Genomic DNA, 55,173 nt, shown 5'->3' on the forward strand with positions numbered 1-55,173 from the left:
GTGCGCTGGTGGCATGCGGTGACGCTTGATACCAATCATCAACGAGGACAGAGAGGATGGTCATCACATCAGACAATGGTATACTGGACATCGACGGAACTCCTTCTGATGGTGGGTAAGCACTTCCGTCGTTTTTTGTCAAGGAATACGTTCGTGATAACTCACATCAGACGTACTTCATAATTTACTTTCCCGTGGCACAGCATTTGCTTTTATACAACAGCAGATGACAGAATCAATGTGAATAACAAACCTAGGAGGAAATACCATGGAATTCTCAGTGATTGGCTTATTGCTTATGTTGTTGATCGCCGCAGTGTGTGGGGCCGCAGGCCAAGCAATTGCAGGCTATAGCATGGGCGGTTTGTTGGCCTCAATCGGGGTTGGCTTTATCGGCGCATTATTAGGCACGTGGATCGCAGGCAACACCGGTTTGCCAGAACTGTTGACGATTGACATCGAAGGCAAGCCATTCCCAATTATCTGGTCGATTATTGGCGCAACCTTGTTTGCCTTGTTGATTTCGTTTGTGCGCGCACCACGTCGCCGTCGTCGCGTCTAAACATTGTAGTAGCCAACTAAAACAAACAGCAAGCGTTCTGTCGTCATACGACAGGGCGCTTTTTTGATTCAAAGCAGAATGAGCGTTTGATTAACTTCAGCTGTGCAGCTGCCAATAGTAGCCAAACCGTTTGCTTTATGTCATGCCAAAAGTTGTCAAAAGCAGATGAGACCGCTATACTGCCGTATACGATATTTGCTGTGGATGCCGCAAATATCAGCTTTTCGGCGGAGGTTCTGGATGGCTGGCCCGTTGGTTTTGCAAGTTGGTGATTGTACGGTTGCTTGTTCCTACGCTTTGCCTCATCAGCGCGGCGATGCTTTGCTTCAAAGCCGCTTGCGCAGTATCTTTGGCGATGAAACGCTGGTTTGCAACGAAGGCCTCGATGGCGAAGCAACTGAGGATTTTCTCAAACGCTATGATCGAACGATGGCTCGCTATCCCGAAATCGATTTGATTATCGTGCGCTATGGCGTAAACGATCGCAAGCGCTACGGCATTGGGCCATTCGAAGCCAAGTTAATCGAGCTTTGCGATTTATTCGAGCGTGATTATCCGCAAGCTAACATCATGTTGGAAACCGGAATTTACGTCGATTATCCTGCGCACTATGCGTTCGATCGCAACTCCAAGCTTGAGCCTGTGTATCGCATGATTAGCAAGCTAGCGCGTCAGCGTGGCTATATAGTCGTCGATATTTTCGAGCGCATGAAACGCGAAACCCAACAAGGCAATTGGGATCTGCGGGCGCGCGGCTTTGGCTCGGTCGATGAGGATTTTCCGGTGTTGGGGCCAGCGCTTGATCATATTCATGGCCATGATGTGCGTTGGTTTACCAATATCCACCCAAATATTCAAGGCATCCAAACGATTGTTGATGAAGAAATCTCCGTAATTACCCAAACCTGGCCAACTGGTTTGCGGGCAATAGCGTGAGGAGTATTATGCAGCAGGTACCTTCGGCGCATGTGCGTCATCCAATGTGGCCCATTTATCTTTGTGTTGCAGTAACTGCGCTTGGCATTGGGATTATCAATCCGTTGATTCCGCATTTGCTTGAAGATAATGGCGCTGATGAATTTATCGTGGGCTTGAGCACCAGTGTGATGTTTGCCAGCCTTGTGCTGACCGGCATGCCGATTGGCCGCACGATTGATAAATTTGGCATTCGGCTCTTTTTGATTGTGGGATTAATTTCCTACACCGTTGCCATGCTGGCAATGCCTTGGACGAGTAGCATTCCGCTGTTTTTTATGTGGCGGATCTTCGAAGGGATTGGCTGGTCGTGTGTTTGGACTGCCGCCGAAACCTATGTGAGCCGCGTCAGTTCGCCCGAACAGCGGGGCCATAATACAGCGGTTTACGGCATGTCGCTGGCCAGTGGTACAGCGGCAGGCCCAATTATTGGCACGGCAGTTTTGCAATTAACCGGCAGCCATATCATGCCATTTTTTGTGGCGGTTGGCGCGGCTATTTTGGCCACCGTCATTGTTGTGTTGGTTGTGCCTGAGCCGCATGTGGCCCATACTGAGCATGAAAGCGGCGGCGTGAGCTTCAAAATCACCAGACCGTTGATCTTGCCCTTGGCAATTGCCTTCCTGTATGGCTATGGCACGTTATCGCTGGTTTCGTTGCTGCCAACCCTCAACTATAGTAATTGGGAGCTTGGTACGCTGATTTCGGTGACCGTGATTGCCAATATTGTGGCCCAAGTGCCAATTGGCCGTATGCTCGATCGCTATGGCTATCGGCCTTTGCTGATCGGCTCGTTATCGTTGCTTTCTGGCGCGGCGCTCTTTGCTACCTTGCACCCACCATTTTTGCTAACCCTCTTTTTGGGCATGTTGCTCGGCGCGTTTGCTGGCACGCTCTACCCAATTGGGCTAGCAGTGTTGGCGGCGCGGGTTCCACCAGCCAAGTTGGGCGGTGCTAGCGGGATGTTTACCGTCTGCTATGGCCTTGGCAGTTTTGTGGGGCCAGCATTAACCGGTGGCGTAATGGCTTGGGTTGGCGATAAACATAGCGATCAAGCGTTGTTTGGCACGATTGGTTGTTTGGTATTGGCACTCTTGGTCTTGATTATGACCGGGATTGATCGAATCAACGTTAAAGAGGAACATCCGGTGAGCGTTGCTTCGACCGGCATCAAACCACCAATGTAAATCGATAGGTTCTATGACGAAAGGCTGGCACGTTGCCAGCCTTTTGTTTTGCCTAAAAACATTGGTTAAACAAAAAACTCAGCACTGCTGCTGAGTTTTGTTGGCTGGCGGACCAGGATTCGAACCTAGATAAACAGTGCCAAAAACTGTTGTCCTACCTTTAGACGATCCGCCATCACCGAGTTATCTTCAACGTTTCCGTCGACATTGATAGTATAGCATAGACTGTTCTTTTTTGCAAATCCGACAAAAGTCGTAACTTGTAAACCAGCTCAGCGGGGCAAAACTCCTGCCAAATTGCTCATTCGGCCATGCCAAAAAACGCCAATCTGTGTATCTAGTGATTGCTATTGGCGCTTCAATCGGGGGTGGCTATGCGACAGTATTTCTGGTTCTGGCTGCTGTTAGGGTGGCTCTGGCCGCTACCAACTCAAGCCCAAAGCAATCCAGCGCAGGTTGTGCTCAACGAATTCTTGGCGATTCCTAGCACTGGCAGCGAGTTTGTCGAGCTGTATAATCCAACGTCAACGGCAATTGATCTCAGCGGCTGGGCGATTGATGATATGGAAGGTGGTAGCAGCCCCAAAATTTTGCCCGCCCCAACCATTCTTGCGCCCAATGCTTGGTTAGTCGTGTCGCTGAGCAATATGTTGAATAATAGCGGCGATCAGGTGCGCTTGCTCAATCCTGCTGGCAACGTGATCGACCAATATAGCTATTCAAATGCCAGTCTTGGCCTTTCGTGGAGCCGCATGCCCGATGGCACTGGCGCTTGGCAAGCATCCACTCAGCCAACCCCGGGTGCGGCGAATGCCAGCCAAAGCCCAGCTACAGCAACCCCAACCACCAGTGTTGAGCCAACCAGCACAAATTTACCAACCAACACTGCCACCGCCATCCCAAGCATAACCAGCACTGCAACCCCAATTCCAACCTTGGTTGCCTCGCCAACGCCTGTGCCAAGCGCAACGCCGCTGCCAAACCCAGAATTAATTCGGCTCAACGAATTTATGGCTGTGCCGAGTGCTGGCAAAGAATGGGTCGAGTTGTATAACGCTGGCGAGCACACGGTCAATTTGCATGGTTGGCAACTTGACGATGCCGCCGATGGAGCTAGCCCAATCCTGCTTGAAGCAAGCATGTTGCCTGCGAGTTGGCTTGTGATTTCGATGACCAATACTTATAACAATAGCGGCGATGAGCTACGCTTATTTGATTCAGCTGGGCGCTTGATCGATACGTTTAGCTATAGCGCCACCAACAGCAACCGCACGTGGGCCAGAGTTCCTGATGGCAACGGCGCTTGGCTCGCTAATCGTGCTCCAAGCCTTGGTCAAAGCAATCCGCTTGATGTTCCAGTTGCGCCAATCCAGGCCCGCATTTTAATCAACGAAGTTATGAGCCAACCAATTAGCGGGACTGATTGGATCGAACTCTATAATCTTGGCCCTGATGCGCTTGATCTCAAGGGTTGGAAAATTGACGATCAGCTTGCTGCTGGCGGCGCGGCGCATACAATTCAAAATTCAACAATTATTAGCCCAAGTTCATGGCTGCTGATTCCAGTTGGTACATTGTTGAATGCTGAGCTTGATAGTGTGCATTTAATCACCGATCAAGGCGTGGTAACTGATACCTTCGATTACGCTAGCAGCATGCTCGAACGCACATGGAGCCGCATGCCTGACGGCGCAACAACTTGGCAAGCAGCTTCGCGAGCTAGCCCTGCCATGGCCAATCGCCAAAATTCTAGCCCTGAACCAAACCAATTGCTGATCAACGAAGTTTTGGCTTGGCCGACAACTGGCGAGGAATTTGTCGAATTGTATAACGCTGGAGATACAGCAATTGATTTAAGTGGTTGGTGGCTTGATGATCAAGCGAATGCTGGTGGCACAGCGCTGCGTATTCCCGACGATACGATTATCGCGCCACACAGTTGGTATAGCATCTCCAGTAGTGGTTTGCTGAATGATAACGGTGATGTTGTGCGCTTACTCGATTATCGTTTGCAAGAATATGCGGTCTGGAACTATAGCTCGGCCTTGCAGGGTTTATCTGCTGGGCGCTGGCCCGATGGTGGCCTGAATTGGTACAGCGGCATGCGCGCCAGCCCCAATAATCGCAATCATGCCCTCGCTGCAATTCCCTCAGGCGTAGTGATTAATGAAATTTCGCCGCTTGGCCAAGAATGGATCGAGCTGTATTCGACGAATGCTGATGTGATTGATTTAACTGGTTGGGGCATGAGCGATAGTTCTGGCACAACATTGAGGTTTCCTGCCAAAACTACCATTCAGCAAGGCCAATTTTTTACCATAACCTTGAGTAATTTGCTCAATGACAGCGGCGATAGCGTGCAACTGGCCATGGCTGATGGCCGCATCGTTGATCAATTAAGCTATACCAAGCCTTTGGCTCATACGACATGGAGCCGGATTCCTGACGCTGGCAGTTGGCAGAATAATGCGCCAGCTACGCCAAATCAACCCAATCGTGCACCGCAACCAACCGCCGTACCAGCTACCAAAACGCCAAAGCCAACAGCGACCAAGAAACCAACCGTAACCCCAAGAGCAACCGCCAAACCGAAAGCGTCCAAGCCTAAAGCCACTACTCAGCCAACGCTGGTAGCAAATGCCAAATATCCTCAGCTTCAGATTAACGAAGTTGTGCCTGCGCCCCGAGCGATCGATTGGAATGCTGATGGTGAAAGCAATAGCAACGACGAATGGATTGAACTGTACAATCCAAATAGCTATCAGGTCGATTTAACGGGCTGGCAATTGGATGATCAGGCTGATGCTGGCTCGCGGCCTTGGCGTTTGCCCGCTGGAATGAGCATTGCGGCCAATGGCTATCTGGTAATTTTTGCCAGCCAAAGCAAATTAAGCCTCACCAACTCTGGCGAAGAGCTACGCTTGCTCCAGCCCAATGCAGTGGTTGCCGATTTGGTTAGCTATGCCAAATTGGATTATGACCATAGTTGGGGCCGCCACCCAAGCAGCCAACAATGGCAAAGCTTTGCCCAACCAAGCCCCAAACAAGCCAATAATTCAGCCCAAACCGACTCGGTTGCTACGAAAATCAGTTTGCGCGCCGCCCACCAAGCAGCAATTGATAGTCGGGTGTTGGTTGAAGGCGTGGTTAGTGCTGAACTTAATTTGTTTCGCCAACGTGCTTTCTATGTGCAAGATTCAACGGCAGGCATCTTGGTTTTTATCAGCAACAATGTCGCTTTGCCAAGCCTAAAACAAGGCATGATTGTGCAAATTCAGGCAACAGTTGGCAGCTATCATCAAGAGCCACAGCTGATTGTGGCAGCGGCTAACGATCTCAAAATCATCAAACAACAAGCAGATTTAGTCATTCACAGCCCAAATACGCTTGATCAAGCCTCACTTGGCCAGTTGGTAAAACTGAAATTGCGCTTCAAGCAACGCAACGCCGATAGTTTCGTGGTCGAGTTCGGCTCGCAACAGGTGCAATTGCGTTTGGCGCAAGGCCAAACATTGCCCCAACTGCCAAGCACAACCCAATTAACCGCAACTGGCATCGTTAGCCGCTACGATGCGGTTTGGCGTTTGCAAGTGCGCACTGTGGCCGATTTGGGCTTGCCGCAACGCTTGCCCGCGACCAGCCAACCAAACTTGCCCAAGCTCTGGGCTTTGGTGCTTGGCTTAATTGGGCTTGGCTGGCTGGTTCGCGGCTATGGATTCACTGGCGGAATAATTCCCAGACAAGGTGTTTTAGTTCAGGCAAAATTAACGATTCTAAGGCCAAGCGCACCGCGCCCGACGAACCAGGCATACAAAAAACCAAGGTTCGGCCAGCGATTCCGGCGGTTGCGCGTGAAAGCATGGCTCCAGCGCCAATGTCGTTGTAGGAGAGCATGCGGAAAATCTCGCCAAAACCAGGTAATTTTTTATCCAGCAATGGCTCAATTGCCTCGATTGTGGCATCGCGGCGGGCAATGCCAGTGCCGCCATTGGTTAATACTGCGTCGCAATCGCTGCGGGCAATGCATTGCTGCACAAACTCAGCCACCTGATCCGGTTCGTCGGGAATAATGCGATATTCGACGATTTCAAAGCCTGCGGCGGTTAATAATTCTTGGGCAAGCGCTCCGCTCTTATCGGTTTCGATACTGCGTGTATCGCTAATCGTAATAATTGCACAACGGACTAGCGCTTGATGTTGCGCTGCTGCCTCGGCATGATCTTCGTAGCCCATATGACCTCCTTCACTAAATTGGGCATTCTGCCTATCGTAGCGCATTTGCTCAAAGCTGGCTATAGGGTGATAATCAAGCCAAGTATGTCCAAGGAGTCGTCATGGATCAGATAGGTCGTCGAACATTAACGAGTTTATCGGTGGGCTTGGTTGCAATTGTGATTTTGCTGGTCGCAATTGGCCAACAGCCTACTGCCAGCCAAGGTTCTAGCAACCCTAGCAATCAACAACAAGTCAGTGGCATTTTATTTTTGCGCAACCCTTCGCAGCAAGCAGAGTTATGGCGTTCTGATGCGAATGGTCAGGGCCAACAATTGCTTGTGCCGCAAATTAGCGATTACAGCCTGAGCCCCGATGGACGCAAAATTGCTTATGCAACCCAAGCCGAAGCCCAACCAAGCAGGATCGAGATTTTCGATCTGACCCAAAATCAGGTGATTACCAGCACTGGCGCTGCCGATTGGACTGGCTATACGCCGAATTGGTCGCCTGCTGATAACGCGATTGTCTATGAACGGCGCACGATTGGCACTGGTGGCGTTGGTTCGCCCAAACTTTGGCTGATGCAGCCCGATGGGACTCAAGTTAGTCCGGTTGTCAAAGGCGGCGATGTGGTTACCTTTGGCGCACATTGGTCGAACGCTGGCCAGATGTTGGGTTTTACCGATCCGTTGCGCAACGAATTGGTGTTGTTTGATTTTAGTGATGTGCTACGGCGGATTCCATTTAGCGGCGATTTCGATTGGTCGCCTGATGATCAGCGTTTGGTTATTAGTGTGCTGCGTGAAACCCAAGCTGGTTTTCGCAACGAGTTGGTGTTGTTTGATTTGGCGAGTGAGCAGCAAACGCCTTTGGCCAGCCAACCTGATACCGATGACTTTACGCCAAGTTGGTCGCCTGATGGTAAGCAAATCGCGTTTGTGCGGCGGACTCGTGAAGTACCACGCGGCGAGATTTGGGTGGTGAATGCTGATGGTAGCGATCCACGGGCTATAACCGCTGGTGGTGGCTACGATAATGTCGATCCTCAATGGACACCAGATAGCCAACAATTGCTTTGGACGCGCTTAACCATTGGTTCGGCCAATGTGCCTTCGGCCATTTGGACGGCTAATCTGGCCGATAATGCGGAGCCACGGGTGTTGATTGAAAATGCCACCCAAGCTCGTTGGATAGTTGAGTAAACAGATGCAAACAACAATTCATTTTCTCTCTGCCGACGGCAGCACCTTGTTGGAAGGCAAATGGTTGGCTCCAGCCCAACACCCTGAACGAGTTGCGGTGTTGGCGCATCACTTCCCGCCAATGTCGAATATGGATCAGCGGGCGATTTTTGCCACCTTCAAAGTGCTGCGCGACCGTGGTTGGGGCGTTTTGCGCTACAACTCGCGTGGCGTTGGCCAGAGTCAAGGCGAATTTAGCGGCGGCCAAGGCGAAGATCTCGATTTGCAAGCAGCCTTGGCCGAAGCGCGCCAACGCGCTCCCCAAGCCCAAATCTGCCTCATTGGCTGGTCGTTTGGTGCACAATTGGTGCTGCGGGTGATGGCCAATGATGCGGCGATTTGGGCAACCGTGGCAGTTACACCCAACCCAATTGGCTTACAGGAAAGTGCCCAAGGCCAGCATGGGCCGCTCTTGGCAATTGTGGCCGAGCGCGATCAATTTTTCGACTTGATTGAAACTCGCACAGCCTTTGAACAAGCCACTGAGCCAAAAACCTGGCATTTGCTCAAATGGGCTGACCATTATTATCTGACGCGTGAGGATGAAGTGGCACAATTGACGGTGGATTGGCTCGAACAGGCGGTTAAATAACAACAGGGAGCAATACCGCTCCCTGTGATTCATCAAACTTAGGCTAATTTGCGCCAGCGTTCAACATAGGGGCTACGCTCGATCCAGAGTGCGCCAGCCCAGACGATGCCGAGCAGAATTGCCGCAATCGGCATCGTCGTCGTATAGGGAATCTCTGGCATCAAGGTATAGCGATCGCTAATCCATGCGCCTGCATAGAAGGCAAATAAGGTTCCAAAGGCGGCAACAAAGGGATTAATCCGATAGGTAATGCCAATATCGATTGCCAAGGCCGTGCCAATAATAAATAATGGCACAAACGATGGTGGGAACTCAATGCCGCGCAAAATGTAGAACGACACCACCCGATACAGCAAATACGTACCGGCAACCAAGGTTGCTGTCCAGCGTCCGCGCATAATCAGGCGGGCGGCCAAGAGCACCAAAACTACCGACGTGATCAGCCACAGCGGGTAGAGCCACGTGGGCACTGGAATCGCAAAACGCTCTGGATTGGCTCCTGCTTCTAACATCAATTCGGCATCAGCGTAGGGCTTGCCAAGGCGCATGGCTTCGATTGCGGTTACACCATATTCTTGCTGACCCAAGGGGAACAAGAAATCTTCGAGCAAAAAGGCCCAAAAACCAAGCCCAAAGACCGTTTTGATGCGACTATCGGGGGTTAAAAGCAACCAACCACGCAACACACCCAAGAGCATCACCGCCGTGCCTAGGTACAGCAAGGCGTGGGTTGGGCTCCAACTGGTAATATCAAGCCCAAACAAACGGTGGTTGATCAAATCTAAGGGAATTGCAATTAGGAAGATCGAAATCCCCGCCTGCATGAGCCGCAAGGTTAGCCGATCGACTCCATAGCCTGTCCAGGTATGGAACATGACAAGTAACACGACGATGACCGTGCCAACCGTATTAATCATATGCGGTGGCGCTAAATCGTCGCGCAAAAATCGGAAGTGCCAAGCCACATCCCAGCCCGAACCCATCAATTTGAGCACAAATGCAAACAACCAAATACCGTAGATGGTGTGCAGCGCCCGCGTATTTGTCGGGCGTAGTGGTTGCCCTGGTGAACTGTACGTTTGCCAAAGCGGCATCACATAGCGGTCAAGATACTGGCGCATACGTGCAACCCTTTCTGAATTAAAACGTGTTGAAGTTCTCTCTGATCGACGTTTACCACGGTGGGGTTGTTGCAGTTTCAACAACCTAACTTTCGATGCTGATTGGAATTAAACGTTGATTGGCACATTCTATGGATGCCATCAATCCTTGTCAATCCCTTGCAACGCAAGGTGTCATGAATTGCGTTCATAATCGTTGCTTTAGTTTCATGGCACGCCATCTGCAATATTGCTAGCTAGAAATCCTAGTTTGAAGGAGCATGCGTACAATGGATAAACGCTTAAAAACCCCAACTGATTTAGATTCTAAAGCAACTGGCCCAGTAATTGAAGCACTCAATCGCAGTTTGGCCAATTCGTTTGCTTTATACATGAAATACAAAAATTTTCACTGGCATTTGACTGGTCGCCATTTTCGCGATTTACATTTGATGTTCGATGAGCATGCCAACCAGATTTTTGCCACGACCGATATTTTGGCCGAACGCGCTCGCCGCATTGGTGGCACGTCGCTGCGCTCAATTGGCCATATCAGCGAGCTGCAAACGATCGACGATAATAATGCTGAGTTTGTTGAGCCAGCCAATATGCTGACCGAGCTGGTGAGCGATAATCAAACTTTGGTTAAAAACTTGCGCAAAGCCCACGATGTTGCCGATGAAGCCAACGATGTGGCCACCGCCAGCGAGCTTGAACCAATGATTGACCAAGCAGAAAATCGAGTTTGGTTTCTATTTGAACTTTCTCAGGAAACCAAAGGTTAAGTAAGCGAGCGAAGACATAACAGATGTCACATCAAGAATGGGCTGGGGCTATTTCCCCCGACCCATTTTGATTTAACGCCAATGTTTGGCCAGCGCGAGATACATTTTAAATTCATACCAACCCATCACCAAGGCTAAAAGCATGCCCAATAAGCCATCGCGATAGCCGCCCCAGGTGACATAACGCCGCCAAATTGCCCGCAATGGTTGCAAAAGATAATTTTGGGGCTTGACCCGCACGCCATTGCGATAGAGCGTGGCGGCCTCTGCTTGGGCATAACGCTGCTGTTTTTCGCGCAATTCGGCCCACGATTCAATATTAATATGCTCAAGATGTTGGGTTAACTGGCCTTCGCTGCCCGCCAAAATAACCAATTCATGGACCAAGCGGCTGGGATCGTACTGGGCTTTACTGCGTTGCAGCAAGCGTAATTGCCGGTCGGGATACCAACCGCCGCCGCGCAAGGCCCGCCCCCAATAACGGTTGAAGCGCGGAATCCAATAGCCAGCGTGGCTTGGTTGGCTTGGCAACAGCTGGCGAATTTCGTGCTGTAAACTGGGAGTTACGCGCTCGTCAGCATCCAAAAATAGCACCCACTGGCCCTCGCATTCAGCCAAGGCCCGATTTCGCTGGGCTGGAAACGATTCAAACGGCGCATCGATCACGCGTGCGCCAGCTTGGGTGCAAATCTCGGCGGTGCGGTCGCTGGTACGTGGGTCGAGCAAGACCACAATTTCATCGGCTAAATTGGCGATTGAGGCCAACGCTGCCCCAATGTGGCGTTGCTCGTCGCGAGCAATAATGGCAACAGATAACAACATATTAACGTGGCTGCTTCTTTCGAATCAAAAAGGCAATTGTGACAATGAAGGATAGGGCTGCGCTGGCTGTCATCATGATCAAACCTATGCCAGCTTGATCAATTTCGTCGCTGACTGCTGCGCCAATTAATAATAGCCCAGTAATGCCAAAAACAAATAAACTTGGCACAATATTCAAACCAGCCCAAAGATTGCGCCGTTTGATATAGGCCATAATGCTGAGCACCAAACTTATCACTGCTCCGGTTGGAATGCCATAAATAAACAAGCCCGCGCCTTCGCTCATCACATCTTCAGCATATTGTGGGTCGATCATCTTAAACAAGCTAATGCCCGTGCCACTGAGCACAATTAACGGCAAAAACATGCCAATCAATATGCCCAAGGCACTGAGAATCATCAAGATTGCTGGAATGCTGCCATTGGCTGCGGGAATCGCGCCATAACCAGTGTGATTGGGTACAGCATAGCCTTGGGCATAATTTGGTTGTTGGGGTTGGCCATAGTTCTGCGGTTGGCTATAACCTTGTTGTGGGTAAGGATTGGGTTGGGCTGGCGGGCCATAATTGGCTGCTGACGGACCATATTGTTGCGGCATTTGGCCATAATTGGCTGCTGGTGGCACTTGGCTTGGATTGATTGCTTGGGTTTTATCGACCGGATTCGACATTGGCGGCAGATTGGACAAGACCTGCGTTTTATCCATGGCCGCTGGCTGGGTAATTGTTGCGCCGCACGAAGGGCAAAACTTACTGTTATCGGCGATGGTGGCTGAACATTGCAAACATTGCATTGCGTTTCCTTTCATTTTTTGGCGACTATTTGAAACAGCAAACTTGTGGTCGTCAAGGTGACGCTGCCAGCTAAACCAAGCCAAAAGCCCAACAATGGGCTATACGCCGAAGCATTGACGAAGGCTCCAAAACCAAAGGTTGCCAAAATTGCGATGCCTGCCATTCCAGAGAAGAGTGTGCCAAGTGCCCAACGCCGGTTTTGGCTCATCAAGCAAGCTATAGCACATAAAAATGCAAGCATGACGACAATTGCATACGCATAACTTAGGCTTGTCCATAAAGCTGGCCATTCAGGGTTAGGCTGGCGGATGTTGCTAAGCACGTGAAAACCTTGTCCATCGCGGTCACGTTCAGCTAAAGCTATGCCGAGTGAGGCGACCATTAGAAGCGCATCCATGAAGATTGAAGCCCCAAAGGCTATCTGGTTGGTGCGTTTTTTGGCTTGGATTTGGGTTAATTGTTTGCCACAATAGGGGCAACTAGCGCTAACCGTTGCTAGGGTCATGGCGCAAGCTGGACATTGCATCATAGGCTCCTCGATTGAGTTGAGAGCTGTATTATATAATTTTAACAACCATCAATGCTAGCCAAAAGTGACCCTAAAAAACAGATGCTACCTTATAAAGGCAGCATCTGGAACGCTTGAGCTAAAGTAGCAACTAATCAAAAGCTGAAAAGATAAGATCAAAGATTGCTGCCATAATGCTCAAAGCAGCCCGAATTGAAACCATTACGATCGTGAGAATAATGTTCATAAGCACATACCTCCTAACGTTGTGTAACACGTAGTTGCTGACACATACGTTAGATGTATTTGGTTATGTTTTTTTCAATGGCTGATTCAGGCTTGAAAATATTCCCAAATTACCCGATGGGTTACAGCGCGAAAGCGACCCCAATCTTGCCAATTGCCTGCAATTTCGTGGTCTTCGCTACCGCTTAGGCTTTCGAGTTGCGTCGCTAGCGTTGGTAGATCGGCGACCTGTGGAAAGCCAAAAGCTGCGACTTGCTCCGATTCGTCTACTGCCCCCAAGGTGCCGCCCAATTCGCGCAGCAAAAAGCCAAAGGTATAAAACGTTGGGCTTGGGCTGTTGGTTGGGCGATAGCTGACCGCCGCCAAAAAGCGCTCGACTTGGACATCTAAACCAGTTTCTTCGGCGGTTTCGCGCAACAATGCCTCGTACACTGGCTCGTCGTAATTGATGCCGCCAGTTAATAAGCGAAAGCAATTGGTGGGATAATAGGCTTTGCGGGCGCTGATTAAACTGCCATCAGGCCGTTGCACCACCATACAAACCTCGCCATAACGGTCGGATTTGCCAAATGGCGCAAACAAGCCTTTGACGTTAATCGCTTGTTCTGCTGGGCTAGCAGGATACTCACCATCGGGCAAAACCAAGGCTACTTGGTGTACGTGCGGCACGCCAAACCGTGCAACTAAATCGGCTAATTCTGCGCCAACTTGGTTGGAAAGTTGAAATTGCTCGAACATATAACGATCTCCTGCACAACAAAAAACCTGCTTCAGTATAGAAGATTAGGCAAGCCATGCGCATAGGCCCAAACCGCTTCTTGCCAACAATCTCAACTCGCAGTATAGTGCGCGCTATGACACGAGTATTAATTACTGGCGCAACTGGCTTTGTTGGCCAACATCTTGTTCGCTATTTGCAGCAAGCAACCACCTGGGAACTATGGGCTTTGGGGCGTACAGCACACCCAGAACTCCCAACGGTGCTGGCTGATCTGCTTGATCGTTCGGCGGTAGAAACGGCGGTGGCAAATGCGGCTCCCGATTTGGTGGTGCATTTAGCTGCTCAATCGGCGATTCCGCAATCGTTTCGCGACCCAGCAGGCACATTCAATAGCAATGTGCTTGGTCAATTACACCTGTTTGAGGCGATCAAGGCTGCTCAGCTTGATCCGCTGGTGCTGGTGGTTGGCTCGAATGCGATGTATGGTATGGCCCATCGTTCGGGCTTGCCAGCAGATGAACAGACCATGCTCTGCCCAGCCGATCCGTATGCTGTTTCTAAGGCAGCCCAAGATTTGCTGGCGGGCCAATGGTGGTATAGCCATGGCCTGAAGGTGATTCGTGCTCGGCCATTTAACCATACTGGCCCTGGCCAACGCGCCGATTTTGTGGTGCCAGCGTTTGCCCAGCAAATCGCGCGCATTGAAGCAGGCTTGCAGCCGCCGGTGATTCAAGTTGGCAACCTCTCGCCCCAACGCGATTTTAGCGATGTGCGCGATGTTGTCCGCGCCTATCACTTGCTGCTTGAACGAGCGCAGCCTGGCGAGATTTATAATATTGGTGTCGGTCAGAGTGTCTCAATTCAGTCAATTCTTGATAGCCTCATTGCACTCAGTGGCCAAACGATAACGGTCGAAGTTGATCCTCAACGCTTGCGTCCGGTTGATGTGCCAATTGTGGCCTGCGACGCGACCCGTTTGCGCAGCCAAATCGGGTGGGAGCCGCACTATCGCCTTGAAGATACTCTGCGTGATATTCTGCATGAATGGCGCGGCCACGTTGCTAGCGAGGTCGAGAGAGTTGGCTCCCACAATAACGAAACATAGAGGATTAACGATATGGATATTTTAGTGCTTGCCGGTGGAACTGGCTCGCGCTTGTGGCCACGCTCACGGCGCACCAAGCCCAAGCAGTTTTTACCCTTGCTTTCAAATCGCACCATGCTCCAAGAAACGGTCGATCGCGTGCGACCGTTGATGGAAGAAGGTCGCGTCTTTGTGGTAACTGGCTCGGATTACGAGGAATTAATTCGCGAGCAGTTGAGCGAAGTGCCACGCAATAACGTCATTTTAGAGCCAAGTGGTCGAGGCACGGCTTCGGCAATTGGCTTGGCTGCGATCCACATGCGGCGCTCGGCTCCCGATGCTGTGATGGCGGTGCTGAGTGCTGATCACTTGATTTTGCGCAATGAAGCGTTTCGCCAAGCCTTGCAAGCCGCCGAAGTTGCCGCCCGCGAAGGCTATTTGGTCACGTTGGGGGTAAAACCATCGTTTGCCAACACCGGCTATGGCTATATTCAATGTGGCGAGCTGATTACCGAAGCGCATGATCATAAAATTCATCGCGTGCAGCGCTTTGCAGAAAAGCCCGACCAAGATACTGCCGAGCGCTATTTGGCGCAAGGCAATTATTTTTGGAATGCTGGGATTTTTGTGTGGCAAACCAAAACCTTCCTTGATGCGATTGGCCGCCACATGCCCGAATTGCGCAATCAGCTCAATCAAGTGCAAGCGTCGTTTGGCAAATCGCGCTACCACGACACCTTGGCCCAAGTTTGGGATAATGTCGAAAATATCACGGTTGATTATGGCATTATGGAGCGTGCGCCAAATGTGGCGGTTGTGCCAGTTGATATTGGCTGGAGCGATGTTGGCGATTGGCATACGTTGACAACGTTGATGAGCGACGACGATTCGGCAAATGTCGTGATTGGCCCACACGTCGAGGTTGATACCAAATCGACCTTGATTTACAGCGATTCAGGCCGCATGATCGCCACGATTGGGCTTGATGGCTTTTTGGTTGTCGATACAGGCGATGCCTTGCTAATCGCGCCGCGCGATCGGGCCCAAGATGTCAAGAAAATTGTTGATCAGTTGCGGACTGAAGGCCGCAATGATGTGTTGTAAGCTATAATTGAGCGTGCACGGCAGCAGGTGGTTAGCGATAACCAAACCACTGCCGTGCTTTTATTGAAAGCAGATCTATGCGTGCAGTTATTTTAGTTGGTGGATTGGGCACTCGGTTGCGGCCATTGACCAACCAGCTTCCCAAGCCGTTAGTGCCAATTGCTGGCGAAGCCCTGATGAGCCGAACCTTGCGCCGTTTACAGCGGCAAGGTGTGCGCCATGTGATTTTGGCAGTGCAATATTTGGCCGAACAATTTTTGGCAGCCTATGGCGATGGCTCGGCATTTGGGCTGGATTTGCAAATTGTGCAAGAACCAGAGCCATTGGGCACGGCTGGCGCAGTGCGCTATGCGCTGGCCCAAACCAAGCTGCTTGAGGCTGGGCCGATTTTGGTGCTGAATGGCGATGAATTGACCGATTTTGATGTGGCTCAGCTTTGGCAAGCCCATGCGCAATCTGCTGGCGTGGCAACAATTGCGGTGCGCGAGGTTGCTGATACCTCAGCGTTTGGCGTGGTTGCTAGCGACGAACAGCAACGAGTCTATGCCTTTCAAGAAAAACCTGCGCCAGGCACGGCGCTTGCCAATACGATTAATAGCGGAGCCTATGTGTTTGCGCCAGCAGCCTTGGCCCAGATTCCAGCCCACGGCTTTGCAATGCTCGAACGCGATCTCTTCCCCACGTTGTTGGCGGCTCAAGCGCCAATTTATGCCTACCAACACAACGCCTATAGCCAAGATATTGGGACGCTGGCGGGCTATTTAGCGGCCAACGAAGCAGTGTTGATGGGTCGTTTGCCCCAAGAACTAGTGCATGGCATACAATATGCAGCAGGAGTGTGGGCTGCGGCTGATGCTCAAATCAGCCCTAGTGCGCAATTAATCGCCCCGATTATGCTCGGTAGCGGCTGTGTGGTTGGTGAGCAGGCCCGACTTGAACGGGTGGTCGCTTGGGAACGTGTTACAATTGAGGCCGCTGCAAGCTTAACCAATGTCGCTCTTGCCAGTGATGTGCTCATTGCCCACCATGCAACTGTTGAAGGTCTTGCCCTTGGTTAATACCATTCCAATCAACGCATCCAATTCGCTATTTCATTTGGATTGACGAGCGATCGTCAGCAATCTCTTTTCGTGGGAACCCAATTTCAATCGCAAGCTCAGGAGCGTGTATGGCATCAGCAATCAAATTTGGCACCGACGGTTGGCGAGCAGCAATCGCTGAAGAGTATACCTTTGACAATGTGCGCATTGTTACCCAAGCCGTTGCAGATTATCTGCATGAGTCGGGCTTAGCCCCGCGTGGGTTGGTGGTTGGTTATGATACTCGTTTCGGTTCCGAGCGCTTCGCCGCCGCCACCGCCGAGGTGCTGGCTGCCAATGGTATTCACGTCTACTTAACCGAAAAAGCTACCCCAACTCCAGTCGTTTGCTGGAGCATTCTTAGCAAAAAAGCTGGTGGTGCTGCGATCATCACTGCTTCACATAATCCGCCAAGCGACAACGGCTACAAATATAAGCCAGAATATGCTGGCTCGGCCTCGCCCGAAGTTATCGCTCGCTTGGAAGATCGTTTAGAAAAAGCTCCGGTCAAGCGCATGGCCCTGCGCGAAGCAGAAAAACAAGGCTTGGTCGAACGCATCAACGGCACGCCCGATTATGTGGCCCAAATCAAGCAAATGGTCGATCTCGAAGCAATCAAACGCGAAGGCTGGACGATTATCAACGATGCGATGTATGGCGCTGGCGCTGGTTTCTTGCCATTATTGCTTGATGGCGGCCAAACCAAAGTTGTGCCCATCAACGATACCCGCAACCCGTTGTTCCCTGGCATGCGCTCGCCCGAGCCAATCGACGACAATTTAACCAAGCTTAAAAATGTGGTTAAACAAAGCGGAGCCTTTGCTGGCTTGGCCTACGACGGCGATGCTGATCGGGTTGGCTTGGTCGATGAAAAAGGTAAATTCGTCGATCAGCTGCGGGTGTTTGGCTTGCTGACCTATTATTTATTGGAAGTTAAAGGCTGGCGCGGCCCAATCGTCAAGTCGCTTTCAACCACCTCGATGGTCAATCGCTTGGCCGAGCTTTACAATGTGCCAATTTATGAAACGCCGGTTGGTTTCAAGCACATCGGCCCCAAGATGATCGAATCGAATGCGATTATTGGCGGCGAAGAATCTGGTGGTTTTGCGTTTGCCAAACACTTGCCAGAACGTGATGGCATTTTGTCGTCGCTGCTGTTGCTCGATTTATTCTTGAAGCGTGGCAAAACGCCCAGCGAAACCATGGAAGAATTGCTTAACAAAGTTGGTCCGCACTTCTACGACCGGATTGATATTACCTATCCCGCCGAGCAGCGCGATACAATTCTCAAACGGGTTGATGCAGCACGGCCCGATGCCTTGGCTGGCCTAACCGTCAATTCAATCAATACCCAAGGTGGCTACAAATATTATCTGCAAGATGGCAGCTGGCTGTTGATTCGCTTCTCTGGTACCGAGCCATTGTTGCGGATTTACACCGAAACCCGTTCGCCAGAGTTAGTCGAAAAACTCTTGGCTGAAGGCCGGGTCATCGCTGGAGCCTAAGCTTTTGTTGGAATGAAACCGCATAAGTTTAGCTGAAACCGCGAAGGACACGAAGTGCACGAAGGTTGAATTAGTTGGAAGCTTGAAGTTTATACAAATTTCAGCGAACCACTTAACTAAATCTTAGCGATCTTCGCGTCCTTCGCGGTTTAACGACAAGAAAAAGGCCAGAGCATTGTGCTCTGGCCTTTGTGTTCTTCGTGGATCAAACCAAACTTAGTCGATGAATTGGGTAATTTTTTCGACTTCGTGGCGGTGGTGTGGGTAGCCTTCTTCAGCGGCAACGCCCAATGATACCAAGCCAGCCAATTGAACGTGAGCTGGCAAGCCCAAGATTTCTTTGACTTGAGCTGGATCAAAGCCCAACATCAATGAGGTGTCGTAACCCAATGAGCGAGCCACCAATGAGAGATAGCCAAGCGCGATGTTGGTTTGGCCCAAGCCCCAAGCTTCTTTTTCTTCTTGGCTGCGATGAGCGAAAGCACCCAAAACGCCATCGATTGCGCCTTGGCGTTGTTCTGCTGGCACGCCTGGGTGAATCACATCGGCGAGGTTGGCCAAGGCATCGGTGGTGTCGCTATAGACAGCAATTACAACTGGAGCGCTGCCGACTTGGCCTTGACCATAAGCAGCTGCTTGCAATTTGTCTTTGACTTCTTGGTTGCGCACAGCAACGAAGCGCCATGGTTGGATGTTCCACGCTGAAGGAGCTTTGCCGGTCAATTCCAAAATGGTTTTGAGGTCGGCTTGGCTCACTTGATCATTGGTATATTTACGAACTGAGCGGCGGCTGGTAATTGCATCGGCGACGCTCAAAACATTGTTTACGGCTGGCTGAGTCATTGGTCTAAGCTCCTAGAAAATAGTGCAGCACCATCGTCTGGGCTGCGTCTGCTGTATCTGTAACTATCATAATTACATATTGTCCTTGGATTTATCTATTGGTGCGTCCTTTGGCTCGTCCCAAGCGCGGTTCATGCTGTCCTAATTGCTGGCAATTTCAGGCAATTTGCTGGTTTTGGGGTACAATCCTTGCGATATGTGTTGGTTCTAAGGAGGAATTATGAGCGATATTAAACAACTATTGAGCAATGCCAAAACGATTGCTGTGGTGGGCCTGAGCAACAAACCAGATCGGGCGAGCTATGGCGTTGCCGAATATATGCAACGCGCTGGCTATCGGATTATTCCAGTTAATCCGGTGTTGACCGAGCCTGTGCTTGGCGAGCAACCAGTGGCTTCCTTGAGCGACATCAAAGAGCCTATCGATATTGTCGATATTTTCCGCCGCGCCGAAGATGTGCCACCAGTTGTTGAAGAAGCGATTGCGGTTGGCGCTAAGGCAATTTGGATGCAACTTGGCATCGTCAATCAAGAAGCCGCTGCCGCTGCCGAAGCCGCTGGCTTAGAGGTTGTGATGGATAAATGCATTAAAGTCGAGCATATGCAGCAGTTGTAATATTTAGGGGTTGGGGCTTTTCAAGGGTTGGTTTTAACAATTAATCTGATGTGGAGCATGCCCTCACCCCCCAGCCCCCTCGCCCACTGAACGCGGGCGAGGGGGAGCCGCCCTTACACACCGATGAATTACGAACGAACCACGGGTTAAAGCCCCTCGCCCGCGCACGGGAGAGGGGTTGGGGTGAGGGGATCTTAACCCCTATCTGCACCACGGAAGAGCAACGATGGCTATAGGCTAGCGGAACATTGCTTTGAAATGCACAAATTCCTTTGGCCAAAAGCCAATAGCCTAGAGCCAAGTCCCCTTCGTGTCCTTCGTGGATCAAAAATTCCAACCCCCAATCCCCGACCCCCAAAATATCAAGTTTGCGGTACAATAAACTATCGTGTTCTTCACTTATGTCTTGTTGAGCTATGCTAAATTTAACTTATGATGTGGTCGTTGTTGGCGGTGGGCATGCGGGCTGTGAAGCGGCTTTGGCTGCTGCACGCATGGGTTCGCAAACCCTCTTGCTAACGATCGATCTCGATAAATTGGCGCACATGTCGTGCAATCCATCAATTGGTGGCCCCGCAAAAGGCAACTTGGTGCGCGAAATTGATGCACTTGGTGGCGCGATGGGGGTCATTACCGACCGTACCTTGATTCAAATTCGGCTGCTGAATGAAACCAAAGGCCCTGCTGTGCAAGCCTTACGCGCCCAAAGCGACAAGCGTTTGTATGCCAAGGCCATGAAAGAGTTTCTGGAAGCCCAGCCAAATTTAGCGCTCAAACAAGCCATGGTTGAGCGCATTATCCCCTTGGCTGATCAAGCTGATGGGGCCAATTTTGCCGTCGAAACCCAAACTGGTTGGCAATATCGCGCCAAGGCTTTGGTCTTGACCACGGGCACGTTTTTGCGTGGCCGCGCCATCACTGGCGAAGCGATTATTCCTGCTGGCCGCATGGGCGAGCAACCAGCGGTCAATCTTTCGAGTGATTTGAGCCAGTTGGGCTTTCCATTGGTGCGCTTGAAAACTGGCACGCCGCCACGGATCGACGCGCGAACGATTGATTTTACTGGGCTAGAAGTGCAGCCAGGCTCCAGCACGCCACTGTATTTTTCGTTTAATTACGATGGTCAGCGGCCCGAAAGTTTGGTGCATGGCCCGCCCAACCCAATTTACCCAGAGCCAATGCTTGATGGCTGGCGACCTCAATTGCCCTGCTATCACATTTACACCACGCCCGAATTCCACCAGCATATCCGCGACAATTTGCATCGCGCACCGATGTTTAGCGGCGTGATCGAGGGCGTTGGGCCACGCTATTGCCCATCAATCGAAGATAAAATTGTGCGCTTTGCCGATAAAGAATCGCATGGCTTTTTCCTTGAGCCAGAGGGCTGGGAAACGCTCGAAATCTATGTGCAAGGCTGCAATACTTCGTTGCCAGAAGATGTGCAATGGGCTATGTTGCGTTCGATTCCTGCTCTGCGCAAGGTCGAAATTATGCGGGTTGGCTATGCGATTGAGTATGATGCGGTCGCGACTGGCGAAATTAACGCCTCGCTCGAAGCCAAACGCTTGCCACATCTCTTTTTTGCTGGCCAAATTAACGGCACAACTGGCTATGAAGAAGCTGGCGCACAAGGCTTGATGGCGGGGATTAACGCTGCTTTGAAGGTTGCTGGGCGTGCGCCATTTATTTTGCGCCGCGACCAAGCCTACATTGGCGTTATGATCGACGATTTGGTGACCAAAGAAATTCGCGAGCCATATCGCATGTTTACCTCGCGGGCTGAACATCGCTTGTTGCTGCGAGGCGATAATGCTGATCTGCGGCTCACGCCATTGGCTGCTGAGCTTGGCTTGGTTAGTGCCGAACGCGCCGAGCAAGTCGAACGCAAACAATGGGCGATCGATCAAACCACCCAACAATTGCGTGGTTTGCGCTACACCCCGAGCGCTGAAACCAATGGCCGCCTGCAAAATGCAGGCATTGATCCATTGTTGCAGCCAGCTTCAGGCGAAGATATTCTACGGCGGGTCGGGGTCAAGTACGCTCAGTTGGCCGAAGTTCAGCCTGATCTGCCAGCGGTTGAGGCCGATGTTGCCGAGCAAGTTGAGCTGAGCGCCAAATATGCGGTCTACATTGCCAAAGAGCAAGCCTCGGTTGAGCGAGTGCGCAAAATGGAAGATCGGCGTTTGCCTGCCGATTTAGATATTGAGGCGATTCCTAGCTTGCGGATCGAAGCGCGCCAAGTGCTCAAACGCTTCCGCCCAGCGACCTTGGGTCAGGCTTCACGTTTGTCGGGCATCAATCCCGCCGATATTGCCCACTTGCTGATTCACCTCGAACGCCGCGAACGGGCGACGGTGGAGTAGGCGCTAGGGGCCAGTGGTCAGGGTCTAGGGATTAGGCAGTTTTAACCACGAAGAACGCGAAGCGCACGAAGATTTAGTATCTGGGAAGCTTGAAATGTATACAAATTTCAGCAAACCACTTAACTAAACCTTAGCGATCTTCGCGTTCTTCGTGGTTTCGTTCTACGTTTTGTAGATTAATCGATTAACTGCGGTCGGAATTTATAGCCATACACCAATAAATCGTCCTCGCCGACCTTGCCCCAACTGCGAGTCACTGTTTCCATCGCCATGCCAATGTGCAACTCGCTTGGTTCGCAATCGGTCAATTGGGCCGTGATCAGACAGCCATCTGCCAGCTTGATGATGCCAACAATTACAATTGGCTCATGGTCAAATTCGCTGCGATTGCTGCGCTGCGCCGTCCACGAAAAAAGTTCGCCAGTCTTGGCCAATTGATACGGCTGCCAAGCATCATTGGCCTCGCCCAATTTGGCTGGCTGAGCCGGAAAGCGCACCCGACCATCGCTGTGGCGTTGGCCTTCGAGGCGGTAGCGTTGGCCTTTGAGCCGCCATTGTTTTGGTAGATTCATCGCTTAAACCTCTGCTACTTGCAAAATGTGGGTCACGGCGGTTGCGCCAACGCCGCCCAAACATTGGGTCAGCGCGGTTTTGGCCTTGGCAACTTGGTTGGCTCCTGCTTGACCGCGCAATTGGGCTACAACTTCGACCACTTGATAGACTCCGGTTGCGCCGCCAACATCGCCGCGCGCTTTATAGCCGCCAGCGGTTGCGAGCGGTAATGCGCCGTCTTTGCTAATTACGCCTTCGGCGGCTAATTGGGTAGCTTGGCCGCGTTCTGCATAGCCCAAGGCTTCCAAACTGAGCGCTGCGGCAATTCCATGGGGGTCGCTTAATTCGATTAAATCAATTGCATTGCGATCGATTTTGGCTTGTTGCAAGGCCTTCGTGCCACTAACCGCTGCTGCTTCAAGCCACAACAGATCGGGGCGTTGCGCCAAGGCCAGGTTGCTGCTGCTGCTGGCGCTGCCCACAATTGCGATTGGCTGGGCTACTTCGCGGGCATAGCGTTCGCTAACTAACACCACTGCTGCTGCACCATCGGCAACCGTTGAACAATCAAGCATATTCAATGGCTCGGCAATTTGGCCTGCATTGGCCCATTTTTGGGCATTAATTGCAAAGCGATAGAGCGCATTGCGATTGCCCGCGCCATTGGCATGCGCATTGATCGCAAATGGAGCTAGAGCGGTGGCTGGCAGTTGATATTCATGCAAATAGCGTTGCATTAACAGCGCCCAGCCGCCAGTTAATGTTAGGCCAACGGCGCGTTCAAGCTCGCCATCTAGGCCCAAGGCCAAGGCTGCTTGCACGGCAGCATCGAGCTTGTCGGTGGCTTTTTCGACACCAAGCACCACAACAACATCTGCTTGGCCGCTAGCAATGGCCAAATAGCCTTGGCGCAAGGCCAACGCGCCACTGGCTCCGGCGGCTTCAACCCGCAGTGCTTCGCAGTTCAAACCAGCTGCGCCAGCGATATACGCGCCAAGTTGGCTTTGCTCGCTGAGCGTATCGCCAAGCGCATTGCCAACATACAAGGCTTCAATCAAACGAGGATCAAACGAACCAACCGCGCCATGCAGCGCCTCTAAAGCCAAATCGAGCAACGAACGATCGTAATGTTCGCGAACGGCGGTACAGGCTGCGCCTGCAATAAAAACCTGTTGCATTGCACCTACACCTTTACTCAACAATTTTGCCACGCCACTTGGCATAGGTGGCATAATCGATTAATTGCCGGCGTTTGAGATAGGCACTGGTGCGTGGCGCTAAATTTCGCGCAGCCTCCAGCGCTTCAGTTACCACCAACGAATAGGCATCGCTGCCAGCACCGCTGCCATACGAGGCCAGCAAAATGCGGTCGCCAGCTTGGGCAACATCGAGCACTGCACACAAGCCAATCATCGAAGCTGCCGAATAGCTGTTGCCAATTTCGCCCGCCAACAAGCCTGCTTGGCATTGTTCAGGCGTAAAGCCAACTTGTTTAGCCACAGTTTGGGGAAACTTCACGTTGGGTTGATGAAAGACAGCATATTGATAATCGGCGGCAGTGCGGCCTAATTCGGCCAACAATTGCTTGGCAGCAGTGCTGACATGGTGAAAATAGGCTGGTTCGCCGGTGAAGCGATTGCCATGCATCGGGTAGGGCCGATCGGCGCGGCGAAAGAAATCGGGGGTGTCGGAAACATACGAAAGCGTTGCTTCGATTGTGGCGAGCGCTTGTTGGACAGGGCCAACGATCAACGCTCCGGCAGCGGCGGCGGCGGTATATTCCAAGGCATCGCCTGGGCGACCTTGGGCCGTATCAGCGCCAATCGCCAGCACATAATCGGCCATGCCACTGCCAACCAAGCCCATGCCTGCGCTCAAGGCTTCGGTGCCAGCTTTGCAGGCAAATTCCCAATCGGCGGCGCTGATCCAGCGCGATGTGCCGAGTGCTTCGGCAACGATTGTGCCGCTTGGCTTGACGCTATAGGGGTGGCTTTCGCTGCCAACCCAAACAGCGGCTAATTGTTGCGGGTCGATTTGGGCGCGCTTGAGGGCATTGCGGCCAGCTTCAATCGCCATCGTAATCGTATCTTCATCGGGGCCGGGCACGCTTTTTGATGTAATTGGCAATGCTCCTTCGCTAGCGGCCCAGACGCGGGCAATTTCTTGGGCTGCAATGCGATAGCGCGGAACATATGCTCCATACCCAACGATCCCAACTGGACGTTCAGGTTGACGCATGAGTTTGTCCTTTCAACAATGGTTGGTGCAGCGTTGCAACCGCTAGCGGCATTGCCAGCTCAATTTCTGCTAGCACTCTAGCACGCTGAAGCTGCCAAAACCTGTCAAGCCAGCCATAAAAGCTTGATGAAAACTCTCAACTTGCCCCAAGCTGTGGTATGCTGCGCAAAATGACGAGCTGCAATTGCCCAATTAGTGCGAGCTATTGTATGTATTACGAATATCACCATGAGCAAAATCTGATTGTTATGACCGCCGAAATGGAGCTTGGTTTTTCGACTTCAACTGGGATGTTGACGCTACTGCGTCGCCCCAACCAAGCCAACATTCTGAATATTGGTAGCGTGGGCATGTCGGTCGATGTGCAACTGGCCGATGGTTGGGTCAGCGAGTCGCATTTTCCGCGCTATCTCAGCCATCATGGCCGCGAAGTGGCGGGCGTAACTGAGTTGACAATCAACATTGGCTTGGGCTTTTTGCGCATCAGCGATACCTTGCAAATTACGGGAACTTTGATTCGGCGTTCGGTTGCCGTAACCAACAGCGGCGGCAATGAGGCGCGTGTGCATTGGGTACGGCTCAGTTGGCCCTACGCTCGCGTTGGTAGCTATAGCGAAGCGCGTTTTGAAGCGCCAAGCAATAGTTTTCGCCCACGCTTGGATATTGCTGCGGTTTCAAAATTACGGCGTGACACCTTGCCCAGCCAAGCAATTGCTCCAGCAATTCGGCGTGGACGTTTATTTGAAAATGCGCCTGATCGTGGGCCTGGCTTGTTGGCCTTGCACAGCACCAGCGAAAGCGATAATTTGTTGTGTTGGTATTGGAGCAAAGATCAATCGGCATGGCCTGAGATTGATGGCAACGATTTGGCATTAACTGTTGGCCACGAGCTGGAAATTGCTGGCTGGCTGGCTCCCGATGCCACGCTGAGCGGCGGCACTCAATATTGTATGTTGGTACATGGCAATTGGTACGATGCGATGCATGCTTTTCATAACACCTGGCCTGTGCTGGGCGTGCGCAGCTTGGCCGATGTGCCCGATTGGGTCTGTGCGGCCAATATCTTCGAAACCCACGTTGGCTTGTGGGGTGGTTTTGCCCAATTTACCCAAGAGCTAGCTCGGTTGCGCGATTTGGGCTTCGATACGATCAACCTCATGCCAATTTGGCGCTACAACAATCTTTCGGGTAAGCCATGGGATATGAATTGGCAGGCCGCTGGCTCGCCGTATGCAATCGAAGATTTTGAGCAACTTGAGCCAACTTTAGGTACTGAAGCAGAATTCAAGGCCTTAGTTGATCAAGCCCATGCCTTGGGCATGCGCGTGCTCTGCGATTTGGTGGTGCAGGGCTGTTCGCGGACTGCGCGCTATGTTCAAGAGCGGCCAGGCTGGTTTTGCCGCGATGAGCGCGGGCGTTTGGTTTCATCGCACGGCTGGAACGATACCTACAGCTTCGATTGGGCCAATCCTGAGGTGCAAGATTTTTATGTGGATTGGACGACGCGCTTCGCCCAAACCTATCAGATTGATGGCTGGCGGGTTGATGCGCCGCATCGCAAGGAGCCAAATTGGGATCGCCGTTTGGAGCGCATGGCTGCAAGCACCTCGTTTGGCGTGTTGACGATTGTCGAGCGGATGCGTCAAGCCTTGCGCCAAATCAATCCCCAAGCTGCCTTATTGTGCGAATTATATGGCCCGTTGTTCCCAACCAACCACGATTTTGCCTATGATTATTTGGCGCACTTGATGTTTTTTCACGCTGGTTTGGGCGTGCTCTCGCCCTATGAACTTGGCGAGTGGCTCGAAGATCACTTTTTGGCCTTGCCCAAGGGCGCAATTCGGGTTTGTTTTACCGAAACCCACGATACCCGCGATGTTAACCCGATTGCCGATGCCGTGCGTGGCTCGCGGCTAGCGCGTTTGCTGATGATCGGGATGGTTGGCTGTGGCTTCGTGCCAATGCTTTGGACGGGCCAAGAAGTTGGCCAAGAAGCGTGGATCAAACAAGTATTCAATATTCGGGCCAACTACCCAATTTTGCGTCATGGCAAGCAATTATTTAATGTGATGCCCTGCGATGTGCCCTCGGTGTGGAGCGTGCTGCGGGTGTGGCACGAAGAACGTTTGGCGGTGGTGTTGAATATGGGGCCGCATCGGCGCACCGCTACCCTGAGCATGCCCGTTGATCGCATGCAGATGGCCGAAGGCGAATATCATTTGTTCGATTTAGTGCGCGAGCAAGTGCTGGAACACGCTGGGCGACGCAGCTGGCGACGTGATGATCTGTTGAATTTGACCTTGATTTTAGAGCCATTCGATAGCTTGATGCTGCATATTCGGCCTGGTTCGCCGCCTGATCCTGCTGCTGCCAAGGCTGAGCCAGCCGCAGCCCCGTCAACAACCACGCGGCGAAAAAAAGCATAGAGCATAGAGCATAGAACATAGAGCATAGAGCATAGAACATAAAATCCAGTTTGTCCCCTCACCCCCCAACCCCCTCGCCCACGAAAACGCGGGCGAGGGGGAGCCGACCGTTGTGCACCAAGAATTGCGACAAGAACCACGGGATTAAAGCCCCTCGCCCGCGCACGGGAGAGGGGTTGGGGTGAGGGAATGCCACGTTTGCCAAACCAACGAATCATTATGCCTCGCGCCAATTCCCCTTCGTGCTCTTCGTGGATCAAAAAAACGTTGCTATGGCGTTGGCGTGAGTGGAATTGGCGTGCCGTTGCCATCGAGCCATTGATGGGTTTCGAGGTTGAAGCGAAACGGTAGGCCATTGTCAGATTGAAGATCAACAAGCGGATAGGCGACTGCGGTTAGGCTGAGCACATTGGTCGTTTGGGGCGCATAATACAAAACTACTTTGCGTTGGAATCGATCTACTATAGGGTAAATGATAAGCCGAATTGATCCAACAGCCTGAGGAGATTCGCGGCCAGCCGAAATGTGAATACTTATCGTTTCATTATCGATTCGCGCGGCCCAACAGTTAGAAGTCTCAAACGTCATATCGCCATTATCACTCTCACATTCATCACCAAGCCGAATCCACGTAGGCATTACCCTTGTTGGGAGTGATTCATAGGTTTTAGCTGGCCCCATTGGATCAGCTGAGGGCAACGATTGCATGGTTTCCTCAAAATGGATTATAGCCAGATCGTGGGCTGCTTCGGCGGTAACCCGAGCAATTGCATCAGCAGGTGGCGTGTCAATCACCCACGCAAACGGGTCTTCATAAGTTGCGGTTGGTTGCGCAGTCTGTGCGCCGCTGTTGGCGATGGGAGCCAGTGGTTGAACGTTGGTTGGGGCACGATCGGGCTGGCCGCAACTTGCGAGTAGCAACAACAATCCACCAAGCATTGGCCGCATCCAGTGCTTAATCATTGGTCTCTTCCTCATAATTGGAGTCACCCTAGCCTACTGTGGCTAACCAATGCCACACAATGATAGCCAGCTGATGTAAGGATGAAGCGAATACAAGGATGAAGGATGAATTATGAGGGATGAAGGCTATAGGATAGCGGATAATTATTGGTATTTGCAATAAATTCAGCCTGTCCCCTCACCCCCCAACCCCCTCTCCCACGAAAACGCGGGCGAAGGGGAGCCGACCGTTGTGCACCAAGAATTGCGACAAGAACCACGGGATTAAAGCCCCTCGCCCGCGCACGGGAGAGGGGTTGGGGTGAGGGAATGCCACGTTTGCCAAACCAACGAATCATTATGCCTCGCGCCAATTCCCCTTCGTGTTCTTCGTGCTCTTCGTGGATCAAAAAAGAAGCATGACGTTTTAGCCACAGATTGACACAGATTTGCTCAGATTAGGATTCCCCAAAAGCCCATAGCCTATCGCCATTCCCTCCTTCGTGGTTAAATTTCATCCCTCATAATTCATCCTTCATAATTCTTCCGTTCCTCATAATTCATCCTTCATAATTCATCCCTTAGCCCTGCGGTCTTGTATGGTAAGATAAGGCAAGATTTGATTTTACTTCACGGAGGACAACGATGTCGGATCATAAGGTGTACTATAACTACATTGGCGGCGAGTGGGTGCCAGCGCGTTCGGGCAAGACCTACGAGAACCGCAACCCCGCCGATACCCGCGATGTGATTGGCATCTTCCCCGACTCTGGTGCTGAGGATATTGCCGATGCGGTTGCTGCCGCAAAGGAAGCCTACAATGCATGGCGGCTCGTGCCAGCGCCCAAGCGCGGCGAGTTGCTCTATCGGGCTTCGCAAATTCTTCAAGAACGCAAAGAGCAATATGCCAACGATATGACCCGTGAAATGGGCAAGGTTTTGGCTGAAACTCGTGGCGATGTGCAAGAAGCCATCGACATGGGCTATTTTATGGCTGGCGAAGGCCGCCGCTTGTATGGCGTAACCACGCCCTCGGAATTACCCAATAAATTCCAGATGAGCGTGCGCCAACCCTTGGGCGTGTGTGGTTTGATTACGCCTTGGAACTTCCCAATGGCCATCCCATCGTGGAAGATCTTCCCAGCTTTGATTTGTGGTAACACCGTGGTGATCAAGCCTGCTGAAGATACCCCGCTCTCAACCTACAACTTTGTGCAAGCGTTGGTTGATGCAGGCGTGCCAAAAGGCGTGGTCAATATCGTTTCGGGCCACGGCCCAAGCGCTGGCGAGCCATTGGTGCAACATCCCGATGTCAAGGTGATTTCGTTCACCGGCTCGACCGAAGTTGGCCGCCACGTCTCGACCTTGTGCGCGCAACAAGGCAAGCATGTTTCGCTCGAAATGGGCGGCAAAAACCCCATGATCATCATGGACGATGCTGATCTTGATTTGGTCTTGGCCGGCGCGGTTTGGGGTGCGTTTGGCACCACTGGCCAACGCTGTACTGCCACCTCGCGGATTATTGCGCATCGCTCAATTGTCGATGAATTGACCAGCCGTATCCAAGCAGAAGCCAAAACCATTCAAGTGGGCAATGGCTTGCTCGATGGCATGCAAATGGGGCCATCAATTAACGAAGGTCAATTGGGCGTGGTTGAAAAATACGTCAAAATTGGCCGCGAAGAAGGCGCTGAATTGGTGTTGGGCGGCGAGCGCTTGACCGATGGCGATTTGGGCCATGGCTTCTTCCACCAGCCAACCATTTTTGGCAATGTCAAACGCAACATGCGCATCGCGCAAGAGGAAATTTTCGGGCCTGTGGTTTCGATCATTCCCGTCGATAGCCTCGAAGAAGCGATTGATGTTGCCAACGACGTGCCATACGGTTTGTCATCGTCGATTTATACCCGTAACGTCAATAATGCCTTCATTGCCATGCGCGATCTCTACACTGGGATTGTCTATGTCAATGCGCCAACCATTGGGGCCGAAATTCACCTGCCCTTCGGTGGCACTAAAGGCACGGGCAACGGCAAGCGCGAAGGCGGCACGCAGGTGCTCGATACCTACAGCGAATGGAAATCGTTGTATGTCGATTACAGTGGCGGTTTGCAACGCGCCCAAATCGATAACGCCGAATAAAGCCAATTTCAACCGCGAGCCAGCTATGTGGTTGGCTCGCGGTTGGATGTTTACTGGCGTTAAGACTTTGTTTCTTGTCACTCCCCCCTCGTTCGAGTACAATACCAAAAAATTCTGTCACATTTCGTTGTCTCAATGAGCAGCGCTGCTCCAACCCCTTTGCAACGACACAGAGAACACATACTTATGATCGCAACATCTTCACGACAGGTAGCCGTGCCACGCACACAACGTCGCCGCTTCACGGTTGAACATCTGGCCTATATTGGCCTTGGCTTGCTCTCGGTGCTTATGCATCTGTGGGCGCTTGGCGGTCGCTCATTGCACCACGATGAAACGATTCATGCGTACTACTCGTGGTTGCTCTATCGCGGCGATGGCTATTTGCACGATCCGTTGACCCACGGGCCGTTTTTGTATTATTGGACAGCCTTGCAATACTTTTTGTTTGGCGACAATGAATTTACAGCCCGTTTGGCCGCCGCGACCTTTGGCATAGCTCTAACATTAACGCCGTGGCTGCTGCGCAAAAATATTGGGCGTGGTACGGCCTTGATGATGGTGGGCTACCTATTAATTTCGCCAGTAACTCTCTATGTCGGGCGCTTTATTCGCCACGATATTTTTGCAGTTACCCAAGAAATTATCTGTCTGATTGCGATCGTTCGCTATATCTCCACCCGCCATGTGCGCTGGATTTATATTTTCTTTGCCTCGTTTGCCTTGATGTTTGTCACGATTGAGACATCGTATCTGTTTACCTTGACCCTTGGCAGTTTTATTGTCTTGGTTACGCTGTGGCAGGTCAATCGCAAGCTGTTGATCCTATTTGGGGTTTATGGCTTGTTGGCGGTGGCTTGTCTCAAGGGCATTCCTGATCATCGCGGCCTCGTGGTTTCGGGCAGTGGCAACCCTGCTCCGGTGCTCGATGCCAATGGTCAAGAGCAATGGTTGCCACTGCCGTTGGTCACCGAAAGCCAAGCCTTGATCGTGCGCAACCAAGGCGATGATCTATTTTTCGACGATACCGCCAATGGTGGCTTGCGCCAAGGCTACTTCTCGAAACTTAGCGAAACTCTGTTTGGTATTAGCGATGCCGAAGCTCAAACCAACCAAAGCCGGTTGTATCACCAAGTCAAAAATCAAACGCTCTATGGCAATAATGGCGTGTTTATGCATATGCCAATTACGGCCTTGACGCTGCTCACGGTGGTCTTTTTGATCGCGGTGATTGTGATTATTTGGTTTTACAAGGGCAAAGATCAAACCCAAACCATGTGGAAACGCGCCGTCAGCCAAGCGCCAGAACGCAGTTTGTTGCCAGCCTTGGATTCGCTTTGGGGCATGCATGGCGCTTTGGCTGTGGTCTTGGGCTTGGTGATTTACGCCGCCTTCTTCACCTCGTTTGGGGTGCATCCGGTTGGCGTGGTTTCGGGGATTGCTGGCTCGCTGCTGTATTGGGTGGCGCAACACGACGTTGAGCGTGGTGGTCAGCCCAGCCATTATTACTTTGTGCAATTGTTGGTATATGAGCCATTGTTGCTGTTTGCTGGCTTTGCAGCCACCATCGCAGGCATTGGCCACTTGGCCTTGCAAATCAAACGTGGCGCTGCTTTGACTGCGCAGCGTATGGCTCCTGGCTTGCTGGCATGGTGGGCGGCTGGCTCGTTTGCCCTCTATAGCTGGGCGGGCGAGAAAATGCCATGGATTACCTTGCACGTTGCAGTGCCGCTAATTTTTATTGCTGCTTGGGGCATCGGGCGCGTGTTTGCTTGGGGCTTTCAGCCAATTCAACGGGCGTGGCTGAGCAAAGAATTGCCAACCCGTCGCACCGAATGGCTTGGCCTAGTGAGCTATTTGGCGGTGATTGGCTTGGTTGCAAGCTACGCCGTGATGCAATTAACCAGAATGGTGCGCATTCAGCCGAATATTGCGCCAACTGGCAGCCCAGCAACGCCAATGTTCCTTGGCAGCATGATTTTGATTGTGCTGGCAATTACTGGCTTTTATAGCATGTTCCATGGCTGGCGACGGGCAGTAACTGGTCTAACGTTGGCATTAACCCTCATCTGGAGCATGTATTCATTTCGCTCGGCGTGGCGCTTGAATTACCAAAATGGCGATATTCCGGTTGAAATGCTGGTGTATGTGCAAAGCTCACCCGATGTTGGCCGCGTGATGGACGATTTGCGCAAGGTTTCAATCGCCGAAACAGGCCGCATGGAATTGCCAATTATGTACGATAATGAGCAAATCTGGAAGTGGTATGTGCGCGAATATACCAAAGCAACGGGCTTTTCTGGCTCGATGAACAGCGCTGCCACGCCGGAAACAGCGGCAATTTTGATGATCGATAGCAACTGGACGACTAACCAAGCCAATGTCGAAGGCTTTCTCGAAGGCCGCTTCCCATTGCGCTGGTGGTTCCCTGAATCGCAGTTCTATCGCTTTGCCGAGGTGCCTGAGCTTGATGCCAATGGCCAAACCATGCGCGATAGCCGTGGCGAACAAGTGATGCAGCCAGCGCCATACGATCAAGATTCGACGATTGGCCGCCTGGTGCGCAACCCATTTGATGCCAAAACCCAAAATGAGCTTTGGCGCTATTTGCTGTTCCGTCAGCCGCCAGCCCAGCTATCGTCGGTCGATTTCAAAGTTTATGTTCGTCCGCGCTATGCCCATGTGTTGGGCGTGCAAACCCAAAATATGAATGGCCAACCGCAGGTGCGTTAGGCCGGTCTGTGTTTCCACTTTGTAACGAGATGATTTGTTGCTTATGACCACACCTGACTTAACCAAAAAGCGTCTGCGTCGCGCTCAGCCACTGCAAGTACGCCGTCGGCAGAGTTCATCATGGTTAGATCGTTCAATTGCATTTGGCTGGCTGAATAGCGAGTTAATTAGCTATGTTGTGTTGATTGCGCTGAGTGTGTTTATGCACTTGTGGCAATTGGGCAATATGGCGATGCACCACGATGAATCGATTCATGCCAAATATAGCTGGCAGTTTTATATGGGCAAGGGCGGTTTTCAATGTGGCATCAACAATGCTGCCTCGGATACCTACTGCTATAACCCAGTTTTTCACGGCCCAACGCTGTATCTCAGTACCTATCTGAGCTACTTTTTGTTTGGCGCAAGCGATGCGACCGCGCGTTTGCCCATGGCCATGGCTGGGATCGCCCTCGTTGCTTCGTGCTGGATGTTGCGGCCATTGATTGGCAAACGTGCAGCCTTGCTGAGCGCAGGTTTGATGTTGCTTTCGCCAACCTTGCTCTACTTTACGCGCTTTGCCCGCCACGATGCCTTGGCGATTTTATTTACCTTCTGGCTGATGGTCGGCTTGTTCCGCTTTTGGCAATCAGGCCGTAGCCGCTGGCTGAATTTGGCAATGGCAAGTTTGGCCTTGCTCTGGGCAACCCACGAGTTGGTGTTTATCATTGGCTTTATTATCATCAGCTTTTTGGCCCAGCGCCTGCTTTGGGAAGCGCTTGGCTCGAAAAAATTTGTGATTGGTTCAGGCATTCTGATGGCAATCACTGGGGTCTTGATGATCTTCCAGCCCCATGTTTCGTTGCCAACTGCCGTCAATCAAGAGGCTAACGAGCTGAATTTTGGCGGCTTGGGCCTGATTGGCTTTTCAACCCTGCTCTTTGGCCAATTGATTAGCCTGCGCTGGAGCGAAGCGCCGTTGTTGCGTCAAGGCTTGCGCTACGTGAGCAAACGGGTGTTTTGGCAAGCATTTGCTGCCTTTGCGGTGACCTTCATCGTGCTCTTTAGCACCTTCTTCACCTACCCACGCGGGATTGTCGATGGCCTGTTTGCAGGCATCAGCTATTGGTTTGGCACACAGCAAACCTATGCTCGCGGCGACCAACCTTGGTTCTACTATTTCATGCAATTGGGCATTTACGAGTTATTGCCCGTGAGCTTGACCTTGGTAGGCTTGGGCGGTTGGCTGGCCAAAATTGGCTGGCGCAAGGCCGTCACCAATTCCAGCATTTGGGATGAAGCTGGTGAGGAAACCGCTAAACCTGCTGCTGACGCAACCGTTGCTGAAGCCGAAGCAGCTCCCGAAGCGGTGGCGATTGAGCCAACTGCTGAAACAGTGGCTCCAATTGGCGAAAATCCAGTTGTGGTTGCTGGCCAAACCTCGTATATGGCCCAAGCTGAGGCCGAAATTCGCGAAGCCACCTTTGAAGAAACCGTGCCAGCAATTTGGCTGGGCTTTTTGTTCTACTGGTTCTTGATGGCGCTGACCCTGTTTTCGTGGGCTGGCGAAAAGATGCCGTGGCTAACGATTCACATGACCTTGCCAGCAGTTTTGGCTGGCGCATGGGCGCTCGATAAAATTGTTGATCGCACCAATTGGGCCGAAACCAAACGCAGCATTGCATGGTTGGCAATTCCTTTGGGCAGCATCGCCTTTGCCCTGATTATTGCAATTATGGGGGCGATTGGCGCAGCGACCGGAGCTAGCCAACAGGTGATGAGCACGCGGGTTAGCGCCTTCTTGCTGGTGGTCTTGTTGCTGATTGTTGGCGTGTTGCTGTGGATGTTAGTCCAACGCGCACGCTTGCGGGTGATTTTCGCCTTCGCCACGTTGGGGATTTTGGCCTTGCTTGGGTTGTATAGCCTGCGCTCAAGTGTGGTCGCGGCCTACATTCAACCAGATGTACCGGTTGAATTTCTGGTCTATACCCAAACTGCGCCGGATATGCCAGTGATTGTGCGCGAAGCTGAGCGCTTGGCAATTAGCCAAACCCGCAACAGTCGCTCAATCGAAGATCCAACTGGCGGCCATAGCATGAAAATCCTGATTAGTGCCGGCGATGATTCAAGCTCAAGCCTTGAAGGGAGTTTGAATCAGCCGCTCGATTGGTATTTCCGCGATTGGACGAATATTCAGTGGGTTCGCAAAAGCCAAATCGCCACCCTCGATCAATCAATGCTCGATGCGCCAATGGCGATTTTCTCCAAATCAAACTTGGCTGCCGACACCACGCAACGTATGGAACAAGCAGGCTATGTGCAGCTCTACGATACTTACCATAACTGGTGGTTCCCTGAGAGCAGCAGCGACGGTCTATCGAGCTACAAAGAAAAAATCTACGATCCCGCCTATGGTTGTGATCCAGCCATGAAAGGCCAGAAAGATGTCAATGGTCGCTCGAAGTTCAACTGTACGCTTGGTGGCGCTTTCATTCTGACCTGGCCATTGCGGCCATCAAACTGGGTGACGATGCGTGAATATATGCTTTCACGCGAGTTGCCAGCGACCGTTTCTTTGGGTGGCCGCGAGATCGTGGTATTCGTCAAGCGCGATTTGGCCAACTTGCCAGTTGGCGAAGGTGGCGCTGTTGCAGGCTCAGGCAGCACGCTCAAACTGGTTTCCGAAGGCCAATTGTTGGGCGACGAGCCAGCGGAACCACGTGGCATTACGACTGGTCCAGATGGCGCGGTTTATATCGCCGATGCGCCAAATAATCGAATTTTGGTCTATCAAACCGATAGCCAAACCAAAATTATTAGCGGCACCAATACTGGCGCATTGCTCGAACCATCGGGCGTAGCCGTCGATGAACAAGGCTTTGTTTATGTTGCCGATACCTGGAATGCGCGGATTGCCAAGTTCGATGCCCAAGGTCGGTTCGTCACCAGTTGGGGCAGTGGCAGCGAAGAGCTACAACCTGGTTCAGGTAAGCGCCTCACGCGCACCGGTGGCACGGCGGAAGGCAATAGCGCCAATCCATTGGGCTTCTTTGGCCCACGCAACTTGGTCGTTAGTGGTGGGCGGGTGTATATCGCCGACACTGGCAACAAACGGGTTGTCGTGACCGACACCGAGGGCAATTACCTCGGCCAAGTTGGCACTGCTGGCGCAGGCATCGGCCAATTCAACGAGCCAATTGGCTTGGGTACTGCCAACAACAGTTTGTATGTTGGCGATACTTGGAATGGCCGGATTCAGGTCTTCCCGCTTGATGCGAATGGCGTACCTCAAGCAACGCCAAGCGTACAATGGTCGGTTGCTGGCTGGCAAACCGATACCTATCTCGACCCATTTATTGCGGTTGATACTCAAGGCCGGGTTGCGGCTGCGGTGCCAAGCAAAAACCAAGTTGCCTTGTATAGTGCAACTGGTCAATTGTTGCTGGTTTGGGGTGGTCAAGGCAACGATGATACCTCAACTGGCCAACCAAGTGGCATGGCCTTCGCCCCTGATGGCAGCGTCTACGTGAGCGAAAAAGCCAATCGGCGTATTCAGCGCTGGGTTTTGCCCAAAGTTCGCTAAATTAACCTGATTGCTCCAAGCCCATGGTTTTAGCCATGGGCTTGGATGTTTAACCCATATAGCTATGCTACAATGGCGCTCTAGCCTCGTTTTGTTGATCTACTACCGTTTTTCGTAGGTGAAGGTGTGTTATGACTCAGCCGCAAACCACATATGACCCCGAAAGTGATAGCTTGTTGTTACGCTTGGCCTATGGCGCTGAATGGTTGCAGTTCGATTTAAATGAATATATGCAAGTAGAGACCGATCCCGAGTTGCAAATTTGCTATGCATTGATGCTGAACGATTATTCCTTGCTGATTGCCCAAACCAAATATGGCCAGCGCTTTTTTCCCCTCGATGGCTTACAAACGCTGCACCAAGAGCAACAAGAACGGCTGTTGGCGTTATTATTGAGCCAAGGCCTGCAACCATTTTTGAGCGTTGCCGCTTTTACCCCATCGTTGGTCGATACCGTGCCCATGATCAGCATCCACGATTCAATTAGCTTCAATCAGGTTGAATGGCAATCGCGCTTCGAACAATATCCTTAATCGGTCAACGTTAATAAGCATTGAGAGAATCTAATATGGCGACAGATCTGTTTCAGGCTGCCCAACAGGCGTTAAATCAACAGAATTATCAGCTTGCCCAACAACACTTGATCACCTTGGTACGAGCCAATCCCAGCCATGGCGAGGCATGGTGGCAACTCGCCCAAACCTTTGATGATCCCCAGAAACGCCAAGATTGTTTGGATCGCGCAGCACGCTATGGCTATCAACCAGCAGCGCAAGCTATCGAGCCAGAATCAGTGCTCCTGCCGTGGGAGCAACCTGATGCTTGGGCTAGCCCACCAGCGCCAAATGTTCCAGCAGCGGCAGTTGCTCCGCCAACACTGACGAGTGCTCAGCTGCCAAATCCAAGTGCTTCAGGCGTAGCACATGCATTTCAATTGCCAGCTGCACCACCCTATCCAAAGTTAAATCCCGCCGATCTGAACCAAATTGTTAAGCTTTTGACCAAACAGCCTGATCGTTCCCAGCAAATTCAGGCTGTTATGAGCATGTTTCATTGCTCTGCTGATCATGCCGATATGCTGCTACAAGGCGTTGCTTATCACCATCAGCAGCTTTTGCGTCCAGCCAAAATTGACCTTGGTCGTTTTGCGCTTGAACTGATTAGCCTGATCATTGGGCTTGGCCTAGCCTTAATTGGCGGCTTTTTGCTTTTTAATCCAGACACAGTTCGGCGTAGATGGCCATTACGGCTTTTTTTCATCGGCCTATTTATCGCCGTCACCGCTGGCTCTCGCCTATTTATGCTCACGCGGAATCCTAATTAATCTATCGTGGCACGGCATTTGCTTCTATAAAAACATATGAAAGCCTGATAGTAGTTAGTTATGATAACAAAGGAGTTAGCAATGGGTAACTTAGGCGAACGGATTAAAGGTAAAGCCGAAGAAGTATATGGCGATGCTAAAGAACGTCTTGGCGATGCTTTAGATAACGAACAAATGCAGGCCGAAGGCCGCGCAACCGAACTCAAAGGCGAAGCTCGTCAAGAGGCCGCCAAAGCAGCCGAACGGCTTGGCGGTATGGCCGATGAAGCCAAAGGCAACCTCAAACAAGTTGCTGGCGATTTGCTCAACAATGAACAAATGCAGGCAGAAGGCGCAGCCGAAGAGCTCAAAGGCGAAGCTCGTCGCAAAGCCAACCAATAGACCTATTGCTTTCCCCCTCATCGCAATAGCTCACCTAACACCGTCAATTCATGGCGGTGTTAGGCTTTTAGGGTGATTTTTTAGCTAGTACCTGCCTCATTTGCCGAACTTGTGGCTCTAAGCTGCGTAGAGTTTAACAAATGGAGGTATGTATGCAGCGTTTAATTGTCAGTTTAGTGGTGTTGATGATTGCAATCTGGCTGCTCCCAACAGCTTCACAGGCAAGCCCAAGTGCGCCGCCTAAGCGCTTTATCGATCAGCCATGGCAGAATCTTTATTATACAAATTTGGTATGGGAAACAAGCGGCCAATGTGCTGGCATGTTTCGAGTTCAAGCCAGCGATTTATGTACCCATGGCCCCGATGCTAGCGAGCCACAACTACTCCAAAGTTGGGCCAATGAATTAATTTACCCTAACAATCAAATACATGTGTCAATGGCTCAATCATCCCAACCTTGCCTTGATGATAGTACCAACCACTATCGAACCCAAGTCTTGTATGTTCGGGCGAGCGATACGCAAGACAATAGCTCAATTATCGCGCCGGTGTTGCGAAAACAATTATTAGGTGTGGATAGTATTTATAACCAAAGTGCCCAACTGACTGGCGGCCAACGCCATATTCGCTGGCAACTCGATCAGGCTTGCCAAATTGATGTTCAGAATGTGGTTATTGCGCCGAGTGCCGATAACGATTTTGGCTCAACAATTGCCGCCGTAGCCGCACAAGGGTTTAATCGTGCTGATCGCAAATATCTCATGTTTGTTGAGGCTCGTTATTACTGTGGAATTGCCACTGTGCAGCACGATACGCAGGCAAGTAGTGCCAATAGCAATAATCATACGGTGGCCTATGCGCGAATTGATGCAGGCTGTTGGAATGCGCGCGTTGTTGCCCACGAACATATGCATATGATTGGCGGCGTTCAGCCAAATGCCCCGAATACAAGCAGCAGTTGGCATTGTACTGATGAATGGGACATTATGTGCTACTCCGATGCGCCATCGTACCCACAATTGGTTATTGCTTGCCCTGAGCATAGCATTCGCGATATTTTTGATTGTGGCCATGATGATTATTTTCATACCAACCCACCAGCTCAGAGCTACCTTGCCACCCATTGGAATAGCGCCAATAGCCTGTTTTTAAGTCAGCAAAGTCAATTTTGGCAGCTTTATCTCCCAGTTGCCGCCCATTGATAGGCGTGATTATTAATGCCAGTCCCGATTAACTATAGGAGTAGTATCCAGATGTGGATTGCTTTGAAGTACCGCTGGAATATACCTTTCGGGCTATAGGCAGTTTGTCGATTAAGCCGTAGCCTTAGTTCATCGATTCACTTTCCCTATGCAGTGCAGCTGCTGCCAACATGATCCAGCCTTGGGCTTTGCAGCGCCAGCTATTTAGATAAACTGCACCAATGGATCTGACTGCAAAGCTGAATTAATTCGATGTAGAATCGCGTGAAAACCTTTCCAAGAGCAGACGAATTGTCTATCGATAGGCCATCGCGAAACGCTATTGATCACGTTTTACCTAGCAGAAAAGCCTTAGAAGGAGCCGCCCATGTCAGCAAACCCAACCACCGAATGGCGTTTCAAAATTTTGGTCGCTGGCCTTGTCATTATTTTTATGTTTGCAGGTTTGAGCCAAGCCAGCGGTAAAAGTGGCCCTATCGAAAGTCCATATCCTATTATGATAACTACCCAGGTTGCTTTTGTTACGCGCACGCCCAAGCCAACGCTGGTGCCAATTACCCGTACGCCGAAGCCAACGCCACGCAGTCCATATCCAACGCCGATCGTAAGCCGCACGCCAGAATCGACACGCACAGCAACGCGCACTCCCGAAGCAACCAGAACCACAACGCGCACACCAGAATCGACGCGCACAGCAACGCCAACCCGTATGCCCGAAGTGACGCGCACACCAACGCGCACGCCAGAATCGACGCGCACAGCAACACCAACGCGAATGCCCGAAGCAACCAGAACCGCAACGCGCACACCGGAAGCAACCAGAACCGCAACCCGCACGCCAGAATCGACGCGCACAGCAACACCAACGCGAATGCCCGAAGCAACCAGAACCGCAACGCCAACGCGTACACCTACCCTTTAATCAGCTTAAATACAAAACGCGGGCGATCAAGCTTGATCGCCCGCGCTTTTTGATTAACTTAAAGTTGTTCGAGCACGGCGCTCTCTTGGCCTAGCATTGAATAGAGGTTGCTCAGCAAGCCTTCTTGAGGATTGATGCGATAGCTTGGCTCTAACATCACTTGACCCATGGGGTTGGGCAGATAGATTGTAATTGGCTGATCGCCCTCGTAGCCCCGCAACACGCGATCGATTTCTTGCATACGCCGAATATCGGTTTCGTTGTTGCCTGAGCGAGGCAAATAGATGTGCAAATGGAAGCGTGGCCCGCTGACAATCGCAACGCTGCCACTATCTTCATGGCTGGCTGCTGGCGCAACGCTTACTTTGCGGCGAGGCCGTGGCACAATCGTAACTGCTGCTGAAGCTGTCGCTTCGCTTTGGCCATGGCCATTGCCGTTACCATTGGCATAATGACCATTGCCATTGCCATTGCCATTGCCGTTAGTGTGCCCATTGCTGGCAGCATAGCCATTGCCATTGGTCGGTGCAGAAACGTTTGCAGTGCTCATCGCTGGACGTACCTCAACATATACATCATCATTGAAGGCTTCCTGTGGCAGTGGTGCGCCATCATCAAGATAGGCGGGCATATCGTCGACTGCGCCAACTGAGCGCCGGACTGCCACGCTTGGCGCAGCTGGCTTGGCGACATTTTTTTGCTCAACAGTGAAGGCACTCACCGATTCAATCATCAATTGCATTTCATCGCGGCGATTATCGACTTTGGCGGTGATTTGCACAATTGCATCATCAACCAAGAATTCAGCATATTGCTCTAAGGTGCGTGGGAAGGCCACAAATTCGATTTCGCTTTCCAAATCCTCGACCTTGCCCACCAGCATCGAATCGCCTTTTTTGGTTTGAATCCGTTTGGTATTCTTAATCATGCCAATCAGGCGGATGGCTGTGCCAATGTGTTTTTTCGTGATCATGCCAAGGCTGATGCGGCCAGGATCGTGGGGAGCATTCTCCAAGGCTTGCGCCATTGGATGCTCGGAAATGTACATGCCCAAGAGTTCTTTTTCCCAGTTGAGCAATTCGCGTTGCATTTCGAGGCCGGTCGCTATCGGCGGGAAGGGAATTGGTGCAATGGTTGGGGTGCTCGATTGTTCGCCGCCGCCAAGCATATCAAACAGGCTATTTTGGCCTGCTTCACGGGCTTTTTGGGTTTCATGGCCAGCACTAATCGCCCGATCAAGAATCGCAAGTTTCTGGTGACGCGTGCCTGGCAACGAATCCATTGCACCACATTTGATCAAACTTTCCATGACCCGCTTGTTGAGCACGCCGCGATCAACCCGCGCACAAAAATCTTCGATGCTGCTGAATGGGCCGCTTTCATCGCGCACTTTCAAAATTGCTTGAATTGGGCCAATCCCAACGTTGCGAATTGCACTCAGCCCAAAGCGAATGCCGCGATTGTATTTGATACCTTCGGGCAATTCGCCAGCAATATCAACAATCTTAAAGCCTTCTTTGCTGCCATTAACATCGGGCGGCGAGACAGCCACGCCCAAGCGCGAGGCTTCGGCAACGCTCTTGGCAACTTCGTCGATTTCGCCCGACGCTGCCGAAAGCGTAGCGGTCATATATTCGGTTGGATAATTATTTTTGAGCCAAGCAGTTTGATATGAGAGCAAACCATAGAGCGTCGAGTGCGGGCGGTTGAACGAATAGCCTGCAAATGGCAGAATCAGTTCCCACAATTCGTCTGCTTGGGCTTGGGTCAAGCCTTTGCGCACACAACCCTCTTTGAAGCGCACCGAGTTTTCGGCCATCAACTCTTTGTTCTTTTTGCTGATGGCTTTGATCACGATATAGGCTTCGCCAAGCGTGTATTCGGCAACCGCTTGCAGCAATTGCATAATTTGTTCTTGGTAAACGATAACTCCATACGTATCCTCAAGAATTGGCTTGAGAATCGGGTGAATATATTTAATTGCGTGCGGATTATTTTTGTTGTGAATGTAAACCGGAATTTGTTCCAGCGGGCCAGGCCGATACAGCGCCACCATACCGTACAAATCATCAACCCGCGTAGGCTTGAGCTGCACCAGGTAACGAGTCATGCCCGCCGATTCTAGCTGAAACACATCAACCGTTTCGCCCCGGCCCAAAGCCTCGAAGGTTTTTTTATCTTCCAGCGGAATATCCGAGAGCCACATGGTTTTGCCAGTGGTTTGCTCGATCAGTTGCAAGGCTTCGGCGGCTACCGAAAGGTTGGTCAAGCCCAAAATATCCATTTTGAGCAAGCCCATTTTGGCCAGCGTTGGCCCTTCAAAGGCAGCCATCACGCCATGTTCATCTTTGGTGGTGCGTTGCAATGGCACCATATTTTCAAGCGGATGGCGACTAACGACGACCCCACAGGCATGGGTTCCGACGCTCTTCATCCGACCCTCGACCTTTTGCGCCCAATCCATCAACTCGCGCAATTTGGGGTCGCTATCGTAAATTTGCTTGAGTTCAGGCACTTTATCCAACGATTTGGCGATCGTCATTCCAACGGGCAAGGTTGGAATTAATTTGGCAACTCGATCAACCTCGCTCAGCGGAATATCGAGCACGCGGCCCATATCGCGCAAGGCTGCTTTGGCTCCTAGTGTGCCATAGGTGATAATTTGGGCCACATTCTCGCGGCCATATTTGGTTGCAATATAATCGAGAATTTCGCCACGCCGCGCATCGGCAAAGTCGGTGTCAATATCGGGCATTTCCAAGCGTTCGGGCGAGAGAAAACGCTCGAACAGCAGCTTGTTTTGCACCGGATCAACGTCGGTGATGCCCAAACAGTAGAGCACCAACGAAGCCCCAGCCGAACCCCGCGGCAGACATGGAATCCCATTCGAGCGGGCAAATTTGACATAATCCCAAACAATCAACATATAATCGGGGAAGCCGGTTTGGTTGATCACATCAAGCTCGTAGCTGAGCCGTTGCACATATTCCAGCGAAGGATTGCCATTGCAGCGCTTGATCAAGCCTTCTTCGCAGATCAGGCGCAAGTACGAGGCGGCATCGTGGCCTTGGGGAATATCAAACTCTGGTAATTCGACCCGCCCGAAATCTAATTTCAAATTGCACATATCGGCGATGCGGCGAGTGTTTTCCATCGGCGCAGTGCCATAAATCTTGTAGCGATCCCACATTTCGTCGCCCGACATAATGTGGTAGGTTTCGTCCATTTGATAATTTTTCGAGCACAACTCTTGGAGCGTCAGGTTAAAACCCATCGCCATCACCCGTGAGTGGGCTTCAAGGTCTTCGCGGCGCACAAAGTGGGTGTCGTTGGTCGCGACCAATGGCACATGCATCTCGTTGGCGATCCGTACCAATTCTTGGTTAATTTCTAGCAGTTCAGGCGTATTGTTGTGCAGTTGTAGTTCGATGAAATAATTCTCAGGCCCAAATAAATCGCGGAACCAAGCCACCGTTTCAACAGCTTTTTGGCGTTGCTTCGATTGGACATTTTGAATCACTTCGCCTGCGATACACGACGAGGTGACGATCAACCCTTCGTGATATTGCTCAAGCAACTGGCGATCGATGCGTGGGCGGGCAAAAATACCTTTGCCCATGCCATCGAGGTGCGAGCGCGAAGTTAATTTGACTAAGTTGCGGTAGCCAACCTCATTTTGGGCGATCAGCAGCAGGTGATAATAATTTTTGCCGCCCTTGACCATGGGATCTTTATTCGAGTTAGGGGCGATATAGGCTTCCATGCCAATAATTGGCTTGACGTTGGCTTTTTTTGCGTTGGCATAAAACTCCATCGCGCCATACATCACGCCGTGGTCGGTTATGGCGATGCTATCCATCTGAAGCTCAGCAGCACGTTCGGCGATGGCTTTGGTTGTGGCATAGCCATCAAGCAAGCTATACTCCGAGTGAACGTGAAGATGGACAAAATCTTTCATAACAAACCTCTTCTATAGCTAGGGTTGCCCATAGCGAAAGCCGCCCAAAAATTGGCGGTAAAAAAGCAGAAAATGCTTTACACAAATGAAGTACAAAAGGTGGTTTTTAGGCCATCGCTATGGTAGAGAAAGCGCTTATTCTCAGCTTGGTGTGTCAAGGGAGCATGTAGTTTACTCAGAATTTGAGGTAAAAAAGCCCGTTTTGTTGGCTCCCGCTTCGTCTTTGTATTATACCATAGCTGCTTGTGGATAACTACGTGAATAAGCTGTGGATTAAAGGTGTAAAACATTATGTCGAGGTTTACTACTAATCAAAATCATAATCCTAACATATATTGACAGTTAAAAATTCTTTGCTATAGTTGGATTTAGATGTATATGGATAGTTGAGGAATATGGTTATGCTAAGGATGTTAAGTTGGCTGGTAAAGCCACTGCTGTTTGTAATTGTTGCTGGAATAAGCTTTTTTTTGCTTAAACGAAGCTTCAATTTTAGTGCAGATCAAGATATCGATCTTTTTATTGGCATACAGGCAATTGGATTAATTTTTAGTATGGTCAGCATGAATCAATCGATCAAAGTAATAAGTTTATATGGATTGATGTTCGTTGGAATGTGGCTTTTGTTCTATTATTTCTATGTTTTGCTACAAACAAACCACCAAAATAATCATCTTTGCGATGGTATGTGCCTTGGATATCAATTTGAAAATAATCCAATCTATTTCTGGTTACTAATAACCGGTTTAGGTTTTGTTTTGATTGGAATATTATTTAAAATCATTATTAATAAATATATAATCAAAGCTATATAAAGAGGAGATTATTATTATGCCATCAACAGTTATCCAAGTTCAATATGAGACATTAGATTTGATTGAAAATCGATTCCTAAAGCTCAAGCAATGCACGGAAGATATACATAAACATTTAGTAATTACCACAGATAATTTACAAGATCGATGGATTGGCAACGCCTTCGATAAATTTCTTAGTGAAATGCAATATGATATCTTTCCTGCGTTAAATCGATTAATTAATAATTTTCAAACTGCAAGCATCTTAACCCAAGAAATCTATCAGGTTATGGCTGATGCTGAACTTGAGGCTGCGAATTTATTTAAGCAATCCGATCAATTCGTCCCAAATAAAATGGTAAGATCTATATCCACTACAAACTTTATCGATGATTTAATCAAAAAAATAAAAGAATTTCTCGAAGAAATAAAAAAACAGCCATTTGAACAACTTCCCATTCCACAACCAGACATGAAATCTCGTAGCGATTGGGAGGCAAGAGAGCCTAGTTTTGACAGGAATGAAGGGCGTTATGATTCAGAAAAAAATCCTAGTGGTTATGCAGATTATAAGGATTTAAAGCCAGGCCAACCATTACCTGAGATCTTGGATACAGTTGTCATCCATCATGAAGGCAATAGTCAAACGCATGATCCTCGCAAGGTGCAAGATAAACACATGGACGGAAATGGATGGGCAGATATTGGATATCATTATATTATTGGGGCCGATGGGACAATTTACCAAGGTCGCGATATCAATGTTCGTGGGAGTCATGTTGATGGTCAAAATACAGGGAAAATTGGAGTCCTTTTCCTTGGTGATTTTGAAAATAATTGGTGGGATAACGATGATGAACCAACTGAAGCCCAAATTGAAAGCAGCAAAAATCTTATTCGTTGGTTAGATTCAGAATATGGCATAGATACAGTACTAGGCCATAAGGATGTTGCAGGGCAAGACACTGAATGTCCAGGAGATAACCTAGAGCCAATTGTCCCTGAATTAGATGAGGTTGCCCAAGAACGCTAATTTAAGCATGAGCCTAATTTGAACTAAAATTAGGCCCATGCTTGTTATTTATCGCACAACCTGCGGTAAATAGTACATATATGCTTCTTCACTCGCGCCAAAGCGCAGTGCTGCCACACCCAACGAGGGCGTTGCCCCAACATGGGTAAATTTGCCTGCAATATATAAATGCTGATCGTTGACACTAATGTGGCTAATTTCAGCATTCGCAGGTTGAGCGAGGCCTTGCCAGGTTGTGCCATCCCAACGGGCTAGTGTGCCAGTTGCCACGGTATCGACGTGCTCGAATGGCCCACCAACATATAAAAAATTATCATCATCGGCAACCAACACATTTGGCACCTGATCGAAGGTTGCAATTACTTCACAACTTTCTCCATTGAAGCGGCACAATTGATCGTGGTCTAGGAAGTAGAGCGAGCCGCGCCAACCAACAATTTGCAAGCTTTTTTGGCTATCGCGAATTCCAAGAGTGGTAATTTCATACCAAGTTGTGCCATTCCAGCGCTTAAAATAGGTGTACCAATAGCCGCGTTCGCTACTTGGGTCAACCGCATACAATTGATTATCGGTCATCAACACCGTATCAAACCAGCCCAAGCTGCCGCCATTATGGGCGAGGTTGGTAATGTTGCCGTGATCAAGTTTGATCACGCCGTCCAATGAACCACCATCGAGATTACCCAGAAGCTGAGTGCCAGAAATAGACCACGTGCTAATCGTCGCACTCTGGCTTAGCGGATCACTGAATGAAACGTCTGGCTGAATTTGCCAAAGATTTCGCGCAATGCTGGTGGTCGTGGTGATGGCTCGCTCAGCAGCAAAATAGCTAGTTTGATCATCAACCGATAGCACTTCGAACGATGATGGGGTTATTTTGTGCAGTAACGGTTGCCAACTCTGGTTATGCCAACTTAAAAGCTTTTGATCAGACCATGAAATTAATGGCTTGCGGTCGCTCGTAAGCGCAATTGGCCGACCTTGCTGGCCGCCAAGGCTCGCAACATTAGCATAGCGAATGGTTGTAGCAAGTGATTCAAGCTGGGTTCCATCCCAACGGACGAGGCTGCTTGGCTGCCCATTGAGCGTAAAATCGCCTGCAAGATACAGGATATTGTTATGGTTGGCGAGGGTCTTAATCTGACGAATTTGCATCGGCAAGTTGACTAATTGCCACGCATCGGAGGTAAGTTGATACAACGCTTGGCTGTCGCTGACATACATTTGCTGATTGGCAAGTTGGGTCAGGCTCATGTAACTCAATTGAAGCGAGGTTGAAATGCCATTCGTCCAATCATCGTTTTGCCATTCTTGTAATTGGCTCATCGTGCGGCTGGAATCAGCAAATATTGGGCGATAGAAACTATCGTTACCAGCAAAAACCAAATCGAAATTATAGTTTTGGATTGGATCAGGCCAAGGCGGATTAATCCATTCATCATTTTGCAACAACGCATAGCTCAGCGAATATTGCTCCTTGCCTGGATAGACATGGGTGATCATCATGCGATTATTCGCAAGCGCCATTTGGCTTACCTCGGCAATCGGATGATCGGGTAAGGGTATAATTTGCTGATTGCGCCAGCCAATGATCCCTTTGGTTAGTTGATTATTGAAGCGATTGAAATTACCTGCTAAATAGAGCGTATCGCTCATAACCTCTAATTGATTAAGTCTCGCTGGTTCACCAGTATCGTAGCTAATCCCACTGCCCACTGGCTCAAAACCTGTACCATTCCAAAGAGCAATTCCGTTCAGTGGGGTTCCCGCCAAGTGCTTAAACGAACCACCAAGATACAGTTGATTGTGATAGTAGGCTGCTGTCGCAACCGCACCACTTTCCTCAGCATGCAGCCCGTAGCTTTGCCAAACTCCTTGCTGATCCAGGCTGGCCAGCCCATTAACCAATTGGCCATTGAGATAGTTGAAATCGCCCATAATGGTTAATCTGCCGTCGTCGGCAAATACCAAATCGGTGATCGTGCCTGGAGTATTGAGTTCGTTGGCCAACTCAGTATCCCAAGTTCCTGTGATCGATTGGCCATTTGGGATCGGTCTCATAGTTGGGTTAAATTGATTCGAAGCACTAGCGACCACCGACGACCGCCTACTAGCGCCCAAAATTGCTAACTGCAGAACAATGAACAACACCAGCATCCGCCAGAGTGATGAACGGGTTGGCAGCATTGAAAAACTCCTTAATAATTGTTGAGTAAAACAACTAACTATATACTGGTATATAGCAGGTTTTCAACTATTTGTAAACATTGTAAAGTGAATGAAAAAACCCTGCTCCAAATTTGGAACAGGGTTTGGGCTAAAGTTGCTCAGCCATTTTTTTAGAGCCAAGCCGCCAGCAGATAGTAGACCAAGGGCGCGGTAAACAGCAGCGAATCAACCCGATCGAGCAAGCCGCCATGACCTGGAATCAGGTTGCCCGAATCTTTGACTCCTGCTTGGCGTTTCAACAATGATTCGGCCAAATCGCCCAGCGTGCCACCGACGGCCCCAATCAAGCCTAGAATAATTTTTTGATCCAAGGTTAATGGCATGCCTAAAAGCGCCACAATACCAATTCCAGCAGCGATTGAGGCGATTGTGCCACCAACAAAGCCTTCCCAGGTTTTTTTGGGGCTGAGCAAGGGAGCCATTTTGTGCTTGCCAAAGGCTCGGCCAGCAAAATACGCGCCGGTATCCGAGGCCCAGGTTACGGCAAAGGTTGCATAAATCCAGGCTGCGCCTGTTTCGATGTTGAACGAGCTTAACGGGCCACCACTCAAGGTTGGGCTTGGATCAGCGCGCAGCAAGACGAAGTGGCTGAGCATGGCTCCCGCATAAATTGCGCTGCCCAAACTGGCTGCCCACGCATCGAGCGCGCCCGTGCGATCCTTGCGACTAATTTCGTAGATCAAACTAGCCATTGCGCCAAGCGCGACAACCGCGCCAGTTAAATTGACGCTAGTGCGTGGTTGGGCAACTGCCGCCGCAACAAAGGCTAAGCCAAGGCCAATCGCTAATGGCAAGCGTGGATGATAGCCACCAGCCCGCAAAATCCGTTGAATTTCATAGATGCCGATGACGACTGCAATGGCAATCAGCGCGGTTGTCCACCAACCACCCAACCACACGATGATCAACACGACCGGAGCTAATACCAAAGCGCTTGCAATTCGCGTGCCCAACGTGGCCTCCTCTATGCGTTTAAAGGCTGAGAACGTTGGTTAGCATACCACGAATTAACGTCCCCAAAAATGCTGCACAATATCCTGATCGAAGGTTTTTTGGCCATAATCGTGCAAGATGCGCAAGATCTGTGCCCGATGGTCGGTGGCATGGTTGGTAATTTGCAGCAAAACTTGCCAGCGCGCCAAATTAATCCCCGGCAAGACCTCGGCTAATTGCGCATCGTTGAGCTGCTCGACATAGCTGGTTACTTGGCCGCGTATGTCGTTAAACACCTCGCGCACGCTGCTAATCGTGGTGTATTCCGCTGGGTCGAGGTGTGGAGGTCGCTGACCAGTTTGCAAACCAGTGAGCCATCCCCGTTCGACGCTGGCAACATGCACCAAGTGGTTGCGCAACGAGCCATGAGAATAAGGATAATCGGCGCAAAATTGTTCGTCGCTCAAGCCCTCGATGCTTTGCCAAATTCGTTGATCAAAATCGGCGTTATAGGCCACCAAACTTTTGATAATCGTGATCGCTTCCATACAGATACCTCAGCACAAAATCAATTAGTTGCATCATAGCTTAATTTGCTTAGATTTGCGAACATTTGTACGCAATCCTAACTCGTGCATGAGACTGATGGAAACGTTCTCGAAAGCCGTATAATGCGTTTATTGGCATATCAGGGTTTTGCAAACAAGGCTAGGCAGGTTATGCAACAGCAGGAAATTGACGCGCACGTTCGGCATAATGTGGTGGTTAATGTCGCCGATGGCGCATTTTTTGGGGCCGCGACCGGCATCGCCTCGTTTGTGACGGTTATTCCATTGTTTATGCACACGTTGACCGATTCGGCGCTCTTAATTGGGTTGGTTTTGGCAATTCGCTCGGTTGGTTGGCAGTTACCCCAATTATTGACGGCGCGGCGGGTTGCTTCGTTGCGGCGCTACAAGCCAATGGTGCTGCTCATGACCATCAACGAGCGTATGCCCTTTTTTGGCTTGGGCTTAATTGCGTGGTTTGCTGCTGATTTGGGTCGTGAATTGGCGCTTTGGCTGGCATATATGCTATTGATTTGGCAAGGCTTGGGTGGCGGCTTAACGGCCACCGCTTGGCAAACAATGATTGGCAAAATTATGCCCCAACGTTGGCGTGGCACGTTCTTTGGGGTGCAATCTGCTGCGGCCAATTTGCTGGCCAGCATCGGCGCGGTCGGCGCAGGGATTATATTGGATAAACTGCCCTCGCCGCTGGATTTTGCGCTGTGTTTTGGCATTTCGGGCATCGCGATGGTTATTTCGTGGTCATTTTTGGCTACAACCAAAGAGCCAAGCCGCGAGCCAGAATATACCCATGGCAGCCAACGTGATTTTTGGGCCAGCATTGTCACGATTCTCAAACGCGACCGCAATTTTCGTTGGTTTCTGGCGGCACGCATTATCTCGCAGCTTGGGTTGATGGCAACAGCGTTCTTTACTGTCTACGCGGTGAAACGCTTTGGGCTTGATGACCAAACTGCCGGCATTATGACCGCGATCTATTTGATTACCCAAACGATCGCCAACCCGATTATGGGCTGGCTCGGTGATCGTATTGGCTATCGGCGGGTGATGGAATTCGGTGCACTGTTGGCCTTAGCTGCTGGCGTGGGAGCGTGGTTAGCTCCAGCTTTGGGTTGGTTTTATCTGATTTTTGCGCTGGCTGGAATAGCGAATGTAGCCTTGTGGACAATCACTATGTCGATGACGTTGGAATTTGGCAGCCTCGCCGAGCGCCCAAGCTATATTGGTTTGGCCAATACGCTGGTTGCTCCGGCAACCTTGGTTGCACCCTTGATTGGCGGTTGGCTAGCCGATTCAGCAGGCTACACCTATACCTTTGCAGTGGCGGCAGCTGGCGGTTTACTGACGTGGCTGATTTTGCGTTTTGGCGTGCGCGACCCCCAAACTGCCCAATCAACCAACGAACCACAGCTTGAGCAACAGGTTGTGGTAGTTTCGTGATGTTGATCCGCGAAGAGCACGAAGCGCACGAAGGATAAATTGGCTATAGGCTTTGGGCTATTGGCTATGTTGGATCAATTTAACGCAGAGGCGCAGAGCTTTTTTTAACCACGAAGAGCACGAAGCGCACGAAGGATAAATTGGCTATAGGCTTTGGACTATTGGCTATCGGAGATTGGTTAGAAAATACATCAACAACCATTTAACGCAGAGGCGCAGAGAAATGATGGATAAGGCTTTTGATGTTAATTCCATTAATTGTTTCGATAGCTTATAGCCAATAGCCAGCTCTGCGCCTCTGCGTTAAACAGCAACCTTCTCGGGCCTGACTCCTTCGCTCTATGTTCTATATGCTTAATTTTGATTTTTGACTTCTGACTTCATCCTTCATCCCTCATCCTTCATCCTTATATTGCTTATCCTCGGCGGGCTAGCTCGGTAGCAATTGGCAAGGTTACCCAGAAGGTTGTGCCACGGCCAAGTGTGCTGGTGGCCCAGATGCGCCCGCCATGCAATTCGATCAAGGCTTTAGTGATTGATAAACCAAGGCCTGTGCCGCCAATTTTGCGGGTTGTCGAGTTGTCGACGCGGAAAAAGCGCGTGAAGAGCTTGGGTAAATCATCTTCGGAGATGCCCATGCCTTGGTCGCGCACCGCAATAATCACCGAGCGCTCGTTGGGCAGCGGCGGCGCACCAGGCGGCACTTTGCGCAATTCACGCACAATCAGCGCCACTTGACCGCCATTGGGCGAATATTTGATCGCATTCGAGAGCAGATTGGTCAAAATCTGCCGCACTTTATCTTTATCTGCAAAGATCGGCGGAATACCTTCGGGAATATCAATTAACAAGCGATGTTTCTCGGAAATTGTTTCGTTGAGTTGCTTGGTAATTTCGCGAATAATTTGGTGCAGCGAAACCACCCAGCGATTGAGCTTGATTTGGCCTGCATCCAAACGCGAAAGATTGAGCAAATCATCGACCATTTTTGAGAGCTGGTTGGCCTGATCATAAACGGTTTGGATAAATTCTTGGCGTTCGATAGGTTTGAATTCACGGGCGAGCAGCAACTCGGTATAGCCCAAAATTGAGGTCAGCGGCGTGCGCAATTCATGCGATACCACCGAGACAAATTCGTTCTTCATTTTGTCGATTTCACGTTCGCGGGTCACATCTTCAATCACAACCAAGCGCCCAGTAATTTGATGTTGCGCATCTTTAACCGGAGTTGAGCGTAATTTCAAATCTTGTAGCGGCTCGCTCAAGCGCAAGGCCAATTCGAGCGTTTCATCGGGATGAGCTTGGCATTCAGCAAAGAAATCGGTCAATTCTAATGGGTGCGAAAGCCGTTTCAGCAGCAATGGCAAAATATCCCATGGCAAATAGAGCGCGGTTTCATCGGCTGGTTGCTCAATTTGCCAAAGCTGATACCACGCCGGATTAGTGCGCAAAATTCGGCCTTCGCTATCGGTCAAGGCCAAGCCCAAGGGCAAGCTGGCCAACGTCTGCTGCAATTGCATGCGTGCTTCGAGCAATTCGCTATAGCTAGTGGCGCGTTGTAATGGCCGCGCCGCCACATCGGCCAAGGCTTGGATAAAATACAGATCGCGGGTGGTAAACAGTGGCTCGCGGTTGGTCGAAAGCACGAGCACCGCCCAAGCCTCGCCCTCAACCCGCACCGGCACGACGATTTCGGCCCGTACATCGGGGGTTGAAAGTTGCCATTCGCTATCGTGGGCAATATCGGTTAATAATGCAGCCTTGCCTGTGCGGGCTACGCGCCCAACGACACCAACATTCCAAGGCCACGAGGCGCGCTCGCTAATGCCTGAGGCAGCAGGATAGCCCTGCGATGCGACGAGTTGATATTCGCCATGCTCACGATCAACTAAATTAATTGCGCCAGCGCTGGCCTTCACGCCGTGGATGGCGCGCTGTAAAAGCGTGGTTAAGAGGCTAATCACATCGGGCGCAATCTCTAAATCGTGGGTTAACGCTCGCACATCAAGTTGCTGCTCGCTATTTGTAGGGTGAATCGGTCGGCCCCAATGCGATTCGCCGATGGCGGTGGCGAGCAAGGGCAATAAATTACTCAATAAGGTGCGTTCGCTGGCGCTAAATGTTCCGTTGCGTCGCGCTTCCAACACGCCCCACAAGCGGCCTTCCCACTGCACTGGCAGCCCCAAATAGCATTGCATATCTGCTTGCCATTCGCTGGCAACGATTGAGCTGGTGGTAAATGGGCTGGGTGGCAAGGCTGGCGCAGTGTGTTGATCGATCACGACTGGTTGTCGCCGTCGCACCACCTGCATCATGCGGGTGTTATCCCACACGGCGCTGGTGCGGTGCAACGGCAAAACAACCTGTGGGCGGGCATCTGGCTCATTGAACAACGTTAAGCGTAAATCCAGCTGAGGATAGCTATCAGCCAACATGCCAAAACAATGTTGCAGGCGTTGCTCGAAGGGCGTGGTTGCCAGCAACGTTTGAGCCAAGCTACTAAATAAAGCAAGCGTCGACATAGAATCCTCAAAGGTTTAACGGTATTCAAAAATTAATGGGCGTTGGGAATGTGGTGGCCTTGCTCGAAAAGTTCGCTCGCAGCCAAGGCTGCACCGATAATGCCAGCATTGTTTTGCAGCGTGGCCGGAACCAAAGGCGCGTTGGTTTGCAAAAATTGGCCAAATTTATCGAAGCGTTTGCTCACGCCACCGCCCATAATCAGCAAATCGGGCGAGAATAGAGCTTCGATGCGGGCCAAAACTTCGTTGACTTTCTCGGCCCATTTCGGCCAATCCCAGCCTTTTTCTTCGCGCACCCGATCCGAGGCCCGATGTTCAGCGTCTTTGCCACGAATTTCCAAATGACCAAGCTCGGTGTTGGGAACCAGCAAGCCTTGCACAAACAAGGCACTGCCAATGCCAGTGCCAAACGTCAACATCATCACGACCCCATTGTGCTCCTTGCCAGCGCCATATTTCATTTCGGCCAAGCCAGCAGCATCAGCATCGTTGAGCATATGAAACGGGCAGCCAGTCGTTTGCTCGAACAATTGGTCAGCATTTGCGCCAACCCAAGCTTGATCAACATTGGCAGCACTGAGCGTATGGCCATTTTTGACAATTGCAGGAAAGGTACAGCCAATCGGGCCATGCCAATTTAATTGCTGAACTAATTGCTGCACCGTTTGGGCCACAGCCTCGGGAGTTGCTGGTTGGGGCGTGCTAAGCCGCAAGCGTTCGCTGATCATCGTGCCTTGGGCGACATCAACAATCGCCCCTTTGATGCCTGAGCCACCAATATCAATGCCCAAAATTGCCATTGCCCTACCTCACTACACTACAAGCCATGAATTGCTCTATTGTACTACGCTTGCAGGCCAAAATCAGCCGCGCTGGATTACCAAATGCCAACAATTGGGGGTTGGGGTTCGGGGATCAGG

The 55,173-nt window shown here is 50.8% G+C and carries 41 protein-coding genes, 1 tRNA gene and 1 pseudogene; 25 read left to right on the forward strand and 18 right to left on the reverse strand.

Annotated elements, in window-relative coordinates; genetic code table 11:
* Positions 1-268 precede the first annotated feature (268 nt).
* The 3 genes from C5S61_RS14155 (at position 269) to C5S61_RS14165 (ending at position 2,724) form a co-directional block, all read left to right on the forward strand.
* Positions 269-562 carry a GlsB/YeaQ/YmgE family stress response membrane protein gene (locus C5S61_RS14155; RefSeq protein WP_110515697.1) on the forward strand — a complete coding sequence of 98 codons (294 nt, stop codon included), beginning with the start codon at positions 269-271 and terminating at the stop codon, positions 560-562.
* Positions 563-802: 240 nt separating this feature from the next.
* Positions 803-1,498 (forward strand): SGNH/GDSL hydrolase family protein, encoded by a 696-nt coding sequence (locus tag C5S61_RS14160; protein WP_164689485.1) that lies wholly within the window; start codon positions 803-805, stop codon positions 1,496-1,498.
* 8 nt (positions 1,499-1,506) lie between these two features.
* Positions 1,507-2,724 carry an MFS transporter gene (locus tag C5S61_RS14165; RefSeq protein WP_110515699.1) on the forward strand — a complete coding sequence of 406 codons (1,218 nt, stop codon included), beginning with the start codon at positions 1,507-1,509 and terminating at the stop codon, positions 2,722-2,724.
* Between the two features lie 101 nt (positions 2,725-2,825).
* Here C5S61_RS14165 and C5S61_RS14170 read toward each other — a convergent pair.
* Positions 2,826-2,899, reverse strand: a tRNA-Gln gene (locus C5S61_RS14170).
* A 199-nt stretch (positions 2,900-3,098) separates the two neighbouring features.
* On the opposite strand from C5S61_RS14170, the pseudogene C5S61_RS14175 reads away from it, so the two are divergent.
* Positions 3,099-5,678: pseudogene (locus C5S61_RS14175) on the forward strand (lamin tail domain-containing protein); the annotation flags it as partial.
* A gap of 763 nt (positions 5,679-6,441) precedes the next feature.
* Here the strand turns inward: C5S61_RS14175 and C5S61_RS27310 are convergent.
* Positions 6,442-6,957: a MogA/MoaB family molybdenum cofactor biosynthesis protein gene (locus C5S61_RS27310; protein ID WP_110515701.1), complete on the reverse strand. Its 516-nt coding sequence runs from the start codon at positions 6,955-6,957 to the stop codon at positions 6,442-6,444.
* 101 nt (positions 6,958-7,058) lie between these two features.
* Here C5S61_RS27310 and C5S61_RS14185 point away from each other — a divergent pair, with 101 nt between their 5' ends.
* On the forward strand, positions 7,059-8,141 hold the full coding sequence (locus tag C5S61_RS14185) for a DPP IV N-terminal domain-containing protein (RefSeq protein WP_110515702.1): 1,083 nt from the start codon (positions 7,059-7,061) through the stop codon (positions 8,139-8,141).
* 4 nt (positions 8,142-8,145) lie between these two features.
* Entirely contained in the window at positions 8,146-8,772 is a 627-nt protein-coding gene (locus C5S61_RS14190; protein WP_110515703.1) for an alpha/beta hydrolase, read from the forward strand.
* Positions 8,773-8,810: 38 nt separating this feature from the next.
* Here C5S61_RS14190 and C5S61_RS14195 read toward each other — a convergent pair whose 3' ends face one another.
* Positions 8,811-9,893: a hypothetical protein gene (locus tag C5S61_RS14195; RefSeq protein WP_110515704.1), complete on the reverse strand. Its 1,083-nt coding sequence runs from the start codon at positions 9,891-9,893 to the stop codon at positions 8,811-8,813.
* A gap of 269 nt (positions 9,894-10,162) precedes the next feature.
* On the opposite strand from C5S61_RS14195, the gene C5S61_RS14200 reads away from it, so the two are divergent.
* Positions 10,163-10,657, forward strand: a complete 495-nt coding sequence (locus C5S61_RS14200; RefSeq protein WP_083469986.1) for a Dps family protein — start codon at positions 10,163-10,165, stop codon at positions 10,655-10,657.
* Positions 10,658-10,729: 72 nt separating this feature from the next.
* On the opposite strand, the gene C5S61_RS14205 is transcribed toward C5S61_RS14200, so the two are convergent.
* The 4 genes from C5S61_RS14205 to C5S61_RS14220 all read right to left on the reverse strand — a co-directional run bounded on the left by C5S61_RS14205 (position 10,730) and on the right by C5S61_RS14220 (position 13,765).
* Positions 10,730-11,479, reverse strand: coding sequence for a glycosyltransferase family 2 protein (locus tag C5S61_RS14205; RefSeq protein WP_110515705.1), 750 nt, complete (start codon positions 11,477-11,479; stop codon positions 10,730-10,732).
* 1 nt (position 11,480) lies between these two features.
* Positions 11,481-12,272, reverse strand: coding sequence for a zinc ribbon domain-containing protein (locus tag C5S61_RS14210; RefSeq protein WP_110515706.1), 792 nt, complete (start codon positions 12,270-12,272; stop codon positions 11,481-11,483).
* An 11-nt stretch (positions 12,273-12,283) separates the two neighbouring features.
* Entirely contained in the window at positions 12,284-12,799 is a 516-nt protein-coding gene (locus tag C5S61_RS14215) for a hypothetical protein (RefSeq protein WP_110515707.1), read from the reverse strand.
* A 315-nt stretch (positions 12,800-13,114) separates the two neighbouring features.
* Positions 13,115-13,765 carry an NUDIX hydrolase gene (locus C5S61_RS14220; protein WP_110515708.1) on the reverse strand — a complete coding sequence of 217 codons (651 nt, stop codon included), beginning with the start codon at positions 13,763-13,765 and terminating at the stop codon, positions 13,115-13,117.
* 116 nt (positions 13,766-13,881) lie between these two features.
* On the opposite strand from C5S61_RS14220, the gene C5S61_RS14225 reads away from it, so the two are divergent.
* The 4 genes from C5S61_RS14225 to C5S61_RS14240 all read left to right on the forward strand — a co-directional run bounded on the left by C5S61_RS14225 (position 13,882) and on the right by C5S61_RS14240 (position 18,520).
* Positions 13,882-14,853, forward strand: a complete 972-nt coding sequence (locus C5S61_RS14225; RefSeq protein WP_164689486.1) for a GDP-mannose 4,6-dehydratase — start codon at positions 13,882-13,884, stop codon at positions 14,851-14,853.
* A gap of 12 nt (positions 14,854-14,865) precedes the next feature.
* Positions 14,866-15,936: a mannose-1-phosphate guanylyltransferase gene (locus C5S61_RS14230; RefSeq protein WP_110515710.1), complete on the forward strand. Its 1,071-nt coding sequence runs from the start codon at positions 14,866-14,868 to the stop codon at positions 15,934-15,936.
* Between the two features lie 77 nt (positions 15,937-16,013).
* Complete coding sequence (locus C5S61_RS14235) at positions 16,014-16,994, forward strand: nucleotidyltransferase family protein (RefSeq protein WP_110515711.1); 981 nt, start codon at positions 16,014-16,016, stop codon at positions 16,992-16,994.
* A gap of 110 nt (positions 16,995-17,104) precedes the next feature.
* Positions 17,105-18,520 (forward strand): phosphoglucomutase/phosphomannomutase family protein, encoded by a 1,416-nt coding sequence (locus C5S61_RS14240; RefSeq protein WP_110515712.1) that lies wholly within the window; start codon positions 17,105-17,107, stop codon positions 18,518-18,520.
* 216 nt (positions 18,521-18,736) lie between these two features.
* Here the strand turns inward: C5S61_RS14240 and C5S61_RS14245 are convergent, their stop codons facing one another.
* Entirely contained in the window at positions 18,737-19,363 is a 627-nt protein-coding gene (locus tag C5S61_RS14245; protein ID WP_110515713.1) for a nitroreductase family protein, read from the reverse strand.
* Positions 19,364-19,583: 220 nt separating this feature from the next.
* Here C5S61_RS14245 and C5S61_RS14250 point away from each other — a divergent pair, with 220 nt between their 5' ends.
* Complete coding sequence (locus C5S61_RS14250; protein ID WP_110515714.1) at positions 19,584-19,979, forward strand: CoA-binding protein; 396 nt, start codon at positions 19,584-19,586, stop codon at positions 19,977-19,979.
* A gap of 416 nt (positions 19,980-20,395) precedes the next feature.
* On the forward strand, positions 20,396-22,348 hold the full coding sequence (mnmG, locus tag C5S61_RS14255; RefSeq protein ID WP_110515715.1) for a tRNA uridine-5-carboxymethylaminomethyl(34) synthesis enzyme MnmG: 1,953 nt from the start codon (positions 20,396-20,398) through the stop codon (positions 22,346-22,348).
* A 176-nt stretch (positions 22,349-22,524) separates the two neighbouring features.
* Here mnmG and C5S61_RS14260 read toward each other — a convergent pair whose 3' ends face one another.
* The 3 genes from C5S61_RS14260 to C5S61_RS14270 are packed head-to-tail and all read right to left on the reverse strand — an operon-like array spanning position 22,525 to position 25,138.
* Positions 22,525-22,920, reverse strand: coding sequence for a Zn-ribbon domain-containing OB-fold protein (locus tag C5S61_RS14260; protein WP_110515716.1), 396 nt, complete (start codon positions 22,918-22,920; stop codon positions 22,525-22,527).
* A 3-nt stretch (positions 22,921-22,923) separates the two neighbouring features.
* A complete protein-coding gene (locus C5S61_RS14265) occupies positions 22,924-24,078 on the reverse strand; it encodes a thiolase C-terminal domain-containing protein (protein ID WP_110515717.1) in 1,155 nt (384 codons plus the stop codon).
* A 13-nt stretch (positions 24,079-24,091) separates the two neighbouring features.
* Positions 24,092-25,138: a hydroxymethylglutaryl-CoA synthase gene (locus tag C5S61_RS14270; protein WP_110515718.1), complete on the reverse strand. Its 1,047-nt coding sequence runs from the start codon at positions 25,136-25,138 to the stop codon at positions 24,092-24,094.
* Between the two features lie 209 nt (positions 25,139-25,347).
* Here C5S61_RS14270 and C5S61_RS14275 point away from each other — a divergent pair, with 209 nt between their 5' ends.
* Entirely contained in the window at positions 25,348-27,564 is a 2,217-nt protein-coding gene (locus C5S61_RS14275; RefSeq protein WP_164689488.1) for an alpha-amylase family glycosyl hydrolase, read from the forward strand.
* A 270-nt stretch (positions 27,565-27,834) separates the two neighbouring features.
* On the opposite strand, the gene C5S61_RS14280 is transcribed toward C5S61_RS14275, so the two are convergent.
* Positions 27,835-28,527: a hypothetical protein gene (locus tag C5S61_RS14280; RefSeq protein ID WP_110515720.1), complete on the reverse strand. Its 693-nt coding sequence runs from the start codon at positions 28,525-28,527 to the stop codon at positions 27,835-27,837.
* A 624-nt stretch (positions 28,528-29,151) separates the two neighbouring features.
* Here C5S61_RS14280 and C5S61_RS14285 point away from each other — a divergent pair.
* The 8 genes from C5S61_RS14285 (at position 29,152) to C5S61_RS14320 (ending at position 40,772) form a co-directional block, all read left to right on the forward strand.
* Positions 29,152-30,648, forward strand: a complete 1,497-nt coding sequence (locus tag C5S61_RS14285; RefSeq protein WP_110515722.1) for an aldehyde dehydrogenase family protein — start codon at positions 29,152-29,154, stop codon at positions 30,646-30,648.
* Positions 30,649-30,834: 186 nt separating this feature from the next.
* On the forward strand, positions 30,835-33,381 hold the full coding sequence (locus C5S61_RS14290) for a flippase activity-associated protein Agl23 (protein WP_164689489.1): 2,547 nt from the start codon (positions 30,835-30,837) through the stop codon (positions 33,379-33,381).
* 43 nt (positions 33,382-33,424) lie between these two features.
* Positions 33,425-36,943: a flippase activity-associated protein Agl23 gene (locus C5S61_RS14295; protein ID WP_110515726.1), complete on the forward strand. Its 3,519-nt coding sequence runs from the start codon at positions 33,425-33,427 to the stop codon at positions 36,941-36,943.
* 131 nt (positions 36,944-37,074) lie between these two features.
* Positions 37,075-37,476: a hypothetical protein gene (locus tag C5S61_RS14300; RefSeq protein WP_110515727.1), complete on the forward strand. Its 402-nt coding sequence runs from the start codon at positions 37,075-37,077 to the stop codon at positions 37,474-37,476.
* A gap of 35 nt (positions 37,477-37,511) precedes the next feature.
* Positions 37,512-38,267: a hypothetical protein gene (locus C5S61_RS14305; RefSeq protein ID WP_110515729.1), complete on the forward strand. Its 756-nt coding sequence runs from the start codon at positions 37,512-37,514 to the stop codon at positions 38,265-38,267.
* A gap of 81 nt (positions 38,268-38,348) precedes the next feature.
* Positions 38,349-38,648 (forward strand): CsbD family protein, encoded by a 300-nt coding sequence (locus C5S61_RS14310; RefSeq protein WP_110515731.1) that lies wholly within the window; start codon positions 38,349-38,351, stop codon positions 38,646-38,648.
* A 152-nt stretch (positions 38,649-38,800) separates the two neighbouring features.
* On the forward strand, positions 38,801-39,850 hold the full coding sequence (locus C5S61_RS14315; protein ID WP_110515733.1) for a hypothetical protein: 1,050 nt from the start codon (positions 38,801-38,803) through the stop codon (positions 39,848-39,850).
* Between the two features lie 367 nt (positions 39,851-40,217).
* Positions 40,218-40,772 (forward strand): hypothetical protein, encoded by a 555-nt coding sequence (locus C5S61_RS14320; RefSeq protein WP_110515735.1) that lies wholly within the window; start codon positions 40,218-40,220, stop codon positions 40,770-40,772.
* Positions 40,773-40,830: 58 nt separating this feature from the next.
* Here C5S61_RS14320 and dnaE read toward each other — a convergent pair whose 3' ends face one another.
* Entirely contained in the window at positions 40,831-44,730 is a 3,900-nt protein-coding gene (gene dnaE / locus C5S61_RS14325; protein ID WP_110515737.1) for a DNA polymerase III subunit alpha, read from the reverse strand.
* A 401-nt stretch (positions 44,731-45,131) separates the two neighbouring features.
* Between dnaE and C5S61_RS14330 the strand changes: the two genes are divergently transcribed.
* Entirely contained in the window at positions 45,132-45,545 is a 414-nt protein-coding gene (locus C5S61_RS14330; RefSeq protein WP_110515739.1) for a hypothetical protein, read from the forward strand.
* Between the two features lie 16 nt (positions 45,546-45,561).
* On the forward strand, positions 45,562-46,560 hold the full coding sequence (locus tag C5S61_RS14335) for an N-acetylmuramoyl-L-alanine amidase (protein WP_110515741.1): 999 nt from the start codon (positions 45,562-45,564) through the stop codon (positions 46,558-46,560).
* Positions 46,561-46,608: 48 nt separating this feature from the next.
* Here C5S61_RS14335 and C5S61_RS14340 read toward each other — a convergent pair whose 3' ends face one another.
* The 3 genes from C5S61_RS14340 to C5S61_RS14350 form a co-directional block, all read right to left on the reverse strand.
* Complete coding sequence (locus C5S61_RS14340; RefSeq protein ID WP_110515743.1) at positions 46,609-48,747, reverse strand: hypothetical protein; 2,139 nt, start codon at positions 48,745-48,747, stop codon at positions 46,609-46,611.
* A 152-nt stretch (positions 48,748-48,899) separates the two neighbouring features.
* Positions 48,900-49,742: a phosphatidate cytidylyltransferase gene (locus C5S61_RS14345; protein WP_205701404.1), complete on the reverse strand. Its 843-nt coding sequence runs from the start codon at positions 49,740-49,742 to the stop codon at positions 48,900-48,902.
* A gap of 54 nt (positions 49,743-49,796) precedes the next feature.
* Positions 49,797-50,270: a DinB family protein gene (locus tag C5S61_RS14350; RefSeq protein ID WP_110515745.1), complete on the reverse strand. Its 474-nt coding sequence runs from the start codon at positions 50,268-50,270 to the stop codon at positions 49,797-49,799.
* 171 nt (positions 50,271-50,441) lie between these two features.
* Between C5S61_RS14350 and C5S61_RS14355 the strand changes: the two genes are divergently transcribed.
* The gene (locus C5S61_RS14355) at positions 50,442-51,731 is read left to right on the forward strand and encodes an MFS transporter (protein WP_164689491.1); all 1,290 of its coding nucleotides are present in this window, start codon (positions 50,442-50,444) and stop codon (positions 51,729-51,731) included.
* Between the two features lie 416 nt (positions 51,732-52,147).
* Here C5S61_RS14355 and C5S61_RS14360 read toward each other — a convergent pair whose 3' ends face one another.
* Both C5S61_RS14360 and ppgK read right to left on the reverse strand, forming a co-directional pair.
* Positions 52,148-54,253, reverse strand: coding sequence for an ATP-binding protein (locus C5S61_RS14360; RefSeq protein ID WP_110515749.1), 2,106 nt, complete (start codon positions 54,251-54,253; stop codon positions 52,148-52,150).
* Between the two features lie 32 nt (positions 54,254-54,285).
* Positions 54,286-55,053, reverse strand: a complete 768-nt coding sequence (ppgK, locus tag C5S61_RS14365; RefSeq protein WP_110515750.1) for a polyphosphate--glucose phosphotransferase — start codon at positions 55,051-55,053, stop codon at positions 54,286-54,288.
* Between the last annotated feature and the right edge of the window lie 120 nt (positions 55,054-55,173).

The organism is Herpetosiphon llansteffanensis (assembly GCF_003205875.1).
Classification (GTDB): domain Bacteria; phylum Chloroflexota; class Chloroflexia; order Chloroflexales; family Herpetosiphonaceae; genus Herpetosiphon; species Herpetosiphon llansteffanensis.

What these genes read in the sequence shown, in the direction of transcription:
- C5S61_RS14155 (WP_110515697.1), top strand. Translation starts at nt 269, where the DNA reads ATGGAATTCTCAGTGATTGGCTTATTGCTTATGTTGTTGATCGCCGCA.
- C5S61_RS14160 (WP_164689485.1), top strand. Translation starts at nt 803, where the DNA reads ATGGCTGGCCCGTTGGTTTTGCAAGTTGGTGATTGTACGGTTGCTTGT.
- C5S61_RS14165 (WP_110515699.1), top strand. Translation starts at nt 1,507, where the DNA reads ATGCAGCAGGTACCTTCGGCGCATGTGCGTCATCCAATGTGGCCCATT.
- C5S61_RS27310 (WP_110515701.1), bottom strand. Translation starts at nt 6,957, where the DNA reads ATGGGCTACGAAGATCATGCCGAGGCAGCAGCGCAACATCAAGCGCTA.
- C5S61_RS14185 (WP_110515702.1), top strand. Translation starts at nt 7,059, where the DNA reads ATGGATCAGATAGGTCGTCGAACATTAACGAGTTTATCGGTGGGCTTG.
- C5S61_RS14190 (WP_110515703.1), top strand. Translation starts at nt 8,146, where the DNA reads ATGCAAACAACAATTCATTTTCTCTCTGCCGACGGCAGCACCTTGTTG.
- C5S61_RS14195 (WP_110515704.1), bottom strand. Translation starts at nt 9,893, where the DNA reads ATGCGCCAGTATCTTGACCGCTATGTGATGCCGCTTTGGCAAACGTAC.
- C5S61_RS14200 (WP_083469986.1), top strand. Translation starts at nt 10,163, where the DNA reads ATGGATAAACGCTTAAAAACCCCAACTGATTTAGATTCTAAAGCAACT.
- C5S61_RS14205 (WP_110515705.1), bottom strand. Translation starts at nt 11,479, where the DNA reads ATGTTGTTATCTGTTGCCATTATTGCTCGCGACGAGCAACGCCACATT.
- C5S61_RS14210 (WP_110515706.1), bottom strand. Translation starts at nt 12,272, where the DNA reads ATGCAATGTTTGCAATGTTCAGCCACCATCGCCGATAACAGTAAGTTT.
- C5S61_RS14215 (WP_110515707.1), bottom strand. Translation starts at nt 12,799, where the DNA reads ATGCAATGTCCAGCTTGCGCCATGACCCTAGCAACGGTTAGCGCTAGT.
- C5S61_RS14220 (WP_110515708.1), bottom strand. Translation starts at nt 13,765, where the DNA reads ATGTTCGAGCAATTTCAACTTTCCAACCAAGTTGGCGCAGAATTAGCC.
- C5S61_RS14225 (WP_164689486.1), top strand. Translation starts at nt 13,882, where the DNA reads ATGACACGAGTATTAATTACTGGCGCAACTGGCTTTGTTGGCCAACAT.
- C5S61_RS14230 (WP_110515710.1), top strand. Translation starts at nt 14,866, where the DNA reads ATGGATATTTTAGTGCTTGCCGGTGGAACTGGCTCGCGCTTGTGGCCA.
- C5S61_RS14235 (WP_110515711.1), top strand. Translation starts at nt 16,014, where the DNA reads ATGCGTGCAGTTATTTTAGTTGGTGGATTGGGCACTCGGTTGCGGCCA.
- C5S61_RS14240 (WP_110515712.1), top strand. Translation starts at nt 17,105, where the DNA reads ATGGCATCAGCAATCAAATTTGGCACCGACGGTTGGCGAGCAGCAATC.
- C5S61_RS14245 (WP_110515713.1), bottom strand. Translation starts at nt 19,363, where the DNA reads ATGACTCAGCCAGCCGTAAACAATGTTTTGAGCGTCGCCGATGCAATT.
- C5S61_RS14250 (WP_110515714.1), top strand. Translation starts at nt 19,584, where the DNA reads ATGAGCGATATTAAACAACTATTGAGCAATGCCAAAACGATTGCTGTG.
- mnmG (WP_110515715.1), top strand. Translation starts at nt 20,396, where the DNA reads ATGCTAAATTTAACTTATGATGTGGTCGTTGTTGGCGGTGGGCATGCG.
- C5S61_RS14260 (WP_110515716.1), bottom strand. Translation starts at nt 22,920, where the DNA reads ATGAATCTACCAAAACAATGGCGGCTCAAAGGCCAACGCTACCGCCTC.
- C5S61_RS14265 (WP_110515717.1), bottom strand. Translation starts at nt 24,078, where the DNA reads ATGCAACAGGTTTTTATTGCAGGCGCAGCCTGTACCGCCGTTCGCGAA.
- C5S61_RS14270 (WP_110515718.1), bottom strand. Translation starts at nt 25,138, where the DNA reads ATGCGTCAACCTGAACGTCCAGTTGGGATCGTTGGGTATGGAGCATAT.
- C5S61_RS14275 (WP_164689488.1), top strand. Translation starts at nt 25,348, where the DNA reads ATGTATTACGAATATCACCATGAGCAAAATCTGATTGTTATGACCGCC.
- C5S61_RS14280 (WP_110515720.1), bottom strand. Translation starts at nt 28,527, where the DNA reads ATGATTAAGCACTGGATGCGGCCAATGCTTGGTGGATTGTTGTTGCTA.
- C5S61_RS14285 (WP_110515722.1), top strand. Translation starts at nt 29,152, where the DNA reads ATGTCGGATCATAAGGTGTACTATAACTACATTGGCGGCGAGTGGGTG.
- C5S61_RS14290 (WP_164689489.1), top strand. Translation starts at nt 30,835, where the DNA reads ATGATCGCAACATCTTCACGACAGGTAGCCGTGCCACGCACACAACGT.
- C5S61_RS14295 (WP_110515726.1), top strand. Translation starts at nt 33,425, where the DNA reads ATGACCACACCTGACTTAACCAAAAAGCGTCTGCGTCGCGCTCAGCCA.
- C5S61_RS14300 (WP_110515727.1), top strand. Translation starts at nt 37,075, where the DNA reads ATGACTCAGCCGCAAACCACATATGACCCCGAAAGTGATAGCTTGTTG.
- C5S61_RS14305 (WP_110515729.1), top strand. Translation starts at nt 37,512, where the DNA reads ATGGCGACAGATCTGTTTCAGGCTGCCCAACAGGCGTTAAATCAACAG.
- C5S61_RS14310 (WP_110515731.1), top strand. Translation starts at nt 38,349, where the DNA reads ATGGGTAACTTAGGCGAACGGATTAAAGGTAAAGCCGAAGAAGTATAT.
- C5S61_RS14315 (WP_110515733.1), top strand. Translation starts at nt 38,801, where the DNA reads ATGCAGCGTTTAATTGTCAGTTTAGTGGTGTTGATGATTGCAATCTGG.
- C5S61_RS14320 (WP_110515735.1), top strand. Translation starts at nt 40,218, where the DNA reads ATGTCAGCAAACCCAACCACCGAATGGCGTTTCAAAATTTTGGTCGCT.
- dnaE (WP_110515737.1), bottom strand. Translation starts at nt 44,730, where the DNA reads ATGAAAGATTTTGTCCATCTTCACGTTCACTCGGAGTATAGCTTGCTT.
- C5S61_RS14330 (WP_110515739.1), top strand. Translation starts at nt 45,132, where the DNA reads ATGCTAAGGATGTTAAGTTGGCTGGTAAAGCCACTGCTGTTTGTAATT.
- C5S61_RS14335 (WP_110515741.1), top strand. Translation starts at nt 45,562, where the DNA reads ATGCCATCAACAGTTATCCAAGTTCAATATGAGACATTAGATTTGATT.
- C5S61_RS14340 (WP_110515743.1), bottom strand. Translation starts at nt 48,747, where the DNA reads ATGCTGCCAACCCGTTCATCACTCTGGCGGATGCTGGTGTTGTTCATT.
- C5S61_RS14350 (WP_110515745.1), bottom strand. Translation starts at nt 50,270, where the DNA reads ATGGAAGCGATCACGATTATCAAAAGTTTGGTGGCCTATAACGCCGAT.
- C5S61_RS14355 (WP_164689491.1), top strand. Translation starts at nt 50,442, where the DNA reads ATGCAACAGCAGGAAATTGACGCGCACGTTCGGCATAATGTGGTGGTT.
- C5S61_RS14360 (WP_110515749.1), bottom strand. Translation starts at nt 54,253, where the DNA reads ATGTCGACGCTTGCTTTATTTAGTAGCTTGGCTCAAACGTTGCTGGCA.
- ppgK (WP_110515750.1), bottom strand. Translation starts at nt 55,053, where the DNA reads ATGGCAATTTTGGGCATTGATATTGGTGGCTCAGGCATCAAAGGGGCG.